Source organism: Roseovarius faecimaris, from assembly GCF_009762325.1.
GTDB classification, from domain to species: Bacteria; Pseudomonadota; Alphaproteobacteria; order Rhodobacterales; family Rhodobacteraceae; genus Roseovarius; species Roseovarius faecimaris.
On record NZ_CP034348.1, the window covers coordinates 2272477 to 2325732 of the forward strand.

Here is a 53256-nt window from a genome sequence, read left to right on the forward strand (position 1 = left end):
GTCAGCACGTCCACGGTTTCGGCGGTGGCGGCCTCTTCTCCGAAGACGGCCAGCTGGTTGCCCCGGCGCAGGATCTGCACGCCAAGCTGGGTTTCGATCTCGGCGAGGTTGCGGTCGAACTCGCCGCAGAGGTCGATCAGCAGCCGGTTGTCCGGAAATTCGACGACGCGCTCCTGCGCGGTTTCAGGCGGTGGCAATTCGGTGGTGGCCAATCAGGTGCTCCTGTGTCCTTGGGGCAAAACGAAAACAGCCGCGGGCCAGTGGACCCGCGGCTGTGATATGGTGAGGCGGTCCAATGGGATCAGATCGGGTCGCCGATCAGCGACGTGGAGCCACCTTTGAAATCGCCGGTGACCATGGTCGGGGCGGCGGTGCCCGAGCAGACCGGTTTGCCGTATTTGTCGAGACGCGCGGAGAGATAGCCCTCTACCCCGTCGTCGATGATCCAGTGATCGCAGCCATTCGGGTCGATCCAGATTCCGGCCTTGAGCTGGCTCAGGTGCTTGGCGTCGATACCCCGGTCGATGGATTTGTCGGGTCCGGCATCGGTGCAGGCCCCGAGCGCGGCAACGGCGGAGAGCAGGACGAGTGATTTGGCAAATGTCATGGTCAGGTCTCTCCCCTTAACGGATGCAGATGATTTCGACGCGGCGGTTCTGGGCCATGCCCGCGGCGCTGTTATTGGAGGCTTTGGGCATCCGTTCGCCATAGCCGCGCACATCGGCGATCCGCGCACCGCTGGCCTTGGCGACGCGGGCCACGGAATTGGCGCGGCGCAGCGACAGGTCCATGTTATACGCATCCGACGCGCGGCTGTCGGTATGGCCGGTGATGATATAGGAGGTCGCCCCGGCGGACTGGAAGAACTCTTTCAGACGCTGTTTGCCCGCGGCCGAGATATGGGCGCTGTCGGTGGCGAACATCTGATCGGTATTGACCACGCCGCAGACATTGCCCCGGCGGCAGACCGGGATGCCCTGACGGTTGGTGTGGGGGGTCATGTAGCCTTCGACACCGTCATCCATCACCCAGTGTTCGCAGCCATCGGGATCGACCCAGATGGTCGGAATATACTGTTCGCCAACCACCTCCTGCGCCGCCGCAGTTTCGGCCAGTCCGGTCACTCCCAGCGCGATGGCGGCGATCGCACCGAGAATGCGGCACCCACCAGTTGAACTTGTCATCGTCACAGCCCCTGTCCTTCTGTCTTTAATCCCCCGCATGGACCCGCCGCAGCAGCCCGGTCCAAAAGCGCATGTTATCCCTCAACCTTATCAAGTCTGCGATAGATGTGAAGCATATTTAACAAGATATTGTGGCGGCTGACGAAACAATCGCAAGACTGCCACAATTTCGCCTTATTTCACCCCGGCCCACCGCTGCCCGAGCCGGAAACCCAAGGGAAACAGCCACTTGATCCGCAAAGCTGCGCCCGGGCGACGGGCCGTTTGCGAAGACCGGGCGGCATTGGTCAAAAAATGGACACAATTGGGCCTTATCCCCCGGATTGTTGAAAAAAACAAACGAGGCAGGAGGCACCCAGCGATGTTGACATCCCGTGTTCAAATGGCCGGTCTGACCGCGCTGTTGCTCTCGGCCTGTGCCCAGAGCGGGCAGGCCCCCGAAATCGCCACACGGCTGCACAGCCCGGCCCTGCATTTCGAACATGATCCCGTGGCGCAGGCCGTGCTGGCGGATCAGCTTGTCGCGATGCAGGACAGTGCGGCGCGTCTGGCCGGCGATGCGCGCCGGGGCGATGCGGATCTTGCCGCCAGCCTTGAGGCGGCCAGCGCGCGCTATGCGCAATTTTCAGAGACCTTGCCCCGTGCCCTGGCGATGCAGCAGGCGCGCAAGGCAACGCTGACCGCGCGGCTGGCGCAGGGTGAGATCAGCCTGGCCGAACATGACCGCGGGGTCGAGACGCTCCGGCAGGAGCGAAGAGACCTGGCCGCGGCCCTGACCCTGAGCGCGCGCGATGTCCGGCGCGCAAACCGGGCGCTCAGAGCGTCCGCCGCCAAGGGCGGGACGGGGCTTGAGACACAGATCGAACACTCCGAAACGCTGGCCCGGGCGATGGCCGCGGACAAGGCGGCCCTGCCCCGGCTGTAAGCCCTGTTCCGGGCGCGCGGCTTCAGCCCGCGCGCCGACCGGACAGCGAATTGGCGCCGCTTTCGATGATCTCGATCTCGGCGATGTCGCCCACGGAAAGGGCGGGATCGGCCACATGCACCGCATGCAGATAATCCGACTTGCCGACCATCTGCCCCGGCAGGCGGCCGGGTTTTTCAAAGAGAACCTTCACGGTGCGGCCCACCATCGCGTCCTGCGCGGCGCGCTGCTGCTCGGTGATGAGCGCCTGCAAGCGGTAAAGCCGGTCGCTGGCCTCGGCGTCGTCCACCAGCGGGCGTTCGGCCGCCGGGGTGCCGGGACGGGTGGAATATTTGAACGAATAGGCATAGCCATAGCGCACCTCGCGGATGAGCTGCATGGTGGCCTGGAAATCCTCTTCGGTCTCTTCCGGGAAGCCGACGATGAAATCGCCCGACAGAAGGATATCGGGGCGCGCGTCGCGGATGCGCTCGATCAGGCGGATGTAGCTTTCGGCGGTATGGGCGCGGTTCATGCGCTTGAGGATCTTGTCAGAGCCTGACTGCACGGGAAGGTGCAGGTAGGGCATGAGTTTTTCACAAGTGCCATGCGCCTCGATCAGATCGTCGGACATGTCGTTGGGATGCGAGGTGGTAAACCGGATCCGTTCCAGCCCGTCGATCTCGTTGAGCGCCCAGATGAGGCGGGCGAGCGACCAGTCTCCCCCCTCTCCCGCGCCGTGATAGGCATTCACGTTCTGGCCCAGAAGAGTGATCTCGCGCACGCCGCGTTCGACGAGGTCCTGCGCCTCTTCGATGATCCGCGCGGCGGGGCGGCTTACCTCGGCCCCGCGCGTATAGGGGACCACGCAGAAGGCGCAGAACTTGTCACAGCCTTCCTGCACGGTCAGAAACGCGGTCGGTCCGCGTTTGGCTTTCGGGCGGTGGCGCAGGGTGTCGAACTTGTCATCGACCGGGAAATCGGTGTCGAGCGCCTTCTCGCCGCCTTGCGCGCGCGCCTCCAGCTCGGGCAGGCGGTGATAGCTTTGCGGGCCGACAACCAGATCGACGAGCGGCTGGCGGCGCATGATCTCCTCGCCCTCGGCCTGGGCGACACAGCCCGCGACGCCGATCTTGAGGTCAGGTTTTTCGGCCTTGAGCCCCTTGAAGCGGCCCAGCTCGGAATAAACCTTTTCGGCAGCTTTTTCGCGTATGTGACAGGTGTTGAGCAGAATCATATCCGCGTCATCGGGGCTCTGGGTTTCGACATACCCTGCCCCGCCAAGCGCCTCGGCCATACGTTCGCTGTCATAGACGTTCATCTGACAGCCATATGTCTTGATGTAGAGCTTCTTGGGGTCGGCCATGACGCTTGTCCTGTCTGCGGTTCAGGGCGTCTGACTACCGCAAAGGCCGGGTGGCTTGCAATGGGGGTCAAGATCGGGGATTTTGATGCGCAAAGACGAGGGGCAAGATGCAGTATTCCAGCCTGAAGGATTTTCTCGCCCGGGGGCGCGATGCGCTGGCCAAGGGGCCGATCGCGATGATCTTCGTGGAGGATCAGGCCGAGATCAACTCGACCTTGCGGCATCATCTGGACCTGAAATTCAAATCGGTGATCGCGTTCATACCGGACGCGTTCGAGATTGCCCCGGATGTGACGGGCAAGGTGCATCGCGTGGCCTATGACCTGGCCGCGGGCGAAAGCCTGACGGAGGCGGTGAACCAGGTGATCGACGCCGCACCGGGGCAGTGGCTGTATTATTGCTATAACGCGGAATACCTCTTTTTCCCGTTTTGCGAGACGCGCACCATTGGCGAAATGCTGGCCTTTCATGCCGAAGAACGGCGCGACGCGATGCTGTCCTATGTGATCGACCTTTATGCGGGCGACCTTGAACAGCATCCCAATGCGGTCTCGATCGAGGACGCGCATCTGGACCGCTCGGGCTATTACGCGCTGGCGCGGCACGATCCCGACAATCATGACCATCCCAAGGAGCGGCAGCTTGATTTCTTCGGCGGGCTGCGCTGGCGCTATGAAGAGAACATTCCTGTGCCCAAGCGCAAGATCGACCGGATTTCGCTGTTCCGCGCCCGCGAGGAGCTGCGCCTGCGCGAGGATCACACCTTCTCGCAGGAGGAATACAACACCTATGCCTGCCCCTGGCATAACAACCTGACGGCGGCGGTGGTCAGTTTCCGCACCGCCAAGGCGCTGAAGCGCAACCCGGGCAGCACCTTCGATATTCACACCTTCAAATGGCACAATACCGAGCGGTTCGAGTGGCATTCCCGGCAGCTTCTGGACCTCGGCCTGATGGAGCCGGGGCAGTGGTTCTGAGGCGGGATCAGTCGCTGATGCCCAGGTGGCTGCGCATCTTGGCCAGCATTTCGGGCACCTCATCTGGCGCAAGCCTGCCGTGGCCGGGCAGGAATGCCGCGATATCCGTGCCGGTATACCGCCCAACAACCTGATCCTCCGCATCGAGCCGCAGGTAGGTACGCGCCAGCTCGCGCATGGTGACATGGCAGGTGGCGCATTTGCGATAGAAGGTCTGATCAGACAGGCGGATATCCCGCAGAAGCCAGACCATCACATCGATCTGGGTCTCACTCAGGCCGCCATGCCCCTGGCGCAGCACGGACGCGACAGGCTGACCGCTGCGGCGGCTGATCAGCACCCCGTCGGCCATGTCGAGCGTTTCGGTCACAAGCTCACGGGCATGCGGCGCATGACAGCCCGCGCATTGGCTTTCGTAAATCTGGTGAGGGTCGGCCACCTCCTGGGCGCGCCCCTCTCCCGAAGAGATCGCCCATCCGGCCAGACCCGCCAGAAGAACGGTCGAAACAAGGCACCTGCTGAGCATCGTTTCCTCCTGACCCGCAGGGCCGGGACCACCCGGCCAGCAGCGGAAGCTCAGAATACAGGGATCGGCGAGTCTGGTCTTTGACGCCGGTCAATCCGGCGGCCCGTCCGGCGCGGAATGTCGTGGAAAAAGCGCGCCCGGCGGCGCCTCAGACGAAGCCTTCGCCGCTACAGCAGGCGCAGCGGGTGACTCGGCGGCCATAGCAGCCCTGGCAGCGCGCAAAGATCGGGCCGCCCTGCATCGTCTTGCCTTGCAGCACCTCGCCCTTGCCGCCGCAGATCGTGCAGGGCGCATCGCCGCTGCCGCGGCACCGGTTGCACCGGCTTTTCACATGAGCATTGGCGCGCTTGCGGGCCGCGCTGTGCACATGAGGGGTGTAAGTGTCCAGTTTACTCATGCCTCATACTCGCTTTGGTCAGCGCGGCGCATGATCAGCCGCCTTGCGCCAGATCGGCATAGGATTTCTGGGCCTGGGCCAGAGCCTCGGACAGCATTTCATTGCTTTCGATATAGTCCATCGCCTTGCCGGCAAGCAGCTTCATCCCGTCATGCACGGGCGGCGCGAGCCGTTCCTCTTGCCAGATGGCGCTCAGGCACAGGGCGAACAGGCAATATTTCAGAAACCGGGCATATCCGCGCGCCTTGGCGGAGCGGGCCTCGATCTTCTGCTCTTTGATCGATGATATCGCAATCTGCTGTGTCATGCGCGAATATGAACCACGCATTGATGGCGATATTATGGCGATGATACCTAAAGGTTTTCGGCCTGTGGCATCCCCAGCACATGGAAGCCTGAATCGACGCGGATGATCTCTCCGGTGGTGCAGGCGCCTGCATCCGAGGCCAGATAGACCGCCGTGCCACCCACCGCCTCGAGCGTGGCATTGGCGCGCAGCGGCGCGTTTTCTTCCGTATGCCGGAACGTGCGGCGCGCGCCGCCGATGGCGGCCCCGGCAAGGGTTTTCATCGGACCGGGAGAGATGGCGTTGACGCGGATGCCTTCGGGGCCGAGATCGTTGGCCAGATAGCGCGTCGCGGCCTCTAGTGCGGCCTTGGCCACCCCCATCACGTTGTAATTGGGCACAACACGGTTGGAGCCCTGATAGGTCAGCGTCAGGAGCGTGCCACCGTTTTCCACCATCAGAGGATGCGCGCGGCGCGCCACCTCGATGAAGGAATAGGCGGAGATGTCCATCGAATTCTTGAAATTGGCCCGCGAAGTGTTGAGGAACCGGCCCGTCAGCTCGGACTTGTCCGAATAGGCGATGGCATGCACCAGAAAGTCGATCGTCGGCCAGCGCGCGCCCAGCGCCGCGAAGGCGGCATCGAGAGAGGCGTCGTCGGTCACGTCGACATCGACCATGAAATCCGACCCGACAGAGGCCGCCAGCGGCTCCAGCCGTTTGCCAAACGCCTCGCCCTGGTAGGTGAAGGCGAGGTCCGCCCCGGCCTCGGCCATCGCCTTGGCGATCCCCCAGGCGATGGAGCGGTCGTTGGCGACGCCCATGATCAGGCCGCGCTTGCCGGTAAGAGACATGGTCATGGGCGTTTATCCATCAAATTTGCTGAGCAGCATCGAACCGTTCGTGCCGCCGAAGCCGAAGGAGTTGGTCATCACCGTATCGAGCCCGGCATTGTCGACGCGGGTGGTGGCGATCTCGGCCGGGTCCAGCGCGGGATCGAGCGTTTCGACATTGATCGAGGGGATGATGAAATCGTCCTGAAGGGCGAGCAGACAATAGATCGCCTCTTGCGCGCCGGTGGCCCCCTGGGAGTGGCCGGTCATGGACTTGGTGGAGCTGATCGGCGGTGTCGTGCCCTGTCCGAAGACGCGGCGCACGGCCTCGACCTCGCCCACGTCGCCCACCGGCGTGGAGGTGCCATGGGCGTTGATATAGCTGACCTTGCGGCCCTCGGGCAGCGTGGCCAGCGCCCCGCGCATGGCCCGTTCGCCGCCTTCGCCGGAGGGGGCCACCATATCGGCCCCGTCGGAGGTGGCGGCAAAGCCCGTGACCTCGGCATAGATCTTGGCGCCGCGCGCTTTCGCACGTTCCAGATCTTCGAGCACGACGATGGCCCCGCCGCCGGAGATCACGAACCCGTCGCGGTCCGCATCGAAGGCGCGGGAGGCGCGCTCGGGCGTGTCGTTATACTTGCTGCTCATCGCGCCCATGGCGTCGAAAAGGCAGGAGAGCGTCCAGTCCAGCTCTTCCCCGCCGCCGGCGAACATGACGTCCTGCGCGCCAAGCGCCACCTGTTGCGCCGCCATGCCGATGCAATGCAGCGAGGTGGAACAGGCCGAGGTGATGGACATGTTCATGCCCTTGATCTGAAACGCGGTGGCGAGGTTGGCAGAGATGGTGGAGGACATGCATTTGGGCACGGCAAACGGCCCGATCCGCTTGGTCGCGCCGGTGTTGAGCACTACCTGATGCGCGGCCAGCATGGCCGAGGTGCTGGGCCCGCCCGAGCCTGCGATGAGGCCCGTGTTCGGGTTGATGATATCGCCCTCCTCAAGCCCCGCATCGGCGATGGCCTGGGTCATGGCGATATGGGCATAGGCCGCCCCCGGCCCCATGAAACGCAGGGTACGTTTGTCCACATGTTCGGCCACATCGAGGTCGATCGCCCCGGCGACCTGGCTGCGGAACCCATGTTCGATCATCGCCTCATTGGCGGTGATGCCGGATGTGCCCGCCTTGAGCGAGGCCATGACCTCTTCGGCGTTGGTGCCAATGGATGAGACGATTCCCAGACCTGTAACGACGACTCGGCGCATGCGCGCTATCCTCCAATTGCCTTTCAGCCTGTGTAGGACAGGCGGGGGCTGAGGGGCAAGCAGATAGCTTGTTCAGGCGCGGGCGGGCGGCTGGCGGGCGGTTGGCGGACGCCGCCCCATCGCGGCAATTGAAACAGAGTGTTTCGCGCAGGACAGGCCGTGCAGCTTGATTGAAACACTTGTCCGGGGTTACGCTCGAAGTTGTTTTGAAGGCAAATTTATTAGTGCTGGGGGTTTCTTGTAATCTGAGGAGTCATCGTGCGGCGACACAGCCGTGGCGATTACGACTCCTTTAAAGCCTGATTTATGTCCGTGTCGTATCGGGACATATCATGGGAAAGGGGCAATGCCATGGAAGGTGACGAAAAGGAATTCGAATACACTCTGGACGGTCTGACCTACACGGTGACGGTTTATGAACTGGATGGCGCGTTCTATGCCGATATCAGCGTGATCGAAGGCGCGATGGATGCAAATGCGCTCTATTACGGCGACGATGAGTTCTCCGGGGACAGCGCGAGCCTGAACGGCCCGCTCAACATGAACGGTCAGGGATCGCAATATGAAGGCGAAACGGTGCAATGGGACAACGCCATTGAGCTGAGCGATCCGGGGCTTGGCAGTGACGCCGACAGCAAAGAGACCTATCTGACCGAAGGCGAGACGCTGACCGTGCCTCTGCCGATCAGCAGTCTGGACGAGATCGACTTCATCGGTATCCGGGCCACGTCGACCACGACGGACGAAGGCTCGATCAAGGGCGTGTCCGGCGACCCGGAAGAGCCTGAAGAGCCCGAAGATCCGACCTATGCCAAGGTGTTCTTCACCTATGAGACCGACGATTCGGGCTTCCCGGTGGGCGGTTTCCCGATCCTGTCGGAAGAGCCTGACCCGAATACGTTCGACATTCCGGCCCTGCCGGAAGGCACCGACCCGACCTTTGAGAATTACGTAAATTATTTCGAAGAGATCGGCGGCAATGTGGGCGAGGTGGAGACGGTGATCTTCTATTCCACCGACGAGCAGGGCGATCTTCTGGAAGAGTTCCGGATCGACGCGCCGGAGGGCGGATTTCAGAGCACGGATGAGCTGCTGGCGGCTTATGACGCCGCACTCGAAGAACAGGAGAGCGGTGAAGAGAGCGGCTCGGAAGCGCTTGACCTCATGGCCGCGATCAGCCTGTCGCCGGAACTTGAAAACGCGCCGGTGGAGATCGAGGAAGAGGATGACATGGTCGAAATCGAGGCCGTGTAGCCCGCTGAAGCGATCCAGTCAGAGACAGACCGGCGGCCCGAACGGCTGCCGGTTTTTCGTTTTCGGATCAGGATAGGGCACACCGGATTGACCGGGTGCCGACGCGGGTTGTCCACCGGCGCCGTGGCTGCGCGGCAGGGCGGGTGACGGGCTTCAGCTTTCGCTGAGCGCCACTTTCATGTCCTTGACCTGATAGATCACCTCGCCATCGGCCTCGACGATGCCGTCGGCCACCCCCATGGTCAGGCGGCGGGTCTGGATCGCCTTGGTGAAATCCACCTTGTAGGTCAGCATCTTGCGGTCAGGGCGCACCATGCCGGTGAGCTTCACCTCGCCCACGCCCAGGGCGTAGCCACGCCCCTGCCAGCCGCGCCAGCCCAGGTTGAAGCCGGTGAGCTGCCAGAGCCCGTCAAGGCCCAGACAGCCGGGCATGATCGGGTTGCCGGGGAAGTGGCAGTCGAAAAACCAAAGATCGGGGGTGATGTCGAACTCGGCCACCACATGCCCCTTGCCATGCGCACCGCCATCGCCGGAGATATCCGTGATGCGGTCCATCATCAGCATCGGCGGCTCGGGCAGTTGCGCGTTGCCGGGGCCGAAAAGCTCGCCCCGGGCGCATTTCAGCAGGTCGTCGCGGTCAAAACTGGTCGGATAGTCGGCCATTCGGCGGCTCCCTTTCGCCTGTGATCCCTCGTGAAAACCCCTGTAACACCCGGCCCTTGGCGCTTGCAAGCCTGTGCGGTTGAGACGTCTGGTCGCGCGCAGATGAAAATGATTGGCAAAATCAGCTTTCGCACCATATATTCCGGGAGAAATACGAAGGGAGCGACATCGTCATGACACCGCAGGAAGCAGCACGCGGCACCGACTGGCTGACCGGGGCAGGATTGCGCCCGACACGGCAGCGCGTGGCCCTGGCGGCGCTTCTGGTGGGCGACGGGCAGCACCGGCATGTGACCGCCGAGAGCCTGTTTTCCTCCGTCAAGGATCATGGAGAGAGCGTGTCGCTGGCCACGGTCTACAACACGCTGCGCGCCTTTTGCGAGGCTGGGCTGTTGCAGGAGGTGACGGTGGATGGCTCCAAGAGCTATTTCGACACCAACACCCATGACCACCCGCATTTCTACTGGGAGGACGAGGCGCGTCTGACCGATGCGCCGGCCGAGGATCTGGTGATTTCCAGCCTGCCCGACGCGCCCGAGGGGGCCGAAATTGCAAGCGTCGATGTGGTGATCCGCCTGCGGAAGAGATGAGCGCGGGCGCTGTTGCGCGGCTGATCTGGCTATCCGATCTGCATTTTGAAGCCGAAGGGCTGGTTCTCGGGCATGACCCGCGGGCCCGGCTGGATGCGGCGATTGACCATATCAATGCGCATTTTCCACATCCCGAGACCGAGCTTTGCCTGATCACCGGCGATCTTGTCGATACAGCAACCGAGGCCAATTACACCGAGCTCCGGCGTCGGCTGGACCGTCTGCAGGTGAGTTGGGTTGCGATGACCGGCAATCACGATGCGCGGGCGTTATTCCTGAAGCATCTGCCGCAACCGCGCGACCAACAGCCGGGGTTTGCGCAGTATGAGGTCGCGCTGCACGGATCCCGCCTGATCTGCCTCGACAGCCTGTGGGAGGGTGAGGATGCCGGTCTGCTCTGCCCTGCGCGGCTCGGCTGGCTGGAGGCGCGGCTGAAGGTGGCGGATGCGCGGCCCGTCATCATCTTCCTGCACCACCCGCCCGTCGATCTGGGTCTGCCGATGCTGGACCCGGACAAGTTGCGCAACGGGGCGGACCTGATGGCCCTTCTGGCGCAATTTCCACAGGTGAGCCATGTCTGTTGCGGGCATGTGCACCGGCCCGTTGCGGCACGGGCGGGCGGCCTTACGGTGACCAGCCTGCGCTCGGTGTTGTATCAGGCCCCTGCCCCGGTGCCCGCCTGGGACTGGGACAGCTTCACCCCGCCGCGCGAGGCCCCGGAGATGGGGGTGATCACGGTCGGGGACGGGCAGATCACCATCCGGTCCGAGCAGTTCTGTGCCTATGAGGTGGGCGGCGCGGCATAGACATACCCGGACGGGACGGGACGGAACCTGGCCGCTCAATCGTTTTGCCTTTGCCTGACGGATCGGGCAAAACCCCATGGACGAGATTGCCCTAAGGAGCGACCCGATGCGCGTGATCAGCTATGACAGGTTCGGACCCGCCGAAGAGGTGCTGGAACTGGGCGAGATGCCCGTGCCCGCGCCGGAAGCCGGGGAGGTTCTTGTCCGGCTCAGCCATTCCGGAGTGAACCCCAGCGATGCCAAGGCGCGGGCCGGGGGGCGGCCGGGGGTGACCGAGCCTGCCTTCCCGCGCATCATCCCGCATTCGGACGGCGCGGGCGTGATCGAGGCGGTGGGCGATGGGGTGGAGGCCGCCCGCGTGGGCGAGCCGGTCTGGATCTGGAACGGCCAGTGGCAGCGCGCTTTCGGCACGGCGGCGGAGTATATCGCCCTGCCCTCGGATCAGGCGGTGACGCGGCCAGAGGGGATGAGCGCCGAGGTGGGCGCCACCCTGGGCATTCCCGGCCTGACGGCGGCGCATGTGGTCTTTGGCGGCGGCGATGTGGCGGGCAAGGTCCTGCTGATCTCGGGCGGTGCGGGGGCTGTGGGGCATAATGCCGTGCAGCTTGCCAAATGGGGCGGGGCGACGGTGATCGCCACCTGTTCGCCGGGGGCCACCGCGCGGGTGCGGGCGGCGGGCGCGGATCATGTGCTGGATTACAGCGCGCCCGATCTGGCAGCGCAGATCATGGAGGCCACGGGCGGGCGCGGGGTGGACCGCGCGCTTGAGGTGGAGTTTGGCCGCAACGCCGCCCTGCTGGCGGAGGTGCTGAGGCCCAACGGCACGGTGGCCGCCTATGGCTCGGCCAAGGAGATGACCCCGGTCCTGCCCTTCGGTCCTTACCTTTTCAAGGCGATCACGATCGACATCGTGCTGATCTACCTTCTGGCCGCGCCTGAACGGCAACTGGCGATCGACCGGCTGCACGGGGCCTTGGCGGCAGGGGCGTTCACGCCGGCCATTCATGCGCGCTATCCGCTGGAGCAGGCGGCGGCAGCACAGGACGCGGTGATGACCCCGGGACGCGCGGGGGCGGTGCTGCTGGAGATCGGCTAGGCGGCGCGCCTCAACCCTCGGGGCTATGACCTGACAGGCCCGGTTTGGTGATATGGGTGCGCGACCGGGCGAGCCCTTCATGGAAGCCCTCGGCATCCCCGTAATCGACGAATTGCGCGTAATAGGCGTGATGCGCCCCGATTCGGGCGGCGTGCTTGATCGGGCACCAATAGGCCTCGGTACGTCCGGCGACCTCCTGCACATAGCCGATCAGGCCGTTGCAATAGCCGCAATAGATGCAGTTGAGCTTTTGCAGCCCGTTCAGATAGGCGAGGTGATGGCGGTCGATGCGGATGAAATCGGCCCGGCGGACGCGCTCGATCCCGTAGACGGGAAAGCAGATGCGCTGGTAGATCGTGACGAACAGATCGAGCAGCACGAAGGGCAGGATCAGCGCATAGATGACCGGCGCGGTGATCACGGTGAGCGGTCGAGTGCGGCGCAGGAAGGCCGAGAGTCGCACGCGCAGGGCGCGGTGCTGGGCGCGGATGCCCTCCTCGAACACGACACGGCCATTGTCCAGCCGGTAGCGGAAAGCGGCGCTGCGCGCGCGGATATCTGCCTCGATCTCGTCCTGGAGATCGCGGATCTGTTGCAGGAGCTTGTCGGTCTGCGATGTCATGGGCGCCTCCGTTGGGATGGATGCGCCCAGACTGCCACGAGTTGAGGGCCAAGCCCAGAGGCGCGGGGCTGCGTCAGATCCGGTAAAGGGGGCTGACGATGGCGGGGGGGTAACCCCCGCCGCGCCTCAGGCGATTTCAACCAGTTCGATCGCGAAGGTCAGGTCGCGGCCCGCCAGCGGGTGATTGGCGTCGAGCACGACCTGTTCTTCGGTGACCTCGAAGACGGTCACGGGCATGACCTGGCCCTGCGGGGTCTGGACCTGAAGCTGGGTGCCCACCTCAAGCGGGATGTCGGCGGGGATATCCGCGCGCGGCACGGCCTGGCGCGCCTGCGGGTTGATCGCGCCATAGGCCTGATCGACGGGCACTTCGACGGTTTTCTTGTCACCGACGGCCATGCCGGGAATGGCGGCATCAAGGCCGGGGATGATCTGGCCGGAGCCGACTGTGAACTCCAGCGGGTCGCGGCCTTCGGAGCTGTCGAACACCTCGCCGTCGGAAAGGGTGCCGGTGTAGTGAATGCGCACTTTGTCGCCGCTTTTGACTTCGGTCATGTAAGGTCCAATCTGTGGGGGGATGAATGGGCAAGGCCGTGGCAACGCACGGGTGCTTGCATGTGATGACCCAGAGGCTAACGGGGCTGGGTCGGGAATGCAAACCGCTCTTCGGGCCCTGCCGTGCCCGCCTCGCGAAACCGCCTGTCAGGGCGGGAGAGCGATCGGGGCTTCCCCCCCTGCCCGCGTCGTGTCAGTCTGCGCCGCAAAGAGGGAGAGACCATGCCGATCACCACCTGCATTTTCGACGCCTATGGCACGCTCTTCGACGTGGCCGCCGCCGCCCGGATTGCCGCGGCGGAGCCCGGGCGCGAAAGCTTTGCCAAGAGCTGGCCGCAGATTGCCCAAAACTGGCGGCTCAAACAGTTGCAATATACCTGGCTGCGCGCGGTCATGGGCCAGCACTGCGATTTCTGGGATGTAACGCAGGACGGGCTGGACTGGGCGCTGGAGGCCGAGGGGCTGGACGGGGACGCCGAGCTGCGCGCGCGGCTGTTGCAGCTTTACTGGGAACTGGAGGCCTATCCGGAAGTGCCCGCCATGCTGGCCAAGCTCAAGGACAAGGGGCTGAACACGGCGATCCTGTCCAATGGCTCGCCGAAAATGCTGGACGGGGCGGTGCAGTCGGCCGGGATCGGCGCGCTGCTGGATGACGTGCTGTCGGTCGAGAGCGTGGGCATCTTCAAACCCGCCGACGCGGTCTATGACCTGGTCTGCGGCCGGTTCGGGTGTGTGCGCGACGAGGTGCTCTTTGTGTCCTCCAACGGCTGGGACGCGGCGGCGGCGGCAGGCTATGGCTTTGCCACGGTCTGGGTCAACCGCGCGGGCGAACCGGTGGACCGCCTGCCCGCCCGTCCGCATCATTTCCTGTCCGATCTCGCCGGCATCCCGGAGCTGACCTGATGGCCAGATTTACCACCTCTGACGGCCTGTCCCTGCATTACGAGGATGAGGGCGACGGTCCTGCCGTGCTCTGCCTGGCGGGGCTGACGCGCAACGTCACGGATTTCACCTATCTGGTGCCGCATCTGCCCGACCATCGCGTGATCCGCATGGATTACCGCGGGCGCGGGCAGTCGGAATATGCCGAGGATTTCATGAGCTACAACATCCTGCGCGAGGGGCAGGACGCGGTGGAACTGATGGACCATCTGGGGCTTGAGCGCGTGACGCTGATGGGCACCTCGCGCGGCGGGCTGATCGCCATGGCGCTGAGCGTCACGCATCCCGGGCGCATGAATGGCGTGATCCTGAACGATATCGGCCCGGAGGTAACGGATCTGGGGATCGCGCGGATCATGGCCTATGTGGGGCTTGAGCCGCCGTATGAAACCCTGGATCAGGCGGCGGAGGCGCTGAAGGCCGGGTTTGCCGAAAGCTTTCCGGATGTGCCGCTGAGCCGCTGGCGCGAGCAGGCGGAGTTCATGTGGTATGACAAACCCGGCGGCGGTGTGGGCATCCGCTATGACACCAAGCTGCGCGATGCGCTGATCGGACAGGCGGGTGTGGGCGAGGCCCCGGATCTGTGGCAGCTCTTCGATGGGCTGAAGGACCTGCCGCTGGCCTGCATCCGGGGGCAGAATTCGGACCTTTTCGCACAGGAGACCTTCGAGGCGATGGCCGCCCGGCATCCCGGCATGATCGGGGCGGTGGTGCCGGACCGCGGCCATGTGCCGTTTCTCGATGAGCCCGAGGCGCTGGCGGCGATCCGGCAATTACTGGAGCAGGTGCAATGAATATCGACATGATCCGCGCGGCGGCGCAGCGGCTTGAGGGCCATGCGCGGCGCACGCCGCTGCTCTCTTCGCCCTTTCTGGACGAAATCGCCGGGCGTCGGGTGCTGGTCAAGCCGGAATGCCTGCAACACACGGGCAGCTTCAAGTATCGCGGCGGGCGCGCGGCGGTTTCGGCGCTCGACGCGGATCTGCGGGCGCGCGGCGTGCTGGCGTTTTCGTCGGGCAACCATGCGCAGGGGGTGGCGCTGGCGGCGCGGGAATTCGGCGTGCCGGCGGTGATCATCATGCCCGCCGATGCGCCGACGCTGAAGATCGAGAACACCCGTGCTTTGGGGGCCGAGGTGGTGCTCTATGACCGCGCGGGCGGTGAAAGCCGCGAGGCGGTGGGCGACAGGATCAAGGCCGAGCGCGGCCTCACGCTGATCAAGCCTTATGACGAGCCGGAGGTGATCGCAGGACAAGGTACGACGGGGCTGGAAATAGCCGAGCAAGCCCGTTTGGCGGGCGTGGCCGAGGCCGATGTGCTGGTCTGTTGCGGTGGCGGCGGGCTGACCTCGGGCATCGCGCTGGCGCTGGAGGCCGAGGCGCCGGGCCTGCGGGCGCGGCCCTGCGAGCCGGAGGGGTTTGACGACGCCACCCGCTCGCTCGCCTCGGGTCATATCGAGGAGAACGACGCGCCATCGGGCAATATCTGCGACGCGATCCTGACGCCCTCGCCCGGGCAGATCACCTTTCCGATCATGCAGCGGCTGTGCGGGCCGGGTCTGGTGGTTTCGGAGGATGAGGCGATGCAGGCCATGGCGCTCGCGTTTCAGCGGCTGAAACTGGTGGCCGAGCCGGGCGGCGCGGTGGCGCTTGCCGCTGCCTTGTTCCGCGCCGACCAGATTGAAGGTGACGCGGTGATCTGCACGATCTCGGGCGGAAATGTGGATGCCGGGCTTTTTGCCGAGGCCCTGACGCGGTTTGGCGGGTGAGCGAGGAAGGCCCGTTTTGAGCCCATTTTATGGGATGCAGCAGCTTCTACGAAGCACCGCTTTGTCTGGGCGAGGCCTGGACATTGAGCATGCTGCGCGGAAGCTCCCGCGTGTCTTGGAAGATCATCCCGTTCCAAGCGGGCAAAGCGCACTGCAAGGTCTCGCGCTCAGGTCCTTCGCTTGAACAACGCTCGGAGGCGCTGGCCGATCCCACCACGTAACGCTCTGGAGCCGGAGGGGATCATATCGACGCGGACCCGGCTGGCCTCTTCGGCAATGGTGAGACTGTAGCTGGTCGTGAAGAAATAGCCGCGTGTCGGGAAAGACGTGCGCAAGCGAGTCTCGGGCGTCTCCGAAAACAGCTTTCTCAACAGACTGAAAGCCAACCGGGTGGATAACCGGGCGTTGGATTTCCGTTTCTCGGCCTCCTTGGCCATGGACACGATCTTCGCCGCACTCAGCGGCACGTCGCCATCCAGGCGCAACTCCGTCTCGCCGGGAAAGGGTGTGCCGGTCCAGCCGATGGCCCAGAGCCGGGCGCCCTGCGAATATTCTGACACTTCGTAGGTCAGAAGCTTTGTGTTCAACCGAAAGACGCCGGTGCGGCGCTGACGCGAAAGCGCGCGTATGGCTGCGTCGGCATCGTCCTGAAACAGACAACGCGGCAACGCGATATAGGCGTGACCGGACTTCAGCTTCGTCGCGAAATCGGAGCTGTATTCGTCGATACCGCTCACCTTCTCGATCTTCTCGGCCCCCAGAAGGTCCATCGCGGGTTCGGGATCGAAATCCGGAATGACAAGGAAGACCTCATCGAATTCCTCGGGGGGCTTCATCAGGGTCTGCGCCTTACGCGCGACGGGATCCCCGCGTCCGATATGGCGCGATATGTCTTCTCTACTCACTTTCGGGACGCGGCTCATCTATTCACTCTCTCGCTCCGGTGGGCGCACGACACGTTTATCAGAATGCAGGCAGACATTCGAGCAGATGCAGTGAACGGCGGCTTCGCTCCGCAGAACCGACTTAAGAGAGGGTCACCCGCCTTGGCTTGCCTCTATATGGAAACCGTGTTTCCCTCCCCGCAGCAGCCAGGGAGCGCACATGACCGAGTTCACCATTGCCAGTTTCAACGTCAAGAACCTGATCGGGCCGGACAAGGAGTATTACAAGTTCCAGACCTACACGCCCGAGGAATATGCCTGGAAAGAGGACTGGCTGGCCGATCAGCTATTGGCGCTGAACGCGGATATCATCGGCTTTCAGGAGATATTCGAGGAAGAGGCGCTGCAGGCGGTGATCGACGAGGCGGACCGGCGCGCCGATGAGATCAATGCCGTCGCCCTGCCCGACAAGACCAAGAGCTATCGGCGCAAGGTGATTTTCCGCAAGCTGGCGGCAGGTAAATATGACGGGGCGGCCCTGGCCTTTGCCCCCAATGCCGCCGATCAGGGCATTCCCGGCCAGCGGCGGCCCGGGGTGGCGGTGCTGTCGCGCCTCGGCTTTGAGGGCGCGCCCGAGATCATCCAGGATCTTGAAACACCTGTCACCATACCGTTTCAGCCTCTGCGCGGACTGAGCGGCGAAGACGATGCCGGGCACTATGTGCTTCGCCGCCTGTCGCGGCCCATCCTCAAGGTGCGGGTGCGGGTCGGCGGACGGGTGATCACCGTGTTCAACTGCCACCTGAAGTCGAAGCTGGGCGAATATTTCAAGCCCCCCGGCGCGCCCTTTGCACCCGAGGCCGACCTGACGCGCTATGACGCGGTGGGGCGCGCTCTTGGCTCCATGCGCTCGGCGGTGCGACGGATGGCCGAGGCCTGGGTGATGCGGCGCGAGATCGTGAAGGAGATCCTCGCAGGCAACCCGGTGGTGGCGATGGGCGATTTCAACGATGGCGAACATGCGGTGAGTTCAGAGATCATCGCCGGTGAGGTGCCGTTCAAGAATTACCAATGGATGCTGCGCCACGACGCTCAGGCCTACTCGGACCGCTACACGGCCGAGGAAGATCAGCAGATCCGCGAGGATATCGAGCGGGTGCGGCTCTACTCCGCCGAAAAGCTTTTCGTGCGCAGATCCCTGCGCGACATGGTGTATACATCGGCCTTTGGCGGGGTGTTCGAAAGCATCGACCAGCTTTACCTGAGCCGCCATTTCCACCCCGACAATGACGCGCGCATCGGCGACATGACCTATTTCAGCGTGCTGAACGATCACCTGACCGATGGCTCTCACCCCGAGGCGCCCTATAACAAGCTTGCCTCGGATCACGGGCAGATCATGGCGCATATCACGCTGGCATAGCCCGGCTGACCCTCCGGAATGACGGTATTTTCACGCCTGCAAACTGGCGTTTTTGCGATGCGGGATACCTGTGTTACGCTGACCCCACTTTTTTGAAAACCTGATGATTTACAACGAGAGTGGCGGCGCGTTTGCCGGTGGGCCTGGTACAGAGTTTGGCCGCCCATAGAGACAATGGACCTATTGGACAAACGCCTTCTTGTTCTGGCGTTTATAGCGGCCCTTGGCTATGCCGTGGCGACAATCGGGATGAAACTGGCCTCGGCGCAATGGGGGCTTCTGGCGGGGATGCTGATCCTGCTGGGATTTTATGCCGCCATGCAGGCCGAAATCACCCTCATGCGCGGGGTGGAGCTCGGTGTGCTTTACCTTTTGATCATCGCGGCGGAATCCCTGATCGTGCTGGGCTATGCCTTTGCCATTGGCGAAGGTCTGAACCTGCGCGAAAGCCTGGGCGGGCTTTTGATCTTTGCCGGGGTGATGGTGGTGCTGGACTAGGCGGCGCCGCTTGGCTATGGCGCGGGGATGAGCGTGATCACCCTGCCCCACGGCCTGCGGATTGACCTGCAAGAGAGCGGCGCACCGGACGGGGCGGCGCTGGTGCTGGTGCATGAGCTGGGCACCGATCCGCGCCTCTGGGCCGGGGTTCTGGCGCAACTGCCGCCCGAGCTGCGGGTGCTCAGCCTGGCGCTGCGCGGGCATGGCCGGTCCGAGGTCCCTGCCCCGCCCTATGCGATGGGCGCGCTGGTGCGCGATGTCGAGGCGCTGCTTGATCATATGGGGCTGGGCGATACGGTCTTGGCCGGGCTCGGGCTGGGCGGAATGGTGGCGCAGGGGCTCGCGGTGAAGCGGCTGGATCAGGTGCGCGCACTGGTGCTGAGCGGCACAGCCGCAAAGCTGGGGCGGCCCGAGCTCTGGCAACGGCGCGCCGCACTGGCCCTGGAGGGTGGGATGGAGGCCGTCGCCGAAGAGTTGTTGCCGCGCTGGACAGGGCGCAAGACGCCGCTGGAGGCCGCCACTCAGATGCGCGCGATGCTGCTCGATTGCCCGGCGCAGGGCTATGCGGGCGGTGCGATGGCGATTGCGGGTACGGATTTCTATACGCCGACATCGGGCCTGCGCCTGCCGGTGCTCGGGCTGGCAGGCAGCGAGGATTACGAAACCCCACCGGATTTGCAGCGCGAGACGGTGGAGCTGATCCCCGGCGCGCGGTTTGAACTGCTGCGCGGCGCGGGGCATCTGGCCTGCCTGGAGCAGCCGGAGGGCTTTGCCGGGGCGCTGACGCAGTTTCTGCGCGAAATCGGGCATCTGTAACGTAACGCCATTTCGGGGAACAAATTTCTGAGACAGAAATTTGAGCAGAAAATGCGCACATTTTCTGAGCCCCAAGATGACCAAAGCGACATGATCCTGTCGTAAAGCGCAAGGCACGCCCGAACGGGCCCGGCATACCTTTGGGATATGACCGCCCTGTCCGACACTCTGCCCAATGCCCGCAGCCGCGCGATGGGGTTGATGATTTTCAGCTCTGTCCTGATCAGCTTTGGCGGGCTGATGATCCGCCTGATGCAGGAGGCCGATGTCTGGCAGATCAGCCTCTATCGCTCGCTCGCGCTGTTGTGCACGGTCAGCCTGCTGATGGGCTGGCGCTATGGCCGCGCAGCGCCGCGCAAGACGCTGGCGATCGGCCGGCCGGGGCTTCTGGCGGGATGCATGATGGCGGGTGCGACGCTGAGCTTTTTGCAGTCGATCACCAACACCACCGTGGCCAACACGCTCTTCATGCTGAGCGCCATTCCCTTTCTGACTGCGGGGCTGGCCTGGCTGTTGCTGGGGGAGCGGCTGCGCCGGGCCACGCTGCTCACCATGCTCAGCGCCGTGGCTGGGATCACGGTGATGGTCGCGGGCGGGATCGGCGCGGGCTCGCTTTACGGCAATCTGATGGGCTTTGTCTGTGCCTCCTGCTTTTCCGGATATGCCATCGTTGTGCGGCAGCACCGCGAGGTGGAGATGCTGCCGGTGCTGATGGTGTCAGCCAGCCTGATCGTGTGTCTGTCGCTGGTGCTGCGCTGGGGCGATCTGGCGATCCCCTGGCATGACATCGCGCTGTGTTTCATCATCGGCGGGGTGCTCTCGGGCGGGGCGAATGCCCTCTTTCTGATCGCGGCGAAACATCTGGCGGCCGCCGAACTGACGCTGATCATGCTGCTGGAATTCGCCCTTGGCCCGCTTTGGGTGTGGCTTTTCCTGAGCGAGGTGCCCAAGGCCGCCACCATCGTCGGCGGGGCGATTGTGATCGGGTCGGTTGCGGTGCGGGCCCTGACCGAGCTGCGCCGCGGCAGGCAACGACGGCCCCGGCCCCCTCTTGCGCCCTGAACTCATTCGTTTAGCGTGGCACGGACCGAACCGGAGAGCCTGATGCGCGCGCGCCTGCCGACGATTTTCATCCTTGTGACGGTGATGCTCGATGCGATGGGGATCGGGCTGATCCTGCCGGTGATGCCGGACCTGATCCAGGAGGTGCGCGGCGCGGGGCTGGCCAATGCCGCGCTCTGGGGCGGGGTTCTGTCGACGACCTTCGCCGTCATGCAATTTGGTTTCGGGCCGGTGATCGGCAACCTGTCGGACCGGTTCGGGCGGCGGCCCGTGCTGCTGATCTCGCTCGCCGTCATGGCCGCCGATTACGTGGTCATGGCGCTGGCGGGCACGATCTGGCTGCTGCTGATCGGACGGATCGTAGGCGGGATCACGGCGGCGACCCACGCCACCGCGATGGCGTTCATGTCCGATATCCAGCCGCGCGACAAACGCGGACAGGGCTTCGGCCTGATCTCGGCGGCCTTTGGCATGGGGTTTGTTCTGGGGCCCGCGATCGGCGGCTGGCTCGGCGATGTGGGCACGCGCGCGCCCTTCTATGCCGCTGCCGCCCTTGCCGCGCTCAACTTTGCCTTCGGGTATTTCATCCTGCCCGAGACGCTGCCCCCCGAAAAACGAAGGGCCTTTGCCTGGCGCAGGGCCAACCCGTTTGGCGCGTTGATGAACCTGCGGCATCTGCCCGGGCAGCTCAGGCTGATCGTGGTCACCTTTCTCTACACGCTCAGCTTCAACGTCTACCCGGCGGTCTGGGCCTATTTCACCCAGGCGCAGTTTCAGTGGGACACGCGGATGGTGGGGATTTCGCTGACCGTCTATGGCCTTTCGCTGGCCGTGGTGCAGGCGGGGCTGATCCGGCTGGTGCTGGCACGGCTGGGAGAGCGGCGGACCGTCATCCTGGGCTTCGGCTTTGCGATTGTATCCTATGTCTGGCTGACGGTGCTGACCAATGGCTGGGTGGTGCTGGCCCTGATCCCGGTTTCCGCCTTCGCAGCCATGGCCACGCCTGCCTTGCAGGCGCTGATGTCGCGCGACACACCCGACGATGCGCAGGGCGAGTTGCAAGGCGTGCTGTCGAGCGTCAATGCGCTGGCCATGATCCTCTCACCGATGCTGATGACCGGGGTGTTCTATGCCTTCACCGCCAAGACCGCCCCGATCTATCTGCCCGGCGCGCCCTTTGCCGCCTCGCTGGTGCTGGCGGTGGTGGCCTTGTGGCTGTTTCTCGGGCGACGGCGCATTCGCGCTTGATTGCCGGGGCAAGCTGAGGTCAGGCTGAGCGTCAAACCTGAGGGAGAGGGAATCATGCCAAGCATCAAAGCCGCGGTGTGCCACGCATTCGGAGAGCCGCTGACGATCGAAGAGGTCAGCCTGCGCGCGCCACAGATGGGCGAGGTGGAGGTGGAGCTGCATGCGGTGGCCATCTGCCATTCGGATATTTCCTTTGCCGACGGGGCCTGGGGCGGGTCGCTGCCGGCGGTCTATGGCCATGAGGCGGCAGGGCGGATTACCGCGCTTGGCGACGGGGTGCGCGGCCTGAGCCTGGGCGATCCGGTGGTGGTCACGCTGATCCGGGCCTGCGCACAATGCCCAAGCTGTGGCGAGGGCCGCCCGACTGGCTGTGAGACGCCCTATGACGGCGACCACGGCCCCTTGCAGACGCTGGATGGCGGCAAGCTGCATCAGGCGATGGCCTGCGGCGCCTTTGCCGAGAAGGTGGTGGTGGACCAGAGCCAGCTTGTGAAGATCCCCGAGGGGATGGCGATGGATGCGGCCTCCCTTCTGGCCTGCGGGGTGATCACCGGAGTGGGCGCGGTGGTGAATGCCGCGCAGTTGCGCGCCGGACAGGATGTGGTGGTGATCGGGGCCGGCGGTGTCGGGCTGAACGCCATTCAGGGCGCGCGGATTGCCGGCGCGCGCCGGATCGTGGCGGTGGATATGAGCGAGGACAAGCTTGACGCCGCGATGGAGTTCGGCGCCACCGATGGCGTGCTGGCCACGGGCAAGACGCCGTGGCGCGATGCCAAGGCGGCGATAGGGCGCGGGGCCGATGCCGTTTTCGTAACCGTCGGGGCCGCCGGGGCCTATGACATCGCCCCGCGCTACCTCGCAGGAGGCGGCAAGGTGATCATGGTGGGCATGCCCGCCACGGGGGCCGAGAGCCGCTATGAGGCCGCCAACTTTGCGGCTGTCAGCCAGTCCATGGTCGGCTCGAAGATGGGCAATGTGGTGATCCGGCGCGACATCCCGTGGATGATCGACCTCTATGATCAGGGGCGGCTGAAGCTGGATGAGCTGATTTCGAACCGCTGGTCGCTGAATGAGATCAACGAGGCGATTGCCGACACCAAGAGCGGCTCGGCCCGGCGCAATGTGATTGTTCTGAAAGACTGAGACAGGGGCCCGGCCCCAGTCGGCGCCTGGCCCGGCAACCCACCAGAGGGGAGATGACATGACCGAACTTTGCTTTCTGTCCGCCACCGAGGTGCTGGCCCGGTTTCGCGACGGCACCCTGTCTCCGGTGGAGTATCTTGAGGCGCTGATCGCGCGGACGGATGCCGTGAACCCGGTGCTGAACTGCTATACCGAGACCTATTTCGACGAGGCCCGCGACCAGGCCAAGGCGGCGCAAGAGGCTTATGCCAAGGGTGACGCGCGGGCGCTGGAAGGGCTACCGGTGGCGATCAAGGATGTGCATAACTGGGAAGGCAAGCGCACGACGCAAGGCTCCTGGGCGCTGGGGCATGAGCCCGATAGCGTCACCGATCCGATCATCGAACGCCTGCTGGGCGCGGGCGCCATTGCCATTGCGCGCACCACCACGCCGGAGTTCTGCCTGGCCGGGGTGTGCTGGTCCGACCGGTATGGGATCACCCGCAACCCGCATAACCCGGCGTTTGCGCCCGGAGGCTCTTCGGGCGGGTCGGGTGCTGCGCTGGCGGCGGGCATGGTGCCGCTGGCCACGGGCACGGATATCGGCGGGTCGATCCGCATTCCGGCCTCGGCCTGTGGCCTCGTGGGCTTCAAGCCGCCGCATGGGCGCAACCCGGACGGGCCCCCCGCCTGTTTCGATCCCTACAATCACTGTGGCGTGCTGAGCCGCACGGTGGGCGATACCGCATTGGCGCAGAACGTCATTTCGGGGCCGCATCCGCGCGATCACGACAGCCTGCGCGAGCGCGTGGTCATCCCCGAACGGTTCGATCCGGCCCCGCTGCGTATCGCGTGGTCGATGGACCTGGGCTATGTGCCGGTCGATGAGGATGTGCGCGCCACGACGATGGAGGCGCTCGAGGTGTTCCGCGCGGCGGGCTGCACCGTCGAGGAGGTCGAGATCGGCTTTACCCGCGAGATGGAGGATCAGGCCATCGCCTGGTATTCGGCGATGCAATTCGGGCGGCTGCCCTTGTGGCTGCGCGAGGCGTATGGCGACCGGATGACGCCCTATGCGCTGCATGCCGCGCGCGCCTCCGAGGCATTGAGCGTGGATGAGGCGGCGCGCAGCTGGGAGGCGTGTCATGCGATGTATCAGGTCATCGGGCCACTGCTGGAACGCTATGACGTTCTGATCTGCCCGACGCTGACCTTTGCCAGCCTGAAGGCGGACCATGACCCGTTGCAGGAGGGGTTCACGGTGGCGGGCGAGGTGGTGGATGCCGAGTTTGGCTGCTACCTCGCGCATCAGTTCAACATGATGTCGAACCTGCCGGTCATGTCGGTGCCCTCGGGGCGGGACCGCAACGGCGTACCGACCGGCATTCAGATTGTCGGGCGCAGCTTTGACGATCTGACGGTGTTCCGGGCGGCGATGCTCTATGAGGCGTCCGCACCCGAACAATTCCTGCCCGGCGCAGGCATGCCGATGACGGGCTGAGGAGAACAAAATGAAGCTCAAGGATCTCGATATCATCATCACCTCGCCGCCCGCGCCGGGCTGGGGCGGGCGCTACTGGATCCTGGTCAAGCTGACCACCGAGGACGGGATCACCGGCTGGGGCGAATGCTATGCCAGCACGGTTTCCCCCGAGGCGATGCGCCCTGTGATCGAGGATGTGTTCGCGCGCCACATGGCGGGCGAAAGCCCCGAGAATATCGAGCTGATGTTCCGCAGGGTTTATTCCAGCGGCTTCACCCAGCGGCCCGATCTGACGGTGATGGGCGCGTGGTCGGGGCTGGAAATTGCCTGTTGGGACATCTTAGGCAAGGCGCGGGGGCGGCCGGTCTGGGCGCTTCTGGGCGGGAAGATGAACGCGCGCATCCGTGCCTATACCTATCTTTATCCCCTGCCCCATCACGATATCGCCGCCTTCTGGACCTCGCCCGAGATGGCCGCCGAAAGTGCGGCCGATGCGGTGGCGCGGGGGTATACGGCGGTAAAGTTCGACCCCGCCGGCCCCTACACGCTGCGCGGCGGGCATATGCCCGCGCTCACGGATATTTCGCTGAGCGTGGCGGTCTGCAAGGCGGTGCGCGAGGCGGTGGGCGACAAGGCCGATCTGCTGTTTGGCACCCACGGGCAATTCACGACCGGCGGGGCGATCCGGCTGGCCAAGGCGCTGGAGCCCTACAGCCCGCTCTGGTATGAGGAGCCCATTCCGCCCGACAATGTGGCCCAGATGGCGCGGGTGGCGGGGGCCACGTCGATCCCCGTCGCGACCGGTGAGCGGCTGACCACCAAGGCGGAGTTCGCGCCGGTCCTGCGGCAGGGGGCGGCGACGATCCTGCAACCCGCCCTGGGGCGCGCAGGGGGCATCTGGGAGATGAAGAAAGTGGCCGCCATGGCCGAGGTCTATAACGCGCAGATGGCCCCGCATCTTTATGCCGGTCCCGTGGAATGGGCGGCCAATATCGCCTTCGCGGTGTCGATCCCCAATATCCTGATGTGCGAGACGATCGAGACCCCGTTCCATGACGCGCTGATCAAGGGCTCGATCCGGGTGGAGGACGGCTTCATCACAGCTCCAGAGGCGCCGGGGCTGGGGATCGAAGTGGACGAGGCGCTGGCCCGCGCGCATCCCTTCACCGGCACGGGGCTGCATCTGGAGATGCAGGAAGCGCCCTGTGACTATGCCAATGGCAATGCGTTTCAGGGCGGGGCGCCTACGGAGGAGTGAGCGCAGGTGTAAACCCGGCCAAGGCTTGTTTTGCGCGTTCCGCCGTGAGCGGTTTGCGGGACGAAGCCGCCGTTCGTTTTTCCGGGCACTGAGCCGCGTATTGCCGACGCGCGCGGGGGCGATCCAACCGATATTCAGGGCACTTTATCCCCGCCACATCCGAACGAATTGCGAGCGGTGCGCCAAGCCGAACCCAATCGCCGCCGCGTGGGGGCGCGTCGGCGATGCGCGGCGGGCTTCGCCCTTGAGTCCGCGCTATGCGCACAGACCACATGTCCGCCAAGGGCTCGAAGCGGTCATTGAGGGAGCTTCAGAGGTCGCCTGTGCTCAAACTCAAGGCAGGACCCCCAGCCACACCCAGGCCGTGCCAATGGACAGCACGGTCGCCACCAGCACCGAGGTGGCCGCCACCCGGCGCGCGACCCCGTACATATTGGCAAAGATATAGCTGTTCACCCCCGGCGCCATGGCCGCCGTGATCACTGCCGAGCGGGTGGCGGGCGTGCTGAGATCGAACACCCAGGCAAGGCTGCGGGTGATGGCCGGGTGCACCACCAGCGCCACAAGGCAGATATAGAACACAACGCGCAGATCCCCCTCGGGCCGGTATTGCGCCAGCACCCCGCCCATGCCGAAGATTGCGGCAGGCAAAGCCGCGCGGGCCATCAGGTCAAGCCCGTCCATCAGAACGGCGGGCAGCACGAGCCCCGTGAGGTTGACGATGAAGCCAAGGCCGATCCCGATCACCAAAGCGTTGGAAAACATCGCGCGCAGCACCTTGCCCGGCACGCGCCCGCCCGGCTGACCCTGGGCGCGGACGATCTCCATCACCGTAATCCCGAGCCCGTAGCAAAACGGCGAATGCACCGCGATGATGGCGAAGTTGGCCTCCAGCGCGTCCGCGCCATAGGCGCGTTCGGTCAGCGCGAGGCCAAGCAGGACGGAGTTGGAAAACAGACAGCAGAAGCCGATCGCCACCGCCTCGTCCCAGGCGCGATGAAAAAGGAGCCTGGCCCCGAAAAGACCCAGGAAGAACCCCGCGCTGGAGCCGGTATAAAAGCTGAGCAGCAATTCCCACTCAAACACTTGCGCAAGGTCGAGCCGGGCGATGGAGAGAAAGAGCAGGCAGGGGATGGCGAAATTCTGGGTGAACTTCATCAGCCCGTCGACGCCCCCGGTCGAGAACCAGCCGACCCGCACCGCCAGATAGCCAAAGCCGATCACCGAAAAGACCGGCAGGATGACATCGAGAAGCGCCTGCATCGCGCGTCAGACCTCGAATGTGAGGGTCATCATGTCATAGGCCGGCGTGATGAAATCTGGGGTTTCACCGACAAGGGTCCGATAGTCCATGTCGATATGCATATTGGTCAGGATGCCCTGCCGGGGGGCGGCACGGTGCAGCCATTCGAGCGTCTGCTCAAGATGCGAATGCGTCGGGTGGGGGGTGCGGCGCAGGGCATCGCAGATGAAGGTGTCGAGCCCTGTCAGCACGGGCCAGACCTCCTCGGGGATGGTGGCCACGTCGGGCAGATAGGCGAGGTCTCCAACCCGGAACCCCAGCGCCTCGATCGAGCCGTGCCCCACCTCGAACGGGGTCATCGGGATCGGCCCGCCGGCCCCCTCGATCACCATATCGCCCTTGATCGTGTGCATGTCGAGGATCGGCGGATAGGGCGAGCCTTCGGGTTGGATGAAGGCATAGGCGAAGCGGTCATAAAGCGCGTTCTGTGTATCGCCATCGGCCCAGACCGGCAGGCGGCGCTTCATGTTGAAGACGATCATGCGCAGATCATCAAGCCCGTGCACATGATCGGCATGGGCATGGGTGAAGACCACGGCATCAAGCTCGCCCACGCCCGCATCGAGAAGCTGCGCCCGCAGATCGGGCGAGGCGTCAATGAGAACGCGGGTGGTGCCGCCCTCGCCTTCCTGCTCGATCAGCATTGAGCAGCGGCGGCGATAGTTGCGCGGCTCTTCGGGGTCGCAATCGCCCCAGTGGCCGCCCAGGCGCGGCACCCCGCCCGAGGAGCCGCAGCCGAGAATGGTGAACCGCCGGACCGCCATCACGCGGCGGCCTCGAACCGGGCCACCTTCCAGAAGAGCCGGTCGAAATTGGCCTGCGTCTGGGCGGCAAACTCGGGCCAGTCCATGCTGAACACATCGGCCCCCACCTGTGCGGTGTGCAGGGTAAAGGCCGGTTCGTTGCGCTTGCCGCGATGCGGTGGCGGCGCGAGATAGGGCGCGTCGGTTTCCACCAGAATGCGGTCAACGGGTGCGGCGCTGAAAATCTCGCGCAGATCGGTCGAGCGCGGGAAGGCGGCAATGCCCGACATTGACAGGTAAAACCCGAGATCAAGCGCAGCTGTGGCGAGGGCCGCGGAGGACGAAAAGCAATGCATGACGCAGGTATAGGCCCCGGCGCGGTATTCCTCGGTCAGGATGCGGGCCATGTCGTCATCGGCGTCGCGGGCATGGATGATCAGCGGCAGGCCGGTCTGGCGTGCGGCCTCGATATGCAGGCGCAGGCTCTCCTGCTGCACGGCGGCACTTTCGGAGGTGTAGTGATAATCAAGCCCGGTCTCACCGATGCCCACGAACTTCGGATGCTGCGCCAGTTGGATCAGCTCGTCCACCGTCGCCATCGGCTCTTCGGCCACGCTCATCGGGTGGGTGCCTGCGGCGTAGAAGACGGGCGCATGCGCCTCGGCAATGGCGCGCACCGCGGGTTCATTGCGCAGCCGCGTGCAGATCGTGACCATGCGGGTCACCCCTGCCTCGACGGCGCGGGCGACAACGGCGGCGCGCTCTTGCTCGAAATCGGGGAAGTCGAGGTGGCAATGGCTGTCGGTGATCTCTGGGCGTGTCATGGGTGTCCCTGGCCGCCCCTCAGCGGACGGCGGTCGATTGCATCTGGAACACCATATCTAAGACGAGCGCGGCAGGGTCAAGGTTCACCGCGCGGCCCTGACGCGCACGGGCGGTGATCTGTTGCGCAAGATCAGCCCATTTCCGGGCCGTATGCGCATCGGGTGCCAGCCGGGCAAAGGTGGCGGCCTCGCCGGGGGCGGCTTCGACGGCGGGCGGGGTGCCGGTGGCCCCGCTGCGGGCCAGCCGGGCCAGCGCGAGATCGGTGAGGGTAAAGAGAAGGTCGGGCATCTCCCCTGCCCCGCGGGCCGAGACCGCGTCAGCCAGTTTCAGCGCGCGCGGGCGGTCGAGCCGCGGCAGGGAGGCGAGGATGGCCAGAAGCTCCTGGTAGAGCGCGAGCCCGCCCTGATGCGTCAGGCGCAGGGCGTTGCCGACCGACCCCGCCGCCAGTTCAGCGAGCGCATCGGGCAGCGCATCCCCGACACCGGCCTGCACGAGCGCCGCGTTGAGGTCAGGCGGGGACAACGGCGCAAGCCGCAAGGCGCGGCAACGGGAGCGGATGGTGGGCAAAAGCCGCGCGGGCTGATGCGAGACCAGGAGCAGCGTGGTGCGCTCGGGCGGTTCCTCCAGCATTTTCAGCAATGCGTTGGCGGCGGCGGTGTTCATCTCGTCGGCGGCATCGACGATCACCACCCGGCGACCGGCATCGACGGCGCTGAGATGGATGAACCGGGCAAGCTCGCGGATTTCATCGACGCGGATGAAAGCCGAGAACTTGCCCTCTTCGAAATTCTTCTGACGGTCCCGTTCGGTGGTGCCCGCCCCGCCCCGGCGCAGCAGGTGCAGCCCCGGGTCGGAACCTGCCGCGATCCGGCGCGCGACGGGATGATCGGGCGAGATATCGAGCGATGTGGGCCGAGGCGGCGCATCGCCAAAGAGCCCGCCCTCCTGCGCCTCGGGCGTGGCCAGAAGGAAGCGCGCGATGCGCCAGGCCAGCGTCGCCTTGCCCACGCCGCGCGGCCCGGTGAGCAGCCAGCCATGATGCAACCGGCCTGTGTTATAGGCGTCGAGAAAGGCGGCCTGTGCCGCATCCTGTCCGTAAAGCTGCAGAGTTTCGCGCGGGTGCGGCGCGCCCTCGACGCGGTCCGGCTCGGGCGCGGTGTCGCTCATCCCAGCCGCCCCGCGACCACGGCCTGCACCGCCTCGGCCACGTCCTCGACCGGCTGCGCGCCGTCGATCACGGCAATCCGGTCCGGAAACTCCTTCGCCAGCGCCAGAAAGCCCGCGCGCATCCGCGCCTGCAGGCCGGAGCCGAAGCTTTCGAAACGCTCTTCGCCGGTGCCGCGCGACAGGGCGCGGCCAAGGCCCAGTTCGGGGTCCATGTCGATCAGCAGGGTCAGGTCCGGCTCGTGCCCGATCATCAGATCATGCAGCGCGTCCACCTTGGCACGCATGTCGCCGCTGCGCAGGCCCTGATACATGCGGGTCGAGTCCGCGAAGCGGTCACAAATCACCACCTGCCCAGCGGCCAGCGCGGGCCGGATGGTGCGCTCCAGATGATCGCGGCGGGCGGCGGCGAACAGCAAAAGCTCGGTCTCGGCGGACCAGCGGTCGGGCTCGCCTTCGAGCACCAGCTTGCGGATTTCCTCGGCCCCGGGGCTGCCGCCCGGCTCACGGGTGAGGATCACATCACGCCCCTGCCCCTCCAGCCAGTCGGCCAGAAGCCGCGCCTGGGTGGATTTGCCCGAGCCGTCGATCCCCTCAAAGCTGATAAACACGCCGCCTGCGGTCAAAGCGCGCCCTCGGGCCCCTGTTGCAGCCGGGTCAGAAGCAGTTGGGACACGGTCCTGATGCGGGGCATGAAGCCGCCTTTGAGCACATCCTCCATCGCCACCAGCGGCACGCGGGTCTCGGGCAGTCCCTCGGGAGAGAACACAAGCTCGCCCACAGTATCGCCCTTCATCACAGGCGCGCGCAGCGGGCCGGTATAGATCACCTCACCCTTGATGCCGCCCGAGGCCAGCACCGGAATGAGCGAGCTGACATCCTTGTCCACGGTCAGGCCCACGCTTTCGGCATCGCCCATCCAGACCCTGGCGCGCGCCACCTCGGTGCCCGAGCGTACCAGCTCTTTCTGGGTGAACTGGCGGAAGGCCCAGTTGACGATCGCCTCGGCCTCCTGCGCGCGGGCCTGGGCGGTGTCGAGCCCGGAGATCACGAAGACCACCCGCCGGTCGCCCTGCAGGGCCGATCCGACAAGGCCAAAGCCCGCCTCCTGGGTGTGGCCGGTCTTGAGCCCGTCGGCGCCGATCCCCAGTTTCAGCAGGGGATTGCGGTTCTGGGTGTTTTGCGGCGCGCGACCATCGAACTTGAACTCGGTCTCGGCGAACATCGGGTAATATTGCGGGAAATCCTCGATCAGGTGCCGCGCCAGCAGCGCCAGGTCACGCATCGACATCCGGTGCCCGGCGGCAGGCCAGCCCGAAGCGTTCACGAAGGTCGAGTTTGTCATGCCCATCTGTTGCGCGCGCTGGGTCATGTAACGGGCGAAACCGGCCTCGGTCCCGTCGGGGCTGAGCGCCTCGGCGATCACGACACAGGCGTCGTTGCCGCTGAGCACGATGATCCCGCGAATGAGATCCTCGACGGTCACCCGGTCGGTGGTGTCGAGAAACATGGTGGAGCCGCCAAAGCTCATCGCGTGTTTCGAGACCGGCAGTTTCTCGGCCATGGAAAGGCGCCCGTCGCGAATGGCCTCGAAGGCCACATAGAGCGTCATCAGCTTGGACATGGATGCAGGCGGAAGCGGCACATCGGCATTCTTCTGCATCAGGACGGTGCCTGTGGTCACATCCATCACGAAGGCCGATTTGGCCCGTGTCTCGAAGGCGTCAGCAGCCCCGGTCAGGCCACAAAGCGCCAGAACGAGGGTCAGAAGGGGCAGCAGTCGGGTCATGTCATCCTGGGTCAGTTGGTCACGGGATAGGCATCGTCAAAGCCGATCCCCTTGATTTTCTTGAGCAGGGCCGAGCGTTCGGCACTGTTGGCGGCGGGGCCCACGATCACGCGCCAGAAGGTCTTGCCCGAGGCGGACTGTTCCTTGACGGTGGGCACCATGCCGGCCTGACGCATGGCGGTCGCGGTATTGTTGGCATTCTGCTCGATCGAGAAGATGCCGATCTGGATATAGGGTTTGGACAGTGAAGAGGTCTGCGGCTTGGGCGCGGGCGTGGGTGCAGAAGCGGGTGCCGCGGCGGCAGTGGCGGTGGCGGCTTCGGCCTCGTCAATCGCGGCGGCGGCCCCGGCCACGGGATCGAGAGCTGTGGCCTCGATCGAGTCCGGCGCGGCCAGCTCTTCGGTCATGGCCTCATCGGCGCCGGTGTCTTCGGGGGCCGTCTCCCGGCGCAGCGCGGTGACCTGAAGCTGCGCGGGCGCCCCGGCAAGCATCCCGAGCGCCGCGGCGGCATCGGAGGACACCTGCAGGATCGGGCCCGGATTCTCGCGCTCCCGGCGGAACAGCGCGCCGATGACGAACTTGTTGTTGGCCTGGTTGCGGATGATCACACGCTCGGGCTCACCCACCTCAGGATGCGCCACCCAGACACCGCCAAGCGAGGGACGGCCATCCCAGAGCCCGCTGTCGGTGACCTGAAACACCTCGGGCGCCTCGACATCGCGCTCGACAAGACGCGTGGCTTTGGCGGTGGCGGTGGCTTCTGTGCCCGCCTCGGCCTGCGGCTTGGGCTGGAACAGATTGAACTGCTGGACCTCTTCACAGCTAGCGAGCGCCGCCAGACTGATCATAGAAATCATGAGTTTGCGCTGCCCGCTCCCAACGCCTGTCCGAAGAAGTGTCATGCCTTGCCCCTTGCCTGAGACCGCACCTTTCCGGCGCGGCGTCCCGGTTTATCCGGTTTTGCTGCTTCGTCACGCGGGCGAGCCCGCATCGGCAGTCTAGCGGCACTTGTCGGTCAAGAAAAGAGTCTGCTGCGTTTTCGGCGGATTTCCCCAAGCTGCAAACTCCTTCATTCGGTGCTTTCAGAATCGCGCTGGCCCGATTACTCAGGGCACGCCGGAGGAGTGGCAGAGTGGTCGAATGCACCGGTCTTGAAAACCGGCGTAGGTGAAAGTCTACCGTGGGTTCGAATCCCACCTCCTCCGCCACGCTGCCTTTCCAGGTCTTTCCCATCTCCGGTCATTGCCCGGCGCGCGCGGTGTGCGCCGTCAGACTGAGGTGTATATGAGCTGCGCCAGTTGATGCGCGTTTTCGCTTGCCCCCTGCCGGAGCAGGATGTGATAGCCGAAATGCGTATCGGTGCTCTCGGCCAGGGGGCGCACGAGGCTGCCGTCGCGCAGGGCGGCTTCGACCAGGTGGTCCCAGCCCAGCGCCACCCCAAGCCCCGCGCGCGCCGCGTCAAGCAGCGCCATGTATGAGTTCGTGCGCATGAGGATACGCGCCGCCGACGGGTCGAGGCCCGTCTCGGTCATCCATATCCCCCAGTTCATCCAGTTCCAGTGCATGTAGTCGAGATCGATGAGATCGGCGCGCAGAAGGTCATCGGGTGTGCTGATCGGGCGGCGGGCCAGGTAATCCGGCGCGCAGACCGGGTAAATCTCGTCGGCAAAGAGCGGGCGGGCGACGAAGCCGGGCCAGTTGCCATCGCCATGCATCACGGCAACATCGGCGCTGAGCACCTCCTGCTCCTGATCGCTGGCGATGAGGTCGATTGCAAAGGGGGTTTCCTGCGTCAGCAGCGGGGCGAGGCGCGGCAACAGCCAGAGCTGAGCGATCGAGGTGTCACAGCCAAGCCGCAGGAACGGGCGTGTATCGCGCTGGCGCAGGCTCTGGGTGGCCGAGGTGAGGTGCTGGAGCGCGACCTTGACCCCGTTGAGCAGTTCACGGCCCTGCGCGGTCAGCACGATGGCGCGGTGTTCGCGGTCGAACAGCGGGATGTCGAGCAGGCTCTCCAGTTTGCGCACCCGCTGACTGACCGCCGACTGGGTGACCGACAGCTCCTCGGCGGCGCGGGTGAAACTGCCGAGCCGTGCCGAGGCCTCGAAAGGCACGAGCAGATCGAGCGGAGGAAGGTGATGGCTTTTCATTAGCAACACTTATGCAAATGGCGAAGAAACGAGCGTTTGTCACGGTCACTCATTATCTTGTCTAATGTCAAGCAAGAGAATCCCCAGCCCGACAGGAGGACATGATGACCTTACCTATCCTGAACCTGATGCCCGGTGACGCGCCGTTCCGCGCCGACCCGTCCGACAGTTACACCCTGCCCGCGCGTTTCTATCATGACGCGGAGATCTGGGAGCATGAGAAGGCGGCGATTTTCGCGCAAAGCTGGTATTATGCGGGCCATGTGAGCCAGGTGGCGCAGTCGGGCGAGTTCCTGACGGTGAAAATCCACGAGCAGAACATCTTTGTCGCGCGCACGCGCCAGGGCGATCTGAAGGCGTTCTACAATGTCTGCCCGCACCGGGGGCATGAACTGGTCTCGGGCACGGGCCGCAAGAACGTGATCACCTGCCCCTATCACGCCTGGGCCTTCGATTTTGACGGCACGCTGAAATCGGCGCGCAACACCGAGACAGTGAAGGGGTTTGACCGCAGCCAGTTTTCGCTCAAGGAAGTGCGGGTCGAGGTGTTCTGTGGCCTCGTGCTGGTCAATCTTGACCCCAATGCCACGCCCTTTGCCGAGCAGATGGGCGATCTGGAGAAAGAAATCCGGGCCTATGTGCCGTCGGTCGATGACCTGCAATTCGCCCAGCGCGACACCTATGAGGTTGAAGCCAACTGGAAGGTGCTGATCGACAATTTCCTTGAATGCTATCACTGCGCGCCCGCGCATAAGGATTTTGTCGATCTGGTCGATATGAATTCCTATCGCACGATCACCTGCGGGCTCTATTCCAGCCAATGCGCCGGCAAGCCGCGCACCACCAATGCCCGCGCCTACAAGTTCGAGGCGGGCGATGTTGATTTCGGCTATGCCGGTTGGTTCGTCTGGCCAAACTTCACGATCTGGGCCTATCCGGGCGAAGCGAACCTGAGTGTCTTGCAGATGAACCCGACAGCGCCCGAGAAATGCGTCGAGTTCCAGGACTGGTTCGTGAAGGACGGCAAGGTGACGGATCAGCTGCGCGATGCGATCAACTATCAGATCGAGGTGCTTCAGCCCGAGGATATCGGCCTGTGCGAAAGCGTACAGAAGGGGCTGAAATCGAGCGGCTACAATCAGGGTCGGTTTGTTGTGGACGCAGGCAAGACCGAACTGAGCGAACATGCGGTGCACCATTTCCAGCATCTCGTGGCGCAGGCGCTTGGCGCGAAACTTGACCCCGAGGAGGTATAAACAGATGCAATCGAGCGATGGAAAGACCCGCGACCTGATCACCTCCCGGCCCGGCGCGGGGTGGGATCACAACATGAACCGGCATGTCTATCATGACCTGGAGGCCAAGCACGGGCCGCATTACACGGTCTATAACCGGCGGTTCATGTGCGTCTATATGGACGATCTGCCGACCGATGAGGGGTATTGGCTGCTGCGCCAGAAGGCGGCGTGCCTGCATACCGGCGAGTGGCCGATCGAGTTCAGAGGCCCTGACGCGGCCAAGCTGATGGACCTTTTGTTCGTCAACAATTGCGCAAAGGTGCGCCCCGGGCGCTGTGGCTATGGGATTGCCTGCTTTGACGATGGCGGCCTGCTGGTCGACGGGGTGTTCCTGCGGCTGGCCGAGGACCGGTTCTGGTATGTGCAGGCCGATGGCGATTTCATCAACTGGGCGCGGGCGCATGCCAAGGACATGGATGTGACCATCACCGGCACGGACGTGAACGTGAGCCAGATCCAGGGGCCCAATGCGATGGCCATTCTGGAGGCGGCCGCGGCAGGCGGGATGCCCCAGCCCTTCGGCTATTTCGGGGCGGCGCAGGTGGATTTCGGCGGGCAAAAGGTCTGGATCACGCGCACCGGCTATACCAATGAGCTGGGCTGGGAGTTCTACACCGAGCCGCATCACGATCCCACAGCGCTCTGGGCGCATCTGGAGGCGGCGGGGGCCGAACATGGCCTGCGGCTTTTCGGGCTGGATTCGATGAATATCCGGCGGATCGAGGCGGGCATTCTGAATGCGGGCTCGGATTTCGACGAGACCACGACACCCTTTGACGTGCGACTGGGCCGGTTCGTGGATTTCGACAAGCCGGAGTTCATCGGCAAGGAGGCGCTGGAAAACGCGGCGCGAGAGCCGCGCCTGCACGGGCTCAGGGTCGAAGGCGGTGAGCCGCGGATCGGCGGCAGCGTCCGGATTGGCGAGCAGACGGTGGGCAGGATCACGGCCGCCGCGCACTCCCCTTTCCTGCAATGCGGCATCGGGTACGCGCTAATGCAGAGCGCGGCGCATGGGCCGGGCACTGAGGTGATGGTCGAGACCCGCGACGGGACATTCCTGCCCGGGCAGTTGAACGATCTGCCCTTCTATGACCAGAATGCGGAGATCCCGCGCGGCAAGAAGGTGGACATCCCCGAACGGCCCGCATGATGTAACCAGAAGGACAGTCCCCATGCTGCACCACCACCGCCGCGCGGTCTGGGCCGGTCTTTTTGCCGGGATCGCGTGGGGGCTGTTCTGGATTCCGATCCGGCTGGTGGAATCGGCCGGACTGGATGCGCCCTGGGCGATGGCGGTCTTTACGCTGGTGCCGATGGTCTTCTGCCTGCCCGTGGCCTGGTGGCTGCGGCGCGATTACGTGACCGGGGGACGCGGGCTGATCGGCGGCATCCTGGGCGGGGTGGCCTTCGCGCTTTATTCGGCCTCGTTGCTCTACACGGATGTGGTGCGGGCGGTGCTGCTGTTCTACCTCATGCCGATCTGGGGGTTCCTGCTGGGCTGGGCGATCCTGGGCGACCGGATCACAAAGCTGCGCTGGCTGGCCATCGCGCTTGGCATCATCGGTCTCTACGTGATCTTTGCCGGGGATACCGGCCTGCCCCTGCCGCGCAATATCGGGGATTGGTGCGGGTTGATCAGCGGGATGTTCTGGGCGGTGGGCTGTCTGCTCATTCTGGTGGATGAGCGGGTGGACCCGCGCATTCATGCGGTGAATTTCTTTGTGGTCGGGGCGATCATCTCGCTCGGGGCGGCGGTGCTGGCCAATGCCAACGGGCTGTCGGTGACACCAGACTGGGAGGCCGTGCAGACAAGCGTTCTGTGGATGATCCCGATCACGCTGTTGCTGGTGCTTCCCGCAGGCTTTGCCTCGATCTATGCGCCGACCAAGCTGAACCCCGGCGTGGTGGGGCTTTTGTTCATGCTGGAGATCGTCGTGGCCACCATCACCGCCGCGATCTGGGCAGGCGAGCCGATTGGCCTGCGCGAATATGCAGGGCTGGCGCTGGTTCTGTCAGCGGGGGTTCTGGAGCCGTTCGGCGCGTTGCTGCGGCCCAGGGCGAGCGCTGTTTAGCCACTCAACTGGCTACCAATGCGCCCCTGCATTGACCGAGATATCCTCCATCGTCAGCGCCGGGGCGGCCTCCGAGCACAGGAACGCCACAAGTGCGGCGATCTCTTCGGGTTGCACAAGACGGTTCTGCGGGTTGGCCTGGGCCAGATTGGCGATCTCCTCGGCCTGCGCGATGCCCTTTTCGGCGGCCATCCGGGCGGCGGAGGCACGCAGCATATCCGTCTCGACCCAGGTGGGGCTGACCGAGGTACAGGTGACACCATGCGGCGCGCCTTCGAGGGCGGTCACACGCGTCAGGCCCAGAAGCCCGGCCTTCGACGCGCAATAGGGCGCATGGTCAGGCATGGCGGTATGGGCGGCGGTGGAGGCGATGTTGACGATGCGCCCCCAGCCCGCGCCGATCATTTCGGGCAGCACCGCCCGGGTCATCAGGAAGGGGCCGGTCAGGTTGGTGTCGATCACGCGCGCCCAGTCGGCAAGGGAAAGCTCGGGCGTGGGGGCGACATGCTCGATCCCCGCCGCGTTGACGAGGATACCGACAGGGCCGAGCGCGGCGCGCACATCGTCGCAGAACGTCGCGACAGAGCCTTCGCTGCACACATCGAGCGGAAGGGCCAGCAGATCACCGTCCTGCGTGGCCTCCTGCACCCGCCGGGCGCCCACGGCGACGCGGTGCCCCTGCCCGGCCAGTGCACGGGCGATGGCGAGGCCGATCCCGGTCACCCCACCGGTGACGATGGCAACACGCGGCTCAGCCATGTCCCGCCTCCTTCGCGGCCATCTCTGCGGCGATCCAGACATCCGGGTCACCCAGGCTCATCTCACCATTGGCGTATTTGTCGAGCAGGGCATGCAGCCGGTCGCGCCCGAAAGAGCCGAAATGCCCGGCATGGACCGTCTGAACCGGCAGTTCGCGCAGGCGGGCATGGGAGGCCAGCAGCACCTCCGGCTCGGAATGGTAGAGATCATCGATCAGCGCCCCGTCATAGATCACATCGCCGCTGAAGAGCGTGCCTGTCGCCGCCTCATAGAGCGCGATCGAGCCCGGAGAATGCCCCGGCAGGTGAAAGACCTGAAAGACGCGGTCACCGAGGTCGATCACGTCGCCCTCGTCCAGCAGATCGGTCAGCGGCGCGGGGCGCACGGCAAACTGTTCATGCGAGAACCCCTCATAGGGTAGCGCGGTGAAGGTTTCGGCCCGGACATAGCCGGTGTCGGCCACGGTGTTGGCGGCGGTGGGGCCGGCGATGATCCCGGCCTCGGAGACGTGCCCGCAGCGGCAGTCGAACTGATTAAGACCGCCCGCATGGTCGAAATGGCTGTGCGTCATGATCGCCATGATCGGCCGTTCGGCAAGCTGCGCCACCTCCTCCACCAAAGGGCGCAGGCCCATGCCGGTGTCGATGATAAGGTCGCGGTCGCGCCCCTTCACATGCCAGATATTGCAGCGCAGCCAGTGGGCGACATGCACCTCCTCGATCCGGGTGACGCCATCGCCCAGATGATGCGCCATGTACCAATCCTGTGCGACCTCGGCCATGATCACCCCTTTGTTGGCTATTCGCTGAGCATCATGCTAATCTCTCGCGGCACGGCTTTCCAGCGTTGCAACCTCAGCGGGACATCATCAGGTTTTTTATTGACTCACCAGTCAATAACGATTTTGTTTGGCCTGAAGGCGCGGGCGTCTAATAATCGCCAAAAAAACTGCGTCACGACCTAAGGGAGATACATGATGAAAAAGACCACACTTCTTACTGCGGCAAGCCTTGTTCTGGCCGGGGCTGCCTATGCGGATAGCGATGAGACGATCCGCATTCCGATCAACGAATGGACCGGCCAGCATATCAGCGCCCATATCACCGGCACCCTGTTTGAAAAGGCAGGCTATACGGTGGAATACGTGACCGCGGGCGCCGTGCCGCAATTCGCCGCCATCGCGCAGGGCGATCTGGACCTGCAACCCGAGACCTGGACCAACAATGTGGGCGATATCTATCCCAAGGCGGTCGACTCGGGCGATATCGTGGTGGTTGGCGGCCTTGGCCTGCAACCGCAGGAAGGCTGGATCTACCCGCCCTATATGGCCGAAAAATGCCCCGGCCTGCCCAGCTATGAGGCTTTGTATGATTGTGCGCAGGCCTTTGCCTCGGCTGACACGTTCCCGAATGGCCGCCTGATCACCTATCCGGCGGACTGGGGCACACGTTCCAAGGACGTCGTGGCGCAGATCGGCATCCCCTTCGCACCCGTTGCGGGCGGCTCGGAAGGGGCGATGATCGCCGAGGCCAAGGCCGCCGTGGCCGCAGGCGACCCGATTCTGATGATGTTCTGGCAGCCGCACTGGCTCTTTGCCGAGAATGACTTCGATTGGGTGGCCTGGGACGCCGCCGATGGCGAATGCGTCGAGGAAAGCGGTCAGACCCGCGGCAGCGCCTGCGGCTTCCAGCAAGCCTCGATCGACAAGATCGCCAACAAGGACATGGCCTCGAAATGGCCCGGTGCCGCGGCCATTTACGAGGCGATGAGCATCGACAACGCCACGCAGAACACGCTGATGCTGGAGATCGACCAGAAAGGTCGTGATCTGGAGGAAGTCGTGGCCGAGTGGATCGACGCCAACGAGGCGACCTGGATGCCTTGGGTCGAGGCCGGCAAGGCAGCGATGCAGTAACCCCTGTTGTGACGCATGGGCGGCCCCGCTGGGAGGTGGGGCCGTCCTATTCTGCCAAGGGGGCCAACATGTCCGAGACTGATCCGCATATCAAACTCTCCTGCCGCAACCTGTGGAAGGTCTATGCCGGGGAGAAAGCCCCCTATTTCAAATCCGAGGTGGACGGGGCCGACGGGCCCGCACTGGCCACCAGGATGCGCGGCGATGGGGCGATCCCGGCCGCGGCGGATGTCAGCTTTGATGTGCGTATCGGCGAGATTTTCGTGATCATGGGGCTTAGCGGCTCGGGCAAATCGACCGTGGTGCGCTGCCTGTCGCGGCTGGTGGAGCCGACCCATGGCGAGGTTCTGCTGGATGGCGAGGACCTTCTGAAAAAGACCAATCACGAGCTGATCGACATTCGCCGCCACAAGATGGGCATGGTGTTTCAGAATTTCGGCCTGATGCCGCATCTGAGCGTGTTCGACAATATCGCCTTCCCGCTTGTGCTGCAGGGCGTGGACAAGGCCGAGCGTATCGCGCAGGTGCGCCGCGTGATCGAGCTGGTGGGCCTCGAAGGCCGCGAGACCTCTTTCCCCCGGCAGCTATCGGGCGGGCAGCAGCAGCGCGTCGGCATCGCGCGTTCGCTGGCGATCGAGCCGGAGCTGTGGTTTCTCGATGAGCCCTTCTCGGCGCTTGACCCGCTCATTCGTCGGCAGATGCAGGATGAGTTCCTGCGCATTCAGCGGACGCTTAAGAAATCCATTGTCTTTATCACCCATGACTTCCTCGAAGCGCTCAGGATCGCCGACCGGATGATGATCATGCGCGACGGTCTGGTGGTGCAGCAGGGCACACCGACAGAGCTGATCACCAACCCGGCCGATGACTATGTGGCCGAGTTTACCGAGGATGTGCCGATGGTGCGGGTGCTGAAGGCGCGCGATGTGCTCGACCCCGATCAGAGCCCCGCCCCCGGCATGGCCGAGCAGGATTGCGAAGCCTGCGTCGATGACATCCTGCCGCTTCTGTCGAGCCACAAGGAAGGTGTCGTGGCAATGCGCGACGGCGCGCCTCTGGGCGTGGTGACCGCCGCCAGCGTGATCGCGGCCCTGGCCAGCCGCGATGCGGATCGCGGCGAGGGAGCGGCGTCATGAGCCGGCCCGGGCTTGGCCCCTGGGTCTGGCTGGCGTTGATCCTGGCGACAGTGGGGCTGATGATGCTGCCCAAGGGCGGCTGGCTGGTCAGTTTTCCCGAGGCTTGGGAAATCCCCTTCACGCCCTGGCTGAACGCATTCATGGATTGGTGCGTGGATGTGTTTGGCCCGGCATTCCGAGCGTTCTCCAGGGTGATGGACGTGCCGATGTCCGTGGTGCGCGATGTGCTGAACTGGCTGCCCTGGTCGGTGACACTGGTGCTGCTGACCTACGCCTCTTATGCGCTCTCGGGTGTGCGGCTTGCGATCTTCACCTTCCTGTCGGTGCTTTACATGGTGGTGATCGGCTATTGGTCGGAATCGATGAACTCGCTGGCGCTGGTGGCCATTTCCGTACCGATGGCGGTGGGTATCGGCTTTGGCCTCGGCACGCTCGCCTTCTTCTCGAACCGTGCAGAGCGGGTCTTGCAGCCGACGATGGACCTTTTGCAGACCGTTCCGGCCTTTGCCTATCTGTTGCCGATCCTGCTGCTCTTCGGCTTCGGCCCGGTGGTGGGGCTGATCGCGTCGATCCTCTATGCCTTCCCGCCCACCGTGCGCAACACGATGCTGGGCCTGCGCCGGGTGCCGCAAGAGGTGATCGAGGCCGGGCTGATGGCCGGGGCCACGGGACCGCAGCTTTTCTGGCGGGTGCGGGTGCCGTCGGCCATGCGCCAGATCTTGCTGGGCGTGAACCAGACGACGATGGCGGCCTTTTCCATGGTCATTATTGCTTCGATCATTGGCGGAACCGCCGATATCGGCTGGGAAGTCCTGTCGACCATGCGCAAGGCGCAGTTCGGCGAAAGCCTTCTGGCGGGGATCGTGATCGCCCTGATGGCGATGGTGATGGACCGGCTGACCGCCGCCGCCGCCGAGGTGGAACCGAAAGAGCCTGTGGTGGGCGAAACCTTTGTTCAGAGATACCGGGTCTGGCTTGTCGCGCTCGGGCTTGGGGTCGGCACGGCGGTGCTGGCGCAGATCATCCCGGCGCTGACCGACTATCCCCGTGCCTGGGAGATCTATCCGGCGCAGTATCTCAATGACGCGGTGACCTATCTGGTGGTCGAGCATTCCGGCACGATCAACGCGATCAAGACGCTGGCCTTCTTCTTTGCCATGCTGCCGGTGAAGATCGGGCTGGAGCAGACGATCACGCCGTTCTCCTGGGGGTTCGAGTTCACCACGACGCTGAAGCTTGCCTATGCCGCGCTGGCGCTGGCGGTGACCGCCTGGGCGCTGATGAGCGGACGCCGGCAGCTTGCCATTCTGCTGGGTTTCACGGGCGTGCTCCTGTTCTTCGGGCTCACGCGGCTGCCCTGGCCGACACTGCTGGCCATGGGCACGCTGCTGAGCTGGCAACTCGCGGGGCCGCGGCTGGCGATCGGCACCTTCCTGGGCCTTGGCTTCCTGCTGCTCGCGGGTGTGTGGCCGCAGGCGATGCTGTCGGTCTATCTCTGCGGGCTGGCGGTGCTCTTGTCCTTTGCGCTCGGGGCGTCTCTGGGCATTCTCGCGGCGGAATATGACGGCGTCTCCGCCGCGCTGCGTCCGATCAACGATACGCTGCAGACCATGCCCTTGTTCGTGATCCTCATTCCCTTCGTGATGATCTTCAAGATCGGCGAGTTTACCGCCCTTCTGGCGATCATGGCCTATGCCACGGTGCCCGCGATCCGCTACACCGAACACGGGCTGCGCAACATCCCCAAAGAAGTCCTCGAGGCGGCGACGGCCATCGGCTGTACGAAATCACAGCTTCTGTGGCGGGTGAAGCTGCCGCTGGCGCTGCCGGTGATGATGCTGGGGCTCAATCAGACGATCATGTTCGGCATCGCCATGCTGGTGATCGCCGCCCTTGTGGGCACGAACGGGCTGGGCCAGCAGGTCTATATCGGGCTGGGCGACGGGGATTTCGGCGTGGGGATCGTGGCCGGGATCGGGATGGCGATCATTGCGATCATCGCCGACCGGCTGACCCAGGCCTGGAGCCGCAAGCGCCAGATCGAACTGGGCCTGAAGGCGGAGTAACGCGCGAGAAAATTTGAAATTTTCTCCCAAATTTCTTTGCAAGAAATTTGACCCTAGAGCGGTTCCTGCTGGGTGATGCAATGGATCCCGCCGCCGCCGATGGCAATCGACGGGATCGGCACCTGCACGACGCGGCGCCCGGGGAACAGCTCCTGATAGACCTCGGCCACCAGACCGTCCTCGCGGATGCCATACTGAGGCATCACCACCCCGCCGTTGCAGAGATAGCTGTTCACATAAGATTCGCAGAACATGTCATGGTCGTCGGGGGCGTCCATCGCGTCAGGCACTTCCACCAGCCTGATCTCGCGCCCCTTGGCATCCGTCTGCCCGCGCATGAACTCCAGATTGGCGAGCTTTTTCTCGTACCAGTCATTATCCGCGCGCCCTGCTCCTTCGATCAGCACCACGCCGGGGGCCATAAACATCGCGATTCCGTCCACATGGCCGTCGGTTTCATCCTCCAGCTCGTTGCCGGGCAGCCAGATCACCTTTTCCGCGCCAAGCATCTGTTTCAGCTCTTCGGTGATCGCCTCGCGTGACCAGTCGGGGTTGCGGTTGGCATTGGGAAAGCAGGTCTCGGTTGTCAGCACGGTGCCGTCGCCGTCCACGCTGATCCCGCCGCCCTCGGCGATGAGCGACGAGCTATAGGCAGGCACCCCCGCCGCCTCCAGAATGGCGGCACCCACGCTGTCATCCCCGTCATAGGGGTCATATTTGCCGCCCCAGGCGTTGAAGCTGAAACAGGATCCGGCCTTGTTGCCCTGCGCATCGATCAGGAAATTCGGGCCTGCATCGCGCGCCCAGCTGTCATCGATCGGGTGCTCCAGAAGCTCGATATCGCTGCCCAGCATGGCGTGCGCCTGTGCCCGGTCGCGCGGGTGCACCACCATGGTCAACGGCTCGAACTGGCGGATGGCATGGGCCACGTCCACATAATTGGCACGGGTGACGTCCATATCATCCCAGACTTCCGCGCGGCAGGGCCACATCATCCAGGTACGTTTATGCGGCGACCATTCGGCAGGCATGAAAAAGCCATCCTGTTTGGGGGTGGTCATGGGCTGTCTCCTCAGGTGCCAGGGCGCAATGTGCGCCCGTCCAGCGTGCGCAGGGCTGTATACATCTCGGGGCGGCGGTCCCGGAACGGCCCCCAGGAGCCGCGATAGGCGGCGGCCTCGTCCAGATCGACGGTGGCGGTGATCACATCCTCCACAGCCTCCGGGCAATCGGCGAGGATTTCGCCGGTATAGCCTGCGATGAACGACGTGCCGTAATACCGACCGGGCGTGTTGCCCACCAGTTCCTCGCCCACACGGTTGGACGCCACCAGGGGCACCATATTCGCCGCCGCGTGGCCCTGCATCGTGCGCCGCCAATGGCCCGAGCTGTCCAGATCGCTGCCCGGCTCATCCCCGATGGCCGTGGGGAACATCAGCACCTCGGCCCCTTTCAGGGCCAGCGCGCGGGCGGTTTCGGGAAACCACTGATCCCAGCAGATGCCGCAGCCGAGCCGGGCAAATCTGGTCTCGACCACCTCGAACCCGGTATCGCCGGGCGAGAAATAGTATTTCTCTTCATATCCCGGCGCCTGGGGGATGTGCGTCTTGCGATAGTTGAAGAGGATCTCCCCGTCGGCGTCGATGATGGCGAGGGAATTGTACCGGGCCAGCCCCGCCTGCTCGTAATAAGAGATCGGCAGGACAACACCCAGCTGCTTTGCGATGCCCCGGAAATGCTGCACGGCGGTGTTGGCCGCCTGGGGCGTGGCGAAGTCGAGATAATCCAGATGCTGCTCGCGGCAGAAATAGGGCCGCTCGAACAGTTCCTGAAGCAGGATCATCTGCGCCCCGGCCTCGGCGGCGCGATGCACAAGACGCTCGGCGGTGGCGATATTCTCGTCCACCTCCCAGCTACAGGCCATTTGCGTGGCAGCAAGGGTAACGGGGCGCATGGGCTCAGGCCTCGGCCAGATATTCGGTGATCGATTCCGAGATGGCGTTGACGATCATGTCGCACTCCTCGCGGTTGATGATGATCGGCGGCGAAATCACGATCCGGTCGCCCACGGGCCGCACGATCACGCCGCGGTCGAGGCACTTCTTGAAGATCGCCTCGGACACGCCGGCGCCATGCGGCGCCTTGGTTTTCTTGTCGGCGACAAGGTCGATCCCCATCATCAGATGCGAGCCGCGCACATCGCCCACAATCGGCAGGTTCAGGAGCGACTTGGCGGTTTCCTGCAAGTATGGCCCCACCTCTTTGGCGTTGCCCAGCATGCCCTCGCTTTCCATGATCTCCATGTTCTTCAGCGCCGCCGCACAGGCGACGGGGTGACCGAAATACGTGAGCCCCATGGAGAACACGCCGCCCTCGCATTGCGGATGTGCGATGACATCATAAATCTCCGAGGTGATCATCGTGGCCCCGAGCGGGATATAGCCCGAGGTGATGCCCTTGGCGCAGACGAGGATATCGGGCGTCATGCCAAAGACGGCCTCGGAGGCAAACCATTCACCAAGGCGACCGAAGGCGGTGACGACCTCATCCGCGATGTAAAGCATGTCATAGGCCTTGCAGACGTCATACATCCGCTTGTGATAGCCCTTGGGCGCGACCAGAACGCCCCCTGCCCCCATGATCGGCTCGGCGATGAAGGCGGCCACGTTGTCGGGGCCAAGCTGATGGATGCGGCGCTCAAACTCGTCGACGAGGAAATCGCAAAACTCGTCCTCGCTCATCCCCTCGGGCTTGGCATACATGTTGGCGGCCGAAACGTGGTGGATGAAATCCTCGCCGATCCGGTCAAAGCCCAGCTTGGTGCCGTGGATGCCGGTCAGCGACGCGGCCACATAGGTGGCGCCGTGATAGCCCGCATCGCGGCTGATGATCTTCTTCTTGCGGTGCTGGCCCTTCATCTCGAAATAGTAATGCACCAGCCGGATCGCGGCATCGTTCGCGGTAGAGCCGCCGCAGGTGTAATAGACGTGATTCAGATCGCCCGGGGCCAGCGCGGCCAGTTTCGCGCCCAGTTCGGAGGCGGGGATGTTGGTCGAATGGCCGAACGGGTTGTAATACTGCATGTCCATGACCTGTGCCGCGATCGCCTCGGCCATGTCCTTGCGCCCGTGGCCGATATTGACGCACCAGAGCCCGGCAATCCCATCAAGCAGGCGGTTGCCGTCCTGATCGGTGACATACATGCCCTCGGCCTTTTCGATGACCTGGCTGCCCTCTTCGCGGAAGCAGGAGAAATCCGTGTAGGGGTGCAGCAGATGGTCACGATCCTTGCGCCAGATATCGGATTTGGTCGGGGCGGTCATGGGCTGTCCTTTCCTGCGAAAATCAAGGGAGTCGCCCCATAGTTTGCCCCGGCTGGGCGCCCGGGTCCAGATAATTTGATCAAATTAACGCAGGTGATTGATTTTGCCATTAATTTCAGCGCAAGCTACGCGGGATGGAGCAGTTTGACTATATCATCATCGGCGCAGGATCGGCTGGCTGCACCCTGGCCAACCGGCTGGGCGAGGACCGCGCGAAGCGCATCCTGATCGTCGAAGCGGGGCCGATGGACCGGAACCTGCTCATTCATGTGCCGGCAGGCGTCTACAAGGCCTGGCGGGAGCCGAAATTCAACTGGAATTACGACACCGAACCCGAACCCGAGTTGCTGAATCAACAGGTGTTCATGCCGCGTGGCAAGGTGCTGGGCGGATCATCCTCGATCAACTCGATGGTTTACATGCGCGGGCACCCACTGGATTTCGACGGCTGGGAGCAGGAGTGCGGCCTGCCCGGCTGGGGCTATGCCCATTGCCTGCCCTATTTCAAGGCGGGCGAGAGTTACAATCGCGGCGGCGATGCCTGGCGCGGGGGCGAAGGGCCACTGGGCACCTGCAAGGGGGATTATGAAAACCCGCTCTACGATGCGTTCGTGCAGGCGGGCGAAGAGGCCGGACAAGGGTATACCGACGATCTCAACGGTTATCAGCCCGAGGGGGTCGCGCGGCTTGACGCCACCAAGCGCGACGGGCGGCGATGCAGTGCGGCGGTGGCGCATCTGCGGCCGGCGCTGGCCCGGGGCAACGTCTCCCTGATCACCCGCGCCATGGTCGAGCGGATCGACATCGCGCAGGGGCGTGCGCAGGGCATCACCTATCGCCATCGCGGGGCGCTGCACCAGGCGCGCGCCTCGGGCGAGGTGATCCTCTCGGGCGGCGCGCTCAACTCACCGCATCTGCTGATGCTGTCAGGCATCGGCCCGGCTGCACATCTGAAAGAGCACGGGATCGCCTGTCTGGTGGATGCGCCGGATGTGGGGCAGAACCTGCAGGACCACGCCAGCATCATCCTGCAGTTCGAAAGCCGCAAGCACTATCCCATCCACACGGTCGACCGGCCGTGGAACAAGGCCATGGCGGGGCTGCGCTGGGTCTTCACCCGGGACGGGATTGCGGCCTCGAACATCTGGGAGGCAGGCGGTTTGGTCCGGGGCAATGACCATGTCGCCTATCCCAACCTGCAATATCACATGGGGCCGGTCGGCTTTGAGTATGTGGGCAACAAAATCACCCTGAGCCAGGCCTTTGCCATTCATGTGGACCAACTGCGCCCGCGAAGCCGCGGGGAGCTGCGGCTCAGATCCGCCAATCCGGGCGACAAACCACTGATGCAGTTCAATTATCTGTCCGATCCTCATGACCTGAAAGAGCTGGTCGAGGGCGTTCATAAATGCCGCGATCTGGTGGCGCAGGGCGCGTTTGACGCGTTGCGCGGGGCCGAGATGATCCCCGGCCCGCATGTCAAGAGTGACGAGGAAATCGCCCAGTGGGTGCGCGGGGTCACAACGACCGATTTTCACCCCTCCTGCACCTGCCGGATGGGCCCAGATGATAGGGCTGTGGTGGATGGGGAATGCCGGGTGAAAGGTGTAGAGGGGCTGCGCGTGGTGGATGCCTCGGTCATGCCGCGCATCACCAGCGCCAATTTGAATGCCCCGACACAGATGATTGCCGCCCGTGCCGCGGATTTTATTGCGGGCCGCCCGCAGCGTGCGCCGGAATATCCGGGCTTTGCCTTTGAGGCCTGACACTTTTCGCCCCGGGCAAGTGGCTCAGGTTAATAGCGAAACGCTCTAAGAGCTGGGCGCCCGCCTGCCGCGGGCGGAAGAGTGCAACCGGTGGCACCCGCGCCCGGCATGTTTGGCCGCATAGAGTGCTGCATCGGCATCTTCGAAAAGCTGCGACAGTTCCGTCCTGCAATAGTCGGTGCTGATCGCCGCACCGATACTGCCGGAAATCTGACAGCTCTGCCCTTCATAGATGATCGGTTCTTCCAGCTCCGCAATGAGCGAGGCCGCGATCTCCTCGATCCGCTCGGGTTTGGTCAGACCGGGGAAGATCAGTACAAACTCGTCCCCGCCGGTGCGGATGATCATATCTTCCCCGCGGGTGTGAGAGACCATGATCTGCGCGGCCTTCTGCAGCACATAATCGCCGGCCGCGTGGCCCATCGCGTCATTCACCGCCTTGAAGTAGTCCAGGTCAAGATTCATCACGGTAAAGGGCGTCCCCTGATCCATCAGCCGCGCCAGCACATGATCCATTGCGCGGCGGTTCTTGAGCCCGGTCAGCGTATCGGTAAACGCCTGTTCTTCCGCGGCAATCTTGGCGCCTTGCAGGCGCGTGGTGAGCGAGCGTGAGGCGCTCATCGCCGCCGACTTGGCCTCAATCAGATAAAGCATCTCAACGGTGAGATCGGTCGGTGCGAAATCGGCGCTGGTCAGGGCATAATCGCGCACCGCGTCGACAATGGAAATTCCGAACGAGAGGTTGATCACCGCCCCCCCTGCCGGGCCGATGCAGTTGCCCTTGTGCAGTGGGGTAAGCACCGCTTTCATCTCGGTCCGCGCGCCGGTGCGCAGCTTCAGGTGCAGCTTGGTGCCCGCCAGAGAAAGCAGCGCGCGCATGCTGTTATCGGTCTGCGGGCGTTTGAGCTTGAACAGATCGTGAAAGCGCCGCCCGATCGCCTCGGCCCGCGGCAAAATCTTGATGAAACTGGGCCCTGCATGGATCAGGTGGCCGGTCTTGTTGAGCACCAGATGCATCGGGCAGAGCGTATCGAGAAGCGTTCTGGAGGTGATCGAGGACATCTCGCTCATGGTGCGGTTCCGTTGCTCAGGTCAAATTCGCGGCCTTCGGCATAGGCGACGTCCAGAAGATACACTTCTAGAATTTCAACCTGTGTTTTGCGGCCCTTATGCTCCATCAGCACGAGCGCGCCGTAATCGTCGGCCATCGCACGCAAAAGCCCGAGGATCACATGACCGAAACCGGAAATGCCGAGCCCGCGAGAGTTGACATGGAGGCTGAAAAACCCGGTGCGATGCTCGCGCAGTTCCAATATGGGCAGATGCAGATCCGGCATTGCCAGGCGGACACGGTCGGGCAGGTCATCGAGCGAATGCAGAAACTCCGGAAAATCCGCCCCCCCGAACCGCAACAGGCGGCGGATCGCTTCGAGATTGGGGTGCGACACGATGAAGGTGCCGATATCTTCCAGCAGCTCTTCACGCGTCTTGCCGAGTTGCACGGCGATGGCACCGAGCAGCGCATCGGTCTGCCCTGTTTCATAGAGGAGCATCGGCTCGAACTCTGTAAAGTCGAGGCCAAGCGTGTGCACCACGTCCAACCAGGTCTCATCGCCATAGGTGTCGCGCACAAACCGCTCAATCGCCCGGTTGATCATTCCATGCATGCTATTCTCCTGCACGGGGCAGAGCATGGCATGACGGGCTTAACAACCGATCAATGTTTTCAATTGTGCCTATTTTCCTCGCCCGGCATCGGATCCGGGCCTCAGAAATCCGTAGGTGCGCCACCTTCGGACTTGCGCCGCTCGACGAAGGCGGCAAGCTCTTCGCGAATGCCCTCGTCCATCGGGGGCGCCTCGAAACTGGCGATGATGTCCTTGTAGGTCTGATGCGCGCGCTGCGCGGTCCAGACGGCGCCGGCCGCCTCCCAGGCTTCATAATTGCGCCAATCGCTCAGGAAGGGCTGGTAAAAGGCGGTGGTATAGCGGTCCTGGGTGTGCTGAATACCAAAGAAATGGCCCTGATCGCCCACCTCTTGGATCGCGTCAAAGGCGATCTCATCTGGGCCGGTCGCGGTCAGGCTTGGGTCCATGTACCGCTGAATTTGCTGAAGAATTTCACAATCCATGACAAACTTCTCGGGCGACGCGATCAGCCCGCCTTCGAGCCATCCGGCGGCGTGATAGACCATGTTGGCCCCTGCCTGCACGGCGGACCACAGGCTGTTCGAGGTCTCCCACGTGGCTTGGGCATCGGGCACATTGGCCGCACAGACGCCGCTGGCCCGCATCGGCAGCTTGTAGAAGCGCGCAAGCTGTCCGGTCATCTGCGTGGCACGCATGTATTCGGGCGTGCCGAAGGCGGGCGCGCCGGATTTCATATCGACGTTGGAGGTGAAGGTGCCGATGGCGCAGCACGCGCCGGGGCGCACGATTTGTGCCAGCACGATGGCGATAAGGCCTTCGGCCAGGCTCTGCGCCACGGCCCCCGACATGGTGACCGGCGCCATGGCCCCGGCCAGGGTAAAGGGTGTGACCACGAGGCCCTGATTGCGGCGCGCCAGCCGGATCCAGCCGTCAAGCATCGGGTAGTCATGTTTCAGGGGCGAGGTGGAGTTGATGTTGGAGTACATCTTCGGGTCGGCTTCGAATTCGGCATCACTATGCCCGCCCGCGATGCGCACCATTTCCATCACATCCTCGACCCGCTCCTTGCCCAGGCAATAGGCATGCGCCACCTTGTCCGTCAGGGTCAGCTTGTCATAGAGCACATCGAGATGCCGCACCGAGGCATGGATGTCCTGCGGTTCAACCGGATAGCCGCCGACAAAATGTATACAGTTGAAAAACTGGCTGAGTTTCAGAAGGTTGGCACACATCTCGCGGGTGCCGGTAACCTTGCGGCCGATCTCCATGTCCCAATAGCTGGGCGGCGAGGAGACATTGCCGAAATTGAGGTGCTTGCCGCCGATGGTGATGGTGCGCTCGGGATTGCGCGGGGTGATCGTCCAGCTTTCAGGCGCCTGGGCGACCATCTCCATCACATAGTCGCGGCCCATGCGGACATTTTCGCCATTGATCGTGCTGCCGCCATGAGCGCGGAACAGCTCCACCGCCTCGGGGTTAAGGATCTCGATGCCGATCTCTTCGAGAATGCGCATGGCCCCCTCATGAATGGCCAGAACACCTTCCTCGGTGAGCGGCTCTGTCGGGCGGTCGATATTCACCGGCGGGTTCCACGGCATCTGGTCGATCACGGCAGTCCCGCGCCGCTCGGCATTGCCCGCGCGTCCGCCGCCGCGCCGTCTGCGTTGTTTTTCCTCTGCCATGGGTGCCTCCTCAGCCGTGTTGCGTTTTACACAAGCACCAGCAGAGCCGATATGTTCGCCGCTTTGCGACGGAACCTGTCGTTTTTCATCTTTGCGCGACGGCCCGCGCCCGTTTTGTGCGCTGTCCCGTGACCATGAGATACAGCGCCAGGCTGATCACCACGATCGCCCCGCCCCAGAGCATCCGCGCAGTCGGGGCCTCGCCCGTTCCGAGCCAGACCCAGAGCGGGCCCAGCACCGTTTCAAGCAGCATCAGCAGGCTGACATTGGCGGCATGCGTATAGCGCGAGGCCAGAGAAAGGCAGAAGAACGAGACCGGCAGAACAATGCCGCCCGTGACGATCATGTAGATATACTGTCCCTGGGAAAGGGCGCCGGGGCCGACAATCGCGAGGCTGATCAGCCCGGCGATCCAGGCGCCGCAGCCGATGGCCAGCGGAATGGGTATATGCGGCCTGGCCCGCAGGATGACAAAGTTGAGCGCCAGCACCAGCGCCACGCCAAGCCCGAACAGCGCCCCCAGAAGCGCCGCCCCGTCCAGCGCCAGCCCCTCGCCTTCGCCGCTGACCGCAAGGCCGATGCCGAAAAGCACGGCGGCCATGGCGGCCCAGGTGGTCTTGTGCGTCGGCTCGCCGATGATCAGCCAGGCGAGGCAGGCGGCAAAGACCGGCACAGCTGCCACACCAAGCAGCACAACCGCCACGGGCGCCACGGCGATGCCAAGGCAAAAGAGCGTGGAGTTGAAGACCTGGCAGATCACGATCGCGAGGCCGGACCGCGTCCTGAGGACGGCAAGATCGCCGCGATGGGTGCGCGTGCTGAGCGCCCATCCGAGGATCATCACCGTGCCCATCATCATGCCGCGCCAGGCAGCCATCTGGAACCCGCTCATCTCCGACAGGCGCATAAGCAGCGCATCAGGGGTGAGCATCAGCGTGCCGAAAAGCGCCAGCGCCAGACCGAAAAGCGGGTGGCGGCGGCTCACCGCGTGGCCATCCAGGCCGGGATATGACCGATATCCGGCAACACGGCATCGGCATAGGCGGCAAGGTCTTCGGTTAACGCGGTACCGGTTAATACACCGAGCGTTAACATCCCGGCGGCACGGCCCGCGACCAGATCATGGGTGCTGTCCCCGACCATGACCGTACGCGACGGGGCGACACCCGCCACCGCCGCGAAGGCCAGAAGCGGGTCGGGATCGGGTTTGGCCCCGTGCCCGGAATCGAAGCCCGCGATAAAGGCGAAGCGATCGGCCACACCGGCGCTGCGCAACTGGGCATGGGCCACAAGCTCGGCATCGTTGGTCATCACCCCCAGAACAACCCCCTGCCCGGCCAGTTCGTCAAGAAACGGCGCCAGCGGCACGGCGGGCTGCAGCGGCGCACTGACCGCCGAGCGCGAAAGAAAGCCTTCGATCTCGTCCACGGTGGTGCGGGGCAACACCGCGGCCAGATGCTCGGCACATTGTCTGTTGGTGCTGGCGATGAAGGGGCTGGCGGGAAGAAACTCCATCTTTTCATAATCATAGAGCATCTCACGCGCGACATGGCGGGCCAGATCCATATCCCCTTCGGCAAGATCGAGGATCGCGTCATGCGCCCAGACGCTCCAGGTGGCATGAAAGTCAAACAGCGTGCCATCCTTGTCGAACAGCATCGCCTCGATCGGGGTTGCGCTCATGTCCAGTTCACCTCTTCGCCACCGGGAAGCATCTGCCGCGCGCGCCAGGGCGCGTCATAGGGCAGGTTTTCCGCATCGCAAAACGCCTGTACCCAGGCATCGTCCATCAG

The 53256-nt window shown here is 64.2% G+C and carries 56 protein-coding genes and 1 tRNA gene (2 of these 57 cut by a window edge); 25 read left to right on the forward strand and 32 right to left on the reverse strand.

Annotated features, from left to right (window positions below):
* The 3 genes from EI983_RS11610 to EI983_RS11620 all read right to left on the reverse strand — a co-directional run.
* On the reverse strand, positions 1-212 hold the beginning of the coding sequence (locus EI983_RS11610; protein ID WP_157707553.1) for a PhoH family protein. It extends 796 nt beyond the left edge of the window; 212 of the gene's 1008 nt are visible here — the first part of the coding sequence; it begins with the start codon at positions 210-212; its stop codon lies beyond the left edge, outside the window.
* A gap of 89 nt (positions 213-301) precedes the next feature.
* Positions 302-607 carry a hypothetical protein gene (locus EI983_RS11615; protein ID WP_157707554.1) on the reverse strand — a complete coding sequence of 102 codons (306 nt, stop codon included), beginning with the start codon at positions 605-607 and terminating at the stop codon, positions 302-304.
* A gap of 16 nt (positions 608-623) precedes the next feature.
* Positions 624-1184, reverse strand: a complete 561-nt coding sequence (locus EI983_RS11620; RefSeq protein ID WP_157707555.1) for an OmpA family protein — start codon at positions 1182-1184, stop codon at positions 624-626.
* Between the two features lie 361 nt (positions 1185-1545).
* On the opposite strand from EI983_RS11620, the gene EI983_RS11625 reads away from it, so the two are divergent.
* Positions 1546-2109, forward strand: a complete 564-nt coding sequence (locus tag EI983_RS11625; RefSeq protein WP_157707556.1) for a hypothetical protein — start codon at positions 1546-1548, stop codon at positions 2107-2109.
* 22 nt (positions 2110-2131) lie between these two features.
* Here the strand turns inward: EI983_RS11625 and miaB are convergent, their stop codons facing one another.
* Entirely contained in the window at positions 2132-3454 is a 1323-nt protein-coding gene (gene miaB / locus EI983_RS11630) for a tRNA (N6-isopentenyl adenosine(37)-C2)-methylthiotransferase MiaB (protein ID WP_157707557.1), read from the reverse strand.
* A gap of 107 nt (positions 3455-3561) precedes the next feature.
* On the opposite strand from miaB, the gene EI983_RS11635 reads away from it, so the two are divergent.
* Entirely contained in the window at positions 3562-4431 is an 870-nt protein-coding gene (locus EI983_RS11635; RefSeq protein WP_157707558.1) for a hypothetical protein, read from the forward strand.
* 7 nt (positions 4432-4438) lie between these two features.
* Here EI983_RS11635 and EI983_RS11640 read toward each other — a convergent pair whose 3' ends face one another.
* The 5 genes from EI983_RS11640 to EI983_RS11660 form a co-directional block, all read right to left on the reverse strand.
* Entirely contained in the window at positions 4439-4957 is a 519-nt protein-coding gene (locus tag EI983_RS11640) for a c-type cytochrome (RefSeq protein ID WP_157707559.1), read from the reverse strand.
* Positions 4958-5105: 148 nt separating this feature from the next.
* Entirely contained in the window at positions 5106-5354 is a 249-nt protein-coding gene (locus EI983_RS11645) for a hypothetical protein (RefSeq protein WP_157707560.1), read from the reverse strand.
* 34 nt (positions 5355-5388) lie between these two features.
* The gene (locus tag EI983_RS11650) at positions 5389-5661 is read right to left on the reverse strand and encodes a hypothetical protein (RefSeq protein WP_157707561.1); all 273 of its coding nucleotides are present in this window, start codon (positions 5659-5661) and stop codon (positions 5389-5391) included.
* Between the two features lie 47 nt (positions 5662-5708).
* Complete coding sequence (locus tag EI983_RS11655) at positions 5709-6500, reverse strand: enoyl-ACP reductase FabI (RefSeq protein WP_157707562.1); 792 nt, start codon at positions 6498-6500, stop codon at positions 5709-5711.
* 6 nt (positions 6501-6506) lie between these two features.
* The gene (locus tag EI983_RS11660) at positions 6507-7736 is read right to left on the reverse strand and encodes a beta-ketoacyl synthase N-terminal-like domain-containing protein (protein ID WP_157707563.1); all 1230 of its coding nucleotides are present in this window, start codon (positions 7734-7736) and stop codon (positions 6507-6509) included.
* Positions 7737-8087: 351 nt separating this feature from the next.
* Between EI983_RS11660 and EI983_RS11665 the strand changes: the two genes are divergently transcribed.
* Complete coding sequence (locus EI983_RS11665) at positions 8088-8990, forward strand: hypothetical protein (protein WP_157707564.1); 903 nt, start codon at positions 8088-8090, stop codon at positions 8988-8990.
* A gap of 153 nt (positions 8991-9143) precedes the next feature.
* Here the strand turns inward: EI983_RS11665 and fabA are convergent, their stop codons facing one another.
* Positions 9144-9653 (reverse strand): bifunctional 3-hydroxydecanoyl-ACP dehydratase/trans-2-decenoyl-ACP isomerase, encoded by a 510-nt coding sequence (gene fabA, locus EI983_RS11670; protein ID WP_157707565.1) that lies wholly within the window; start codon positions 9651-9653, stop codon positions 9144-9146.
* Positions 9654-9826: 173 nt separating this feature from the next.
* On the opposite strand from fabA, the gene irrA reads away from it, so the two are divergent.
* The 3 genes from irrA (at position 9827) to EI983_RS11685 (ending at position 12145) form a co-directional block, all read left to right on the forward strand.
* Positions 9827-10243 carry an iron response transcriptional regulator IrrA gene (irrA, locus tag EI983_RS11675; RefSeq protein ID WP_157707566.1) on the forward strand — a complete coding sequence of 139 codons (417 nt, stop codon included), beginning with the start codon at positions 9827-9829 and terminating at the stop codon, positions 10241-10243.
* Positions 10240-11049, forward strand: coding sequence for a phosphodiesterase (locus tag EI983_RS11680; protein WP_157707567.1), 810 nt, complete (start codon positions 10240-10242; stop codon positions 11047-11049). Before irrA ends, EI983_RS11680 begins: the two co-directional genes overlap by 4 nt.
* Positions 11050-11155: 106 nt before the next feature.
* A complete protein-coding gene (locus tag EI983_RS11685; protein WP_157707568.1) occupies positions 11156-12145 on the forward strand; it encodes an NADPH:quinone reductase in 990 nt (329 codons plus the stop codon).
* 10 nt (positions 12146-12155) lie between these two features.
* Here EI983_RS11685 and EI983_RS11690 read toward each other — a convergent pair whose 3' ends face one another.
* Positions 12156-12767 carry a hypothetical protein gene (locus EI983_RS11690; protein WP_157707569.1) on the reverse strand — a complete coding sequence of 204 codons (612 nt, stop codon included), beginning with the start codon at positions 12765-12767 and terminating at the stop codon, positions 12156-12158.
* Positions 12768-12893: 126 nt separating this feature from the next.
* Positions 12894-13322 carry an FKBP-type peptidyl-prolyl cis-trans isomerase gene (locus EI983_RS11695; protein ID WP_157707570.1) on the reverse strand — a complete coding sequence of 143 codons (429 nt, stop codon included), beginning with the start codon at positions 13320-13322 and terminating at the stop codon, positions 12894-12896.
* A 222-nt stretch (positions 13323-13544) separates the two neighbouring features.
* Here EI983_RS11695 and EI983_RS11700 point away from each other — a divergent pair, with 222 nt between their 5' ends.
* The 3 genes from EI983_RS11700 to EI983_RS11710 are packed head-to-tail and all read left to right on the forward strand — an operon-like array spanning position 13545 to position 16032.
* On the forward strand, positions 13545-14225 hold the full coding sequence (locus EI983_RS11700; protein WP_157707571.1) for a haloacid dehalogenase type II: 681 nt from the start codon (positions 13545-13547) through the stop codon (positions 14223-14225).
* A complete protein-coding gene (locus EI983_RS11705; RefSeq protein WP_157707572.1) occupies positions 14225-15058 on the forward strand; it encodes an alpha/beta fold hydrolase in 834 nt (277 codons plus the stop codon). The genes EI983_RS11700 and EI983_RS11705 overlap by 1 nt, the downstream gene beginning before the upstream one ends.
* Positions 15055-16032 (forward strand): threonine ammonia-lyase, encoded by a 978-nt coding sequence (locus EI983_RS11710; protein ID WP_157707573.1) that lies wholly within the window; start codon positions 15055-15057, stop codon positions 16030-16032. The genes EI983_RS11705 and EI983_RS11710 overlap by 4 nt, the downstream gene beginning before the upstream one ends.
* A 167-nt stretch (positions 16033-16199) precedes the next feature.
* Here the strand turns inward: EI983_RS11710 and EI983_RS11715 are convergent, their stop codons facing one another.
* A complete protein-coding gene (locus tag EI983_RS11715) occupies positions 16200-16955 on the reverse strand; it encodes a hypothetical protein (RefSeq protein ID WP_157707574.1) in 756 nt (251 codons plus the stop codon).
* 181 nt (positions 16956-17136) lie between these two features.
* On the opposite strand from EI983_RS11715, the gene EI983_RS11720 reads away from it, so the two are divergent.
* From EI983_RS11720 to EI983_RS11755, 8 genes are all read left to right on the forward strand, one after another.
* Entirely contained in the window at positions 17137-18339 is a 1203-nt protein-coding gene (locus tag EI983_RS11720; RefSeq protein WP_157707575.1) for an endonuclease/exonuclease/phosphatase family protein, read from the forward strand.
* Positions 18340-18513: 174 nt separating this feature from the next.
* Complete coding sequence (locus tag EI983_RS11725) at positions 18514-18837, forward strand: 5-aminolevulinate synthase (protein ID WP_157707576.1); 324 nt, start codon at positions 18514-18516, stop codon at positions 18835-18837.
* A gap of 27 nt (positions 18838-18864) precedes the next feature.
* Positions 18865-19653 (forward strand): alpha/beta fold hydrolase, encoded by a 789-nt coding sequence (locus EI983_RS11730; RefSeq protein WP_157707577.1) that lies wholly within the window; start codon positions 18865-18867, stop codon positions 19651-19653.
* 147 nt (positions 19654-19800) lie between these two features.
* Positions 19801-20715, forward strand: coding sequence for a DMT family transporter (locus tag EI983_RS11735; protein ID WP_157707578.1), 915 nt, complete (start codon positions 19801-19803; stop codon positions 20713-20715).
* Between the two features lie 42 nt (positions 20716-20757).
* Positions 20758-21963, forward strand: a complete 1206-nt coding sequence (locus EI983_RS11740) for a TCR/Tet family MFS transporter (RefSeq protein WP_157709074.1) — start codon at positions 20758-20760, stop codon at positions 21961-21963.
* 54 nt (positions 21964-22017) lie between these two features.
* On the forward strand, positions 22018-23106 hold the full coding sequence (locus tag EI983_RS11745) for an alcohol dehydrogenase catalytic domain-containing protein (protein WP_157707579.1): 1089 nt from the start codon (positions 22018-22020) through the stop codon (positions 23104-23106).
* A gap of 58 nt (positions 23107-23164) precedes the next feature.
* A complete protein-coding gene (locus tag EI983_RS11750; protein WP_157707580.1) occupies positions 23165-24586 on the forward strand; it encodes an amidase in 1422 nt (473 codons plus the stop codon).
* Between the two features lie 10 nt (positions 24587-24596).
* Positions 24597-25826 (forward strand): mandelate racemase/muconate lactonizing enzyme family protein, encoded by a 1230-nt coding sequence (locus tag EI983_RS11755; protein WP_157707581.1) that lies wholly within the window; start codon positions 24597-24599, stop codon positions 25824-25826.
* Positions 25827-26159: 333 nt separating this feature from the next.
* On the opposite strand, the gene EI983_RS11760 is transcribed toward EI983_RS11755, so the two are convergent.
* Genes EI983_RS11760 through EI983_RS11790 form a run of 7 tightly spaced genes read right to left on the reverse strand, consistent with a single transcriptional unit; the run spans position 26160 to position 32552 of the window.
* Positions 26160-27089, reverse strand: a complete 930-nt coding sequence (locus EI983_RS11760) for an AEC family transporter (RefSeq protein WP_157707582.1) — start codon at positions 27087-27089, stop codon at positions 26160-26162.
* A gap of 6 nt (positions 27090-27095) precedes the next feature.
* Positions 27096-27893 (reverse strand): MBL fold metallo-hydrolase, encoded by a 798-nt coding sequence (locus EI983_RS11765; RefSeq protein ID WP_157707583.1) that lies wholly within the window; start codon positions 27891-27893, stop codon positions 27096-27098.
* The gene (locus tag EI983_RS11770; protein ID WP_157707584.1) at positions 27893-28696 is read right to left on the reverse strand and encodes a TatD family hydrolase; all 804 of its coding nucleotides are present in this window, start codon (positions 28694-28696) and stop codon (positions 27893-27895) included. The genes EI983_RS11765 and EI983_RS11770 overlap by 1 nt, the downstream gene beginning before the upstream one ends.
* 19 nt (positions 28697-28715) lie before the next feature.
* Complete coding sequence (locus tag EI983_RS11775; RefSeq protein WP_157707585.1) at positions 28716-29864, reverse strand: DNA polymerase III subunit delta'; 1149 nt, start codon at positions 29862-29864, stop codon at positions 28716-28718.
* The gene (gene tmk, locus EI983_RS11780; RefSeq protein ID WP_157707586.1) at positions 29861-30487 is read right to left on the reverse strand and encodes a dTMP kinase; all 627 of its coding nucleotides are present in this window, start codon (positions 30485-30487) and stop codon (positions 29861-29863) included. The genes EI983_RS11775 and tmk overlap by 4 nt, the downstream gene beginning before the upstream one ends.
* A complete protein-coding gene (locus EI983_RS11785) occupies positions 30484-31650 on the reverse strand; it encodes a D-alanyl-D-alanine carboxypeptidase family protein (protein WP_157707587.1) in 1167 nt (388 codons plus the stop codon). The genes tmk and EI983_RS11785 overlap by 4 nt, the downstream gene beginning before the upstream one ends.
* Before the next feature lie 11 nt (positions 31651-31661).
* Complete coding sequence (locus EI983_RS11790; RefSeq protein WP_246162141.1) at positions 31662-32552, reverse strand: SPOR domain-containing protein; 891 nt, start codon at positions 32550-32552, stop codon at positions 31662-31664.
* Between the two features lie 216 nt (positions 32553-32768).
* Here EI983_RS11790 and EI983_RS11795 point away from each other — a divergent pair.
* A tRNA-Ser gene (locus tag EI983_RS11795) sits at positions 32769-32858 on the forward strand.
* Between the two features lie 60 nt (positions 32859-32918).
* On the opposite strand, the gene EI983_RS11800 is transcribed toward EI983_RS11795, so the two are convergent.
* On the reverse strand, positions 32919-33797 hold the full coding sequence (locus EI983_RS11800; RefSeq protein WP_157707588.1) for a LysR substrate-binding domain-containing protein: 879 nt from the start codon (positions 33795-33797) through the stop codon (positions 32919-32921).
* Positions 33798-33901: 104 nt separating this feature from the next.
* Here EI983_RS11800 and EI983_RS11805 point away from each other — a divergent pair, with 104 nt between their 5' ends.
* The 3 genes from EI983_RS11805 to EI983_RS11815 are packed head-to-tail and all read left to right on the forward strand — an operon-like array spanning position 33902 to position 37167.
* Complete coding sequence (locus tag EI983_RS11805) at positions 33902-35053, forward strand: aromatic ring-hydroxylating oxygenase subunit alpha (RefSeq protein ID WP_157707589.1); 1152 nt, start codon at positions 33902-33904, stop codon at positions 35051-35053.
* A gap of 4 nt (positions 35054-35057) precedes the next feature.
* Positions 35058-36245, forward strand: a complete 1188-nt coding sequence (locus tag EI983_RS11810) for an aminomethyl transferase family protein (protein ID WP_198389284.1) — start codon at positions 35058-35060, stop codon at positions 36243-36245.
* Positions 36246-36267: 22 nt separating this feature from the next.
* Entirely contained in the window at positions 36268-37167 is a 900-nt protein-coding gene (locus EI983_RS11815; protein ID WP_157707591.1) for a DMT family transporter, read from the forward strand.
* A 12-nt stretch (positions 37168-37179) separates the two neighbouring features.
* Here EI983_RS11815 and EI983_RS11820 read toward each other — a convergent pair whose 3' ends face one another.
* Positions 37180-37926 (reverse strand): SDR family NAD(P)-dependent oxidoreductase, encoded by a 747-nt coding sequence (locus EI983_RS11820; protein ID WP_157707592.1) that lies wholly within the window; start codon positions 37924-37926, stop codon positions 37180-37182.
* Positions 37919-38707 carry an MBL fold metallo-hydrolase gene (locus EI983_RS11825; RefSeq protein ID WP_157707593.1) on the reverse strand — a complete coding sequence of 263 codons (789 nt, stop codon included), beginning with the start codon at positions 38705-38707 and terminating at the stop codon, positions 37919-37921. Before EI983_RS11825 ends, EI983_RS11820 begins: the two co-directional genes overlap by 8 nt.
* A gap of 195 nt (positions 38708-38902) precedes the next feature.
* Between EI983_RS11825 and EI983_RS11830 the strand changes: the two genes are divergently transcribed.
* The 3 genes from EI983_RS11830 to EI983_RS11840 all read left to right on the forward strand — a co-directional run bounded on the left by EI983_RS11830 (position 38903) and on the right by EI983_RS11840 (position 43043).
* Positions 38903-39841: an ABC transporter substrate-binding protein gene (locus EI983_RS11830; protein WP_246162143.1), complete on the forward strand. Its 939-nt coding sequence runs from the start codon at positions 38903-38905 to the stop codon at positions 39839-39841.
* 68 nt (positions 39842-39909) lie between these two features.
* Positions 39910-40977: a quaternary amine ABC transporter ATP-binding protein gene (locus EI983_RS11835; protein ID WP_157707595.1), complete on the forward strand. Its 1068-nt coding sequence runs from the start codon at positions 39910-39912 to the stop codon at positions 40975-40977.
* Positions 40974-43043, forward strand: coding sequence for an ABC transporter permease (locus tag EI983_RS11840; protein ID WP_157707596.1), 2070 nt, complete (start codon positions 40974-40976; stop codon positions 43041-43043). The genes EI983_RS11835 and EI983_RS11840 overlap by 4 nt, the downstream gene beginning before the upstream one ends.
* A gap of 53 nt (positions 43044-43096) precedes the next feature.
* Here the strand turns inward: EI983_RS11840 and EI983_RS11845 are convergent, their stop codons facing one another.
* The 3 genes from EI983_RS11845 to EI983_RS11855 are packed head-to-tail and all read right to left on the reverse strand — an operon-like array spanning position 43097 to position 46366.
* Positions 43097-44104, reverse strand: a complete 1008-nt coding sequence (locus EI983_RS11845; RefSeq protein ID WP_198389285.1) for an agmatine deiminase family protein — start codon at positions 44102-44104, stop codon at positions 43097-43099.
* 11 nt (positions 44105-44115) lie between these two features.
* The gene (gene aguB / locus EI983_RS11850; RefSeq protein ID WP_157707597.1) at positions 44116-44997 is read right to left on the reverse strand and encodes an N-carbamoylputrescine amidase; all 882 of its coding nucleotides are present in this window, start codon (positions 44995-44997) and stop codon (positions 44116-44118) included.
* 4 nt (positions 44998-45001) lie between these two features.
* Positions 45002-46366: an aminotransferase gene (locus EI983_RS11855; protein WP_157707598.1), complete on the reverse strand. Its 1365-nt coding sequence runs from the start codon at positions 46364-46366 to the stop codon at positions 45002-45004.
* A gap of 134 nt (positions 46367-46500) precedes the next feature.
* Between EI983_RS11855 and EI983_RS11860 the strand changes: the two genes are divergently transcribed.
* Complete coding sequence (locus tag EI983_RS11860; RefSeq protein ID WP_157707599.1) at positions 46501-48132, forward strand: GMC family oxidoreductase; 1632 nt, start codon at positions 46501-46503, stop codon at positions 48130-48132.
* 45 nt (positions 48133-48177) lie between these two features.
* Here the strand turns inward: EI983_RS11860 and EI983_RS11865 are convergent, their stop codons facing one another.
* From EI983_RS11865 to EI983_RS11890, 6 genes are all read right to left on the reverse strand, one after another.
* On the reverse strand, positions 48178-49203 hold the full coding sequence (locus EI983_RS11865) for a diguanylate cyclase domain-containing protein (protein ID WP_246162144.1): 1026 nt from the start codon (positions 49201-49203) through the stop codon (positions 48178-48180).
* Positions 49200-49799, reverse strand: a complete 600-nt coding sequence (locus EI983_RS11870; RefSeq protein WP_157707600.1) for a heme NO-binding domain-containing protein — start codon at positions 49797-49799, stop codon at positions 49200-49202. Before EI983_RS11870 ends, EI983_RS11865 begins: the two co-directional genes overlap by 4 nt.
* Before the next feature lie 101 nt (positions 49800-49900).
* Positions 49901-51463 carry a trimethylamine methyltransferase family protein gene (locus EI983_RS11875; protein ID WP_157707601.1) on the reverse strand — a complete coding sequence of 521 codons (1563 nt, stop codon included), beginning with the start codon at positions 51461-51463 and terminating at the stop codon, positions 49901-49903.
* A gap of 85 nt (positions 51464-51548) precedes the next feature.
* A complete protein-coding gene (locus EI983_RS11880) occupies positions 51549-52394 on the reverse strand; it encodes a DMT family transporter (RefSeq protein WP_157709078.1) in 846 nt (281 codons plus the stop codon).
* A gap of 50 nt (positions 52395-52444) precedes the next feature.
* The gene (locus EI983_RS11885; protein ID WP_157707602.1) at positions 52445-53146 is read right to left on the reverse strand and encodes an HAD family hydrolase; all 702 of its coding nucleotides are present in this window, start codon (positions 53144-53146) and stop codon (positions 52445-52447) included.
* Positions 53143-53256, reverse strand: the final stretch of a protein-coding gene (locus tag EI983_RS11890; protein ID WP_157707603.1) for a DUF3572 domain-containing protein. 171 nt of this gene lie beyond the right edge of the window; 114 of the gene's 285 nt are visible here — the last part of the coding sequence; its start codon lies off the right edge, out of view; it ends in the stop codon at positions 53143-53145. The genes EI983_RS11885 and EI983_RS11890 overlap by 4 nt, the downstream gene beginning before the upstream one ends.

What these genes read in the sequence shown, in the direction of transcription:
- EI983_RS11655 (WP_157707562.1), bottom strand. Translation starts at nt 6,500, where the DNA reads ATGACCATGTCTCTTACCGGCAAGCGCGGCCTGATCATGGGCGTCGCC.
- EI983_RS11695 (WP_157707570.1), bottom strand. Translation starts at nt 13,322, where the DNA reads ATGACCGAAGTCAAAAGCGGCGACAAAGTGCGCATTCACTACACCGGC.
- EI983_RS11735 (WP_157707578.1), top strand. Translation starts at nt 19,801, where the DNA reads ATGACCGCCCTGTCCGACACTCTGCCCAATGCCCGCAGCCGCGCGATG.
- irrA (WP_157707566.1), top strand. Translation starts at nt 9,827, where the DNA reads ATGACACCGCAGGAAGCAGCACGCGGCACCGACTGGCTGACCGGGGCA.
- EI983_RS11680 (WP_157707567.1), top strand. Translation starts at nt 10,240, where the DNA reads ATGAGCGCGGGCGCTGTTGCGCGGCTGATCTGGCTATCCGATCTGCAT.
- EI983_RS11800 (WP_157707588.1), bottom strand. Translation starts at nt 33,797, where the DNA reads ATGAAAAGCCATCACCTTCCTCCGCTCGATCTGCTCGTGCCTTTCGAG.
- EI983_RS11830 (WP_246162143.1), top strand. Translation starts at nt 38,903, where the DNA reads ATGAAAAAGACCACACTTCTTACTGCGGCAAGCCTTGTTCTGGCCGGG.
- EI983_RS11865 (WP_246162144.1), bottom strand. Translation starts at nt 49,203, where the DNA reads ATGAGCGAGATGTCCTCGATCACCTCCAGAACGCTTCTCGATACGCTC.
- EI983_RS11690 (WP_157707569.1), bottom strand. Translation starts at nt 12,767, where the DNA reads ATGACATCGCAGACCGACAAGCTCCTGCAACAGATCCGCGATCTCCAG.
- EI983_RS11740 (WP_157709074.1), top strand. Translation starts at nt 20,758, where the DNA reads ATGCGCGCGCGCCTGCCGACGATTTTCATCCTTGTGACGGTGATGCTC.
- EI983_RS11770 (WP_157707584.1), bottom strand. Translation starts at nt 28,696, where the DNA reads ATGACACGCCCAGAGATCACCGACAGCCATTGCCACCTCGACTTCCCC.
- EI983_RS11715 (WP_157707574.1), bottom strand. Translation starts at nt 16,955, where the DNA reads ATGAGCCGCGTCCCGAAAGTGAGTAGAGAAGACATATCGCGCCATATC.
- EI983_RS11885 (WP_157707602.1), bottom strand. Translation starts at nt 53,146, where the DNA reads ATGAGCGCAACCCCGATCGAGGCGATGCTGTTCGACAAGGATGGCACG.
- EI983_RS11835 (WP_157707595.1), top strand. Translation starts at nt 39,910, where the DNA reads ATGTCCGAGACTGATCCGCATATCAAACTCTCCTGCCGCAACCTGTGG.
- miaB (WP_157707557.1), bottom strand. Translation starts at nt 3,454, where the DNA reads ATGGCCGACCCCAAGAAGCTCTACATCAAGACATATGGCTGTCAGATG.
- EI983_RS11725 (WP_157707576.1), top strand. Translation starts at nt 18,514, where the DNA reads ATGGACCTATTGGACAAACGCCTTCTTGTTCTGGCGTTTATAGCGGCC.
- EI983_RS11855 (WP_157707598.1), bottom strand. Translation starts at nt 46,366, where the DNA reads ATGACCGCCCCGACCAAATCCGATATCTGGCGCAAGGATCGTGACCAT.
- EI983_RS11625 (WP_157707556.1), top strand. Translation starts at nt 1,546, where the DNA reads ATGTTGACATCCCGTGTTCAAATGGCCGGTCTGACCGCGCTGTTGCTC.
- EI983_RS11785 (WP_157707587.1), bottom strand. Translation starts at nt 31,650, where the DNA reads ATGACCCGACTGCTGCCCCTTCTGACCCTCGTTCTGGCGCTTTGTGGC.
- EI983_RS11640 (WP_157707559.1), bottom strand. Translation starts at nt 4,957, where the DNA reads ATGCTCAGCAGGTGCCTTGTTTCGACCGTTCTTCTGGCGGGTCTGGCC.
- EI983_RS11820 (WP_157707592.1), bottom strand. Translation starts at nt 37,926, where the DNA reads ATGGCTGAGCCGCGTGTTGCCATCGTCACCGGTGGGGTGACCGGGATC.
- EI983_RS11845 (WP_198389285.1), bottom strand. Translation starts at nt 44,104, where the DNA reads ATGACCACCCCCAAACAGGATGGCTTTTTCATGCCTGCCGAATGGTCG.
- EI983_RS11815 (WP_157707591.1), top strand. Translation starts at nt 36,268, where the DNA reads ATGCTGCACCACCACCGCCGCGCGGTCTGGGCCGGTCTTTTTGCCGGG.
- EI983_RS11805 (WP_157707589.1), top strand. Translation starts at nt 33,902, where the DNA reads ATGACCTTACCTATCCTGAACCTGATGCCCGGTGACGCGCCGTTCCGC.
- EI983_RS11620 (WP_157707555.1), bottom strand. Translation starts at nt 1,184, where the DNA reads ATGACAAGTTCAACTGGTGGGTGCCGCATTCTCGGTGCGATCGCCGCC.
- EI983_RS11810 (WP_198389284.1), top strand. Translation starts at nt 35,058, where the DNA reads ATGCAATCGAGCGATGGAAAGACCCGCGACCTGATCACCTCCCGGCCC.
- aguB (WP_157707597.1), bottom strand. Translation starts at nt 44,997, where the DNA reads ATGCGCCCCGTTACCCTTGCTGCCACGCAAATGGCCTGTAGCTGGGAG.
- EI983_RS11875 (WP_157707601.1), bottom strand. Translation starts at nt 51,463, where the DNA reads ATGGCAGAGGAAAAACAACGCAGACGGCGCGGCGGCGGACGCGCGGGC.
- EI983_RS11860 (WP_157707599.1), top strand. Translation starts at nt 46,501, where the DNA reads ATGGAGCAGTTTGACTATATCATCATCGGCGCAGGATCGGCTGGCTGC.
- EI983_RS11760 (WP_157707582.1), bottom strand. Translation starts at nt 27,089, where the DNA reads ATGCAGGCGCTTCTCGATGTCATCCTGCCGGTCTTTTCGGTGATCGGC.
- EI983_RS11710 (WP_157707573.1), top strand. Translation starts at nt 15,055, where the DNA reads ATGAATATCGACATGATCCGCGCGGCGGCGCAGCGGCTTGAGGGCCAT.
- EI983_RS11615 (WP_157707554.1), bottom strand. Translation starts at nt 607, where the DNA reads ATGACATTTGCCAAATCACTCGTCCTGCTCTCCGCCGTTGCCGCGCTC.
- EI983_RS11645 (WP_157707560.1), bottom strand. Translation starts at nt 5,354, where the DNA reads ATGAGTAAACTGGACACTTACACCCCTCATGTGCACAGCGCGGCCCGC.
- EI983_RS11745 (WP_157707579.1), top strand. Translation starts at nt 22,018, where the DNA reads ATGCCAAGCATCAAAGCCGCGGTGTGCCACGCATTCGGAGAGCCGCTG.
- EI983_RS11790 (WP_246162141.1), bottom strand. Translation starts at nt 32,552, where the DNA reads ATGACACTTCTTCGGACAGGCGTTGGGAGCGGGCAGCGCAAACTCATG.
- EI983_RS11750 (WP_157707580.1), top strand. Translation starts at nt 23,165, where the DNA reads ATGACCGAACTTTGCTTTCTGTCCGCCACCGAGGTGCTGGCCCGGTTT.
- fabA (WP_157707565.1), bottom strand. Translation starts at nt 9,653, where the DNA reads ATGGCCGACTATCCGACCAGTTTTGACCGCGACGACCTGCTGAAATGC.
- EI983_RS11650 (WP_157707561.1), bottom strand. Translation starts at nt 5,661, where the DNA reads ATGACACAGCAGATTGCGATATCATCGATCAAAGAGCAGAAGATCGAG.
- EI983_RS11775 (WP_157707585.1), bottom strand. Translation starts at nt 29,864, where the DNA reads ATGAGCGACACCGCGCCCGAGCCGGACCGCGTCGAGGGCGCGCCGCAC.
- EI983_RS11665 (WP_157707564.1), top strand. Translation starts at nt 8,088, where the DNA reads ATGGAAGGTGACGAAAAGGAATTCGAATACACTCTGGACGGTCTGACC.
- EI983_RS11660 (WP_157707563.1), bottom strand. Translation starts at nt 7,736, where the DNA reads ATGCGCCGAGTCGTCGTTACAGGTCTGGGAATCGTCTCATCCATTGGC.
- EI983_RS11705 (WP_157707572.1), top strand. Translation starts at nt 14,225, where the DNA reads ATGGCCAGATTTACCACCTCTGACGGCCTGTCCCTGCATTACGAGGAT.
- EI983_RS11840 (WP_157707596.1), top strand. Translation starts at nt 40,974, where the DNA reads ATGAGCCGGCCCGGGCTTGGCCCCTGGGTCTGGCTGGCGTTGATCCTG.
- EI983_RS11685 (WP_157707568.1), top strand. Translation starts at nt 11,156, where the DNA reads ATGCGCGTGATCAGCTATGACAGGTTCGGACCCGCCGAAGAGGTGCTG.
- EI983_RS11730 (WP_157707577.1), top strand. Translation starts at nt 18,865, where the DNA reads ATGAGCGTGATCACCCTGCCCCACGGCCTGCGGATTGACCTGCAAGAG.
- EI983_RS11880 (WP_157709078.1), bottom strand. Translation starts at nt 52,394, where the DNA reads ATGCTCACCCCTGATGCGCTGCTTATGCGCCTGTCGGAGATGAGCGGG.
- EI983_RS11755 (WP_157707581.1), top strand. Translation starts at nt 24,597, where the DNA reads ATGAAGCTCAAGGATCTCGATATCATCATCACCTCGCCGCCCGCGCCG.
- EI983_RS11870 (WP_157707600.1), bottom strand. Translation starts at nt 49,799, where the DNA reads ATGCATGGAATGATCAACCGGGCGATTGAGCGGTTTGTGCGCGACACC.
- EI983_RS11765 (WP_157707583.1), bottom strand. Translation starts at nt 27,893, where the DNA reads ATGGCGGTCCGGCGGTTCACCATTCTCGGCTGCGGCTCCTCGGGCGGG.
- EI983_RS11720 (WP_157707575.1), top strand. Translation starts at nt 17,137, where the DNA reads ATGACCGAGTTCACCATTGCCAGTTTCAACGTCAAGAACCTGATCGGG.
- EI983_RS11635 (WP_157707558.1), top strand. Translation starts at nt 3,562, where the DNA reads ATGCAGTATTCCAGCCTGAAGGATTTTCTCGCCCGGGGGCGCGATGCG.
- EI983_RS11700 (WP_157707571.1), top strand. Translation starts at nt 13,545, where the DNA reads ATGCCGATCACCACCTGCATTTTCGACGCCTATGGCACGCTCTTCGAC.
- EI983_RS11825 (WP_157707593.1), bottom strand. Translation starts at nt 38,707, where the DNA reads ATGGCCGAGGTCGCACAGGATTGGTACATGGCGCATCATCTGGGCGAT.